The sequence below is a fragment of the Halomonas sp. MMSF_3323 genome (assembly GCF_030733595.1).
GTDB lineage: Bacteria > Pseudomonadota > Gammaproteobacteria > Pseudomonadales > Halomonadaceae > Halomonas > Halomonas litopenaei.
In genome coordinates this window covers 57,672-115,342 of sequence record NZ_JASHIT010000001.1, presented here as the reverse complement: position 1 = coordinate 115,342, position 57,671 = coordinate 57,672, and the positions used below count along the sequence as shown (strand labels likewise).

Below are 57,671 nucleotides of genomic sequence, written 5' to 3'. Positions count from 1 at the left end.
CTTGCACAAGCGCCCCCGGCCGCCATTGGCCCGGGAGCGGGTCAATATGAATTCAGCGGCGAATCAGTATCCACAGAAGCCAGGGGCCACCGACCACGGCGGTGACGATGCCCACCGGCAGCTCCAGCGGCGCCAGCATCAATCGTCCCGCCAGGTCGGCCAGTACCATCACCGCCGCCCCAGCCAGGGCCGCAGCGGTCAGCGGGACCTGACGGTTGCCGCACAGATGGCGCGCGATTTCCGGACCCAAAAGCCCCACCATGCCGACCGGCCCCGCCACCGATACCGCCAGCGCCGTCAACGCCACCGATACCACCAGCACCTGCAGCCTGCGACGCCTGAGCGGCGTTCCCAGGCCGAGTGCCACGGCGTCGCTGAAACGCATCAGGCTAAGCGAGCGCGACAGCCACAGCGCCACCGGGGTGAGCAGCGCAAGACCGATGGCGAGAACGACGACGGCTCCGGCCGGCCGTGAGTTCAGGGTGCCCACGGTCCAGGGGTAGGCGGCGTTGGCCGCATCGATGGCGGCACGCGACAGTATCAGCTGGGTCACCGCGGCGAAGATCGCCCCGACGCCGATGCCGGCGACGATAAAGCGATAGCCCTTGGCACCGCCTTTTGCACCGCCCCCGGCGGCCAGACCGAAAGTCAGGGCCGCTGCGGTGGCCGCCCCGGTCAACGCCATGGCAGAAGGCGCCAGGCTCAAGCCCATCCCCACCACCGAGGCCACCGCAAAGGCGGTGGCGCCGTTGTCGATGCCGATGATGCCGGGCGTGGCCAGACGGTTGCGCGCCAGCGTCTGCATCAGGCACCCCGACAGCCCAAAGGCGGCACCGCTGGCAAGCGCCGCCAACAGCCGTGGCAGGCGTAGCTGTTCCACCACGAAGGTATCGAGCATCGCGCCCTGTCCATTGATGACCGCCCAGATTTTACCCGGCGACAGCGGTTTCTCGCCGAGGCACAGATAGGCCAGGCTCGCCCCGACCAGCAAGACAGCGAGCAACAGGGCGCCAAAAAGCTGGCGTCGATCGACCAGCAGGCTGAACCGCCCACCACGCAGCAGCCACATGCCGTCGGGGGTGTCGCTGGCATCGCGGCGGTCGTGACAGTCGCGATATTCATCCGACGAGCGGGTGGCGGCGGCAGACAAGGAACGATCATCCAGCATGGTCACAGGCTCGGCAGACGGCGGGCGCGAACGACGCTGATCAGCACCGGCGCCCCGCATAGCGCGGTCAGCACCCCCAGCGGCATCTCCGAGGGCGCCACCAGGCGGCGCGAGATCACATCGGCGGTCAGCACCAGCAGAGGCCCCAGCGGCAGGCACAGCCACAGGGTGCGACGCAGCTCCGGGCCGGCGATGGCACGGGCGATAAAGGGCACCACCAGGCCGACGAAGGCGATCGGCCCGGCGATGGCGGTGGCCCCGCCCACCAGCAGGGCGACGATCATGATGGCCAATAGCCGCAGTCGCCCCGGATGGTGACCGAGACCGGCGCTGGCGCGCTCGCCCAGCGCCAGGCTGGCCAGCGGCCGCACCACCATCACCAGCACCAACGCCGCCAGCGCCATGCTGGGCAGTACCGCCAGCAAGTCGTCGAGCCGCCGTCCCGACAGGCTACCCACCACCCAGAAACGAATCTCGTCGGCGGCGCGCCGGTCGGTGATCAGGATCAACGAGGTCATCGCTCCAAGCAGCCCCGAAAAGGCCGCCCCTGCCAGCACCAGGCGCACCGGATCGGCGCCGAGCCCACGGATGCGGCTGACCCCAAGCACACACAGACAGCCGAGCAAGGCCCCCAACTGGGCCACGCCGATGCGCAGCTCCAGCAGGCTGCCACCCAGCAGCAACATCAGCGCGACGGCAAAGGCGGCGCCGGCGCTGACGCCGAGCAGGCCCGGCTCGGCCAGGGGATTGCGGGTGATCGACTGCAGCAGGGTACCGGAGACGCCCAGCGCCACCCCGACCACCAGGCCGACCAGGGTCCGCGGCAGCCTCAGGTCCCACACCACGAAGCGTGCCTCCTCGTTGCCCAGGCCCAGCAGCGCCTGAAACGACGGCACCGGACCGATCTCCCCGGCACCCACGACAAGGCTCGCCATGATGGCGAGCCCAAGCAGAACGACAAGGCCGAACAGGATTCCTGCGGGTACGCTGCGCTCTGCACTCACGGTGTCACGACGCCCTCCAGGGCCTGCTCGATGTCATCGAGCACCGCCTGGGCAGCGATGGGACCGCTGGCACTGGTCCACAACTGGCCGTCCACCGCCACCACACGGTCGTTGCCGACCACCGCCAGACGCTTGAAGGCGTCGCTCTGCATCGCCTGATCCAGCGCCTCGGCCCCGTTGGCGTCCAGGGTCGCGACGAACAGCCAGTCACCGTCGACCCGGGACAGCGCCTCCAGGCTCAGCGGGTCGCTGTGGGGCCGTCCCTGCGGCACCAGCTGATCGTCCTGGACGTCGAGGCCGGCGGCGGCGAGCAGGCCGGTGGTGAAAAGCTCGGTGGACATCACCAGCGGCCCCTGGGGCATCCAGCGAATCAGGAAGGCGTTGTCCTGGGACGTCTGTGCCTCGAAGGTAGCGGCGAGCTCGGCGGCGCGCGCTTCGACCGTCTCGATGGTGCGATCGATCTCGCTTTCGTGGCCCAGCGCCCTGCCGAACAGCCGCGCCTCGTCCTTCCAGGCCTCGGGGTCGAAGCCCTCAGTCGCCGGTACCACGGTGGGAGCAAGCTGCGACAGCAGCGCGTAGGTATCCTCGGACAGTCGCGAGGAAGCCAGGATCAGGTCCGGCTCGAGACCGACCACCGCTTCCACATTGACCTCGCCGGCGGTGCCCACGATCTGGATATCGGGCACCTCATCCTTCAGGTAGTCGGCCACGTCCTCGGCGGCGCGGGTCGCCACCGCGCCAAGCGGCGTCACCCCGGCGGCCAGGGAGGTGTCCAGTGCCCCTTCGTAGAGCGTGACAACCCGCTCGGGCTGGCCCTGGATCTCGACCTCACCGAAGGCGGTGTCGAGGACGCGAGGCTCCTCCTGGGCGCTGGCCGCCCCCAGGGTGGCCAGACAGAGTCCGAGTGCCAGGCCAATCCCCGGACCTACTTTCTGGCCCAGCGCGACGGCGCCTCGGGCCAGGGGTGACATTCCACGCATGCTCATCTTCCTTGTCGGTTCCCCCGCACCAGGGCGGGGCATCACTATTGACGCTTATAGTAATCAATCTCGTTTGAGAATACCTGCCCTTCTCGTCCAGGCTCGCGCAACGATGCGTTCGATCATGGCGGACAGGCATTCTCATTTCTTCCCTTGGTCCCTCAGAGGATCAGAAATCGACGTTCAGCCCCAGCCACAGCCGGCGGCCATCCTCGACGTAGCCATACTCGTCGTAGTCGATGTCTTCATCGAACAGGTTGTAGATGCCGACGTTGACGCGGGCGGCGTCGGTCAACTGATAGCCAAGGCCGGTGTCGACGAAGGTGTAGTCCGGCGCGACGATTTCACTCTGGGATGGGCCGGTGGTGGGCTGACTCTCGTCGCCACGGTAGGTGACCCGGGTCCACTGGGACAGGCGATCGTTGATCTCCCAGTCGAGACTGGCCGAGAACTCGTGCTCGGGCAGTTGGGTCAGGGGCTCGCCCTCGTACTCGCCACTCTTCTGCTCGGAGTCGGTGTAGGTGTAGCTCGCCGACAGCTCGAGCGAGTCGCCAAGCGGCGTCGACAGCGACAGCTCCACCCCCTGGGTGACCGCTTCGTCGACGTTGACCTGATAGGTGGGATTGCTGCCGTACTGGTTCGGGCCATCGGTACAGACGTCGGCCGGGCACTCGATCCGCGTGATCTTGTCGTCGAAGTCGTTGTGGAAAAGCGTGGCGCTGGCCGACAACCCGCCAGCCCCGTTATAGAGAAGGCCCAGCTCCTTGTTGAGCGAGGTCTCCGGCTCGAGATCCGGGTTGCCGTAAACGTTACCGCCGCGGCTGACCTGGCCCCAGTCCGGGGTGATTTCCCTGAGGTCCGGCGAGCGATAGCCGGTGGACACACCACCCTTGAGGGTCCAGTCCTGGGTCATGTGCCACACGCTGTAAAGCCGTGGGCTGATCTCGGAGCCGTAGTTCTCGTCATGATCCATGCGCACGCCACCGGTCAGCGACCAGTCGTCGAGCAGCATCCATTCGTCCTCGGCGAACAGCGCCCATTGGCTGTTGCGGACATTGGTGAGATCCGATATCTGATTCGAGGTACGATCGTCCAGCTCCTCTTCCTCGAAGCTTGCGCCGACGGTGACGATATGGGCACCGAGCGGCACCACCAGGCTCGACTTGGCGTTGGTGTTGGTGATCTCCATCTCGCGGGTCTCGTTCTCGGACACCTCGCGCTGGACATAGGTCTCGCTGGTGCCGAAGGAAAAACGCCCGGTATGGGTCAGAGCGACGTACTCCTGGGTATAGTCGTCGAAGCTGTCCTCACAGGCGCCAAGACAACCGTCCGGATCGACGCTGTTGCCCACCAGCGCCTCGCGCTGCTGCTCGGTGCGACTGGCCTCCAGCGCCAGGTCGTGGTTGACGCTGGGTGTCAGCGACAACCTCGCGGTCAGGCTCTGGACCTGCTTGTCCTCGTAGCCATAGAGAATATTGTCTTCATCGCGCTGGGTCGCACGGCCGTAGAGGGTCAGCCCGGCCAGCCCCTCGACCAGCGGACCAGAGGTATAGAAGTTGGCCTGGCGGCTGTCGCCGGACGCGCTGTCTTCCTGCAGCATGGTGTCGAGCTGCAGGTTGCCGTGCCACTCATCGGCCACCTTGCGGGTGATGACGTTGATCACCCCACCGATGGCATCGGAGCCGTACAGGGTGGCCATGGGACCACGCACCACCTCGATGCGCTCGATGGCCTGCAGCGGCGGCAGCCAGTCCTGCTCGAAGCCGGCGCTGCCGTTGGGGCGGGTCTCACGAGTACTGACGCGGCGCCCGTCGATCAGCAGCAGGGTGTACTCCGCGGGCATGCCGCGCATGCTGATGTCGTAACCGTTGTCGCCACCACCGCCGCCGGTGACGATCACCCCGGGCACGTCACGCAGGGCGTCGGTGACGTCCTGGTAGTAGCGCTTCTCCAGATCCTCCCGGGTCACCACGCTGATCGAGGCCGGCGCATCGGCCACGCTCTGATCGAAGCCTGAGGCGGTGACCACCACGTCATCAAGCGCCATGTCTTCGGCGCCGAGCGCCGGCACTGCGCCACACAGGGCGATCCCCGACAGCCCCGCCGCCAGGCGGCGAATGTGAAGCGATAGAGGGTGAAGCGACAGGGAACGAGGTGGCAGGCTGCGAGATGACAGAGGTTGAGCTGACAAGCGCTGAGGCAACATCTTCTTCATGACTCCGAAAAGGGGTGGCAAGCCACCCGGTGGCACGCGCAATGGCTGGCGTTTCAGGACCGCCGCCCTGGGTCGAGACGACCTGCGCACAACAATGAATGTGAATATTTATCATTTAGATTCTTCCATCAAAGTTGCACAATTGCCCGTGAACGTGACGTTGCAACTCTCGCAACCCCCTCCCGAAGCTGGCTTGCCTGTCTGGCCTGGCTGTCTTGCCTGCCTGTCTTGTCTGCCTGTCTTGCCTGCCTGATTCGCTCGCCCCCCGGCTTGCGTCGCTCCACGCGCAGGACGTGCACGGCTGGCATGCGGTAGAGGCCGCCAGCACAAGGGAGAATGATTTTCATCCGCACGATCCCGTGGCATACTGGCGGTTCGTGTTGCCCCTCTTCCCGCTTGCGTGATGCCATGCCAGATCTCGACGAACTGCTTGCCTTCAACCGCGTCATGGAGACCGGAAGCCTGACCCAGAGCGCCATCCAACTGGGTCTGGCGAAGTCGACCTTGAGCCGGCGAATCAGCCAGCTCGAGTCGCGGCTGGGCCAACCGCTGCTCAAGCGTCAGGCCAACCAGCTCCTGCCCACCGAGGCCGGACAGCGCTACTACGTGATCAGTCGGGAAATCCTGGAACTCGCCGAACAGGGTCAGCGCACCCTGGACAGCCTGCGCGAGGACGTCAGCGGCGAGCTTCATGTCGAAGCCCATCGCACCCTGACGCGAAGCTGGCTGGGCGGCGTGATGGAGACCTTTCTGGAACGTCATCCGGCGATACGCCTGACGCTGAGTACCGGCGAAACGGCGCCACGGGACCCCGACTTCCAGGGCATCTGCGTATGGCTTGGCGAAACCGACGAGGGCAACCTGCGCCAGGAGCGCCTCGGCGCGCTGGAGCGCGGCATCTACGCTCATCCGGACTATCTGGCGAAGCACGGTACCCCGGAGGCTCCCGACGCCCTTGGCCATCACGCCTGGATCGACCTGATGGGCGACAGTCAGGGCGGCATCACCCTGTCCCACCGTCACGGCGGCACGGTGCACTTCCAGCCACCGGCGTCACGCTTTCGCGTCGACCAGTCGATGCTGCATATCGACGCCATCGCCCGGGGTCGCGGGCTCGGCATCCTGCCGGTGTGGACCACCGAAGCCCGCGAATGCCATCACCCCGGCGAACTGGTGCGCTGCCTGGAAGACTGGTCGCTGGCACCGCTGCCGGTGACCCTGCTTTACGGTTTCGGCCATCAGCCGCGCAAGGTCAGCGCCCTGCTCGACCATCTGCGCGACGCCGTGCCGGACGCCTGGCGAGCCCTGGAGACCACCGCCCTGCCCCGCCGTCAGGCGGGGTGAGCCCCTCCCGCCTTGCTTGCATGTTTGCTACGCTTGGTCTCGGTTACACGATTCACAACCGCACGGTTGAATCCCGGGGAGGCCCAGCATGGCGCTCAAGGAAGTCGCGCTTGGCGGTATCTATTTCAGCCCACTGCTGGTCTACGCCCTGATCGGACTGCTGCTCGCCGCAGTACTGCGCTTCGCCCTGCACCGCCTATGCGGCACCTCTCGGCTGTGGTACGAGGCGTGGCTGGACACCTCTCTTTTCGTTCTGTGCACTGCCGGGGTCGCCTGGTGGGGTGCGCTTGCCAGCGGAGGCGCCTGAATGCGCAAGACCCTGCGCGTGCTGATCACCCTGGCGGTGGTCGCCGCCGCCGTGGCTGCCGGACTGTGGCTATGGCGCTACTATCTGTACAGCCCCTGGACCCGTGACGCCCGAGTCGGCGCCGACATCATCACCGTGGCACCCGACGTCTCGGGCCGGGTGATCGCCCTTGCGGTCGACGACAACGACCACGTGGAAAAAGGCCAGGTGCTGTTTCGTATCGACGATGCTCGCTACCAGGCCGCCCTGGCCAAGGCCTCAGCCATCGTCGCCCAGCGTGAGGCCGAGCTTGCACTGAAGGAACACGAGGCGTCGCGGCGAGAGCAGCTCAGCCGCCAGGCGATCAGCGCCGAGAATCGCGAAAGCGCCAATCGTGACCGCGATGTCGCCGCCGCCGCCCTCAATCAGGCCCGCAGTGACCTGACCAGCGCCCGCCTGGACCTGGAGCGCACCGAGGTCACCGCCCCGGCCTCGGGACACCTGATCAACCTCAAGCTCACTCAGGGCAACTACGTCAATCGGGGCACCTCGGTCATGGCGCTGGTGGTGGAAGATTCCTACTACGTCACCGCCTACTTCGAGGAGACCAAGCGCCCTGCCCTGGCCGTGGGCGATCCGGCCAAGGTCAGTCTGATGAGCGGCAACCTCGAGCTGGATGGCCACGTCGACAGCATTGGACGAGCCATCGCCAATGACAACGCCACCCCCAACGACCAGCTGCTGCCCCAGGTCGAGCCCACCTTCAGCTGGGTGCGCCTGGCCCAGCGCATTCCGGTACGCATCGCCCTCGACGAGGTGCCGACGAACCTCGACCTGAGCGCCGGCATGACCGCCACGGTGCGGGTCCGGCCCGAGCCTCGCTGATGCCTTTTTCGGTATGGTGGCAGGCCTACCTGACGCCGCCGGCCAGTGCGGTCAAGTTCGCCATCAAGGCCACCCTGGCCATGGCCCTGGCGCTGTACATTGCTCTCTGGTGCGACCTCGATCGTCCCTACTGGGCGCTGATTTCCGCCGCCTTTCTGCAGATTCGCCCGATGAGCGGCATGGTGCTGGAGAAAGGCATCAGCCAGATCACCGGCACCGTCGTCGGCTGCCTCGCCGGCATCGCCATCATGTCGTTGTTCGTGCAGTCGCCGACACCGGCACTGATCTGTCTGACCGCCTGGATCATCCTGTGCGCCTACGCCGCCTCGGTGACCCGCAACAACGCTTCCTTCGGCTGCATCATGGCGGCCGTCACCGCCATGCTGATCGTGGTCATCACCGCCAGCGCCCCCACGGGTCTGTTCGCGGTGGCCGTGGCGCGCCTGTCGGAGCTGGCGCTGGGGGCCATCTGCGCCACCCTGGTCAGCGCCTTGCTGTGGCCGATTCAGGTCCGTGATCATCTCGCCGGCCTGGCCGATCAGGTGGTCAATCAGGCCTTCTTGCACGGCGCCCTGCGCCTGGACAACAGCGCCGATATCGCTGCCCTGCAAGCCACCCTGACCGCCAGTCTGCAACCCCTGACCCAGCTGGAAACCGATAGCCAGGCGGCACGCTACGAAGGCCCGGAAGGCATCGGCCGGCTACGCGCCAGCCATGTGCTGACGGTGCGCACCGCCCGCCTGCTGGCGATCCTCCACGCGCTCCAGCAACTGCTGCGCTCCCACGGCGGCGAGCTGCCATCGTCCACCAAACGCCTGATCGAGGACATGGCCAGTGACCTGCGCCGCAGCGCCGAGGGCAGCGGCGTGGCCCAGGCCCGCCAGCGGCTGCAGGCGCTCAGGCATAGGGCCCTTCAGTGCATGGCCGCAGACTCGGACGAGGGCATAGCCCCTGCCCCAGACCAGGCCCTAGACCAGGCCTCGGACCAGACCCCAGGCCAAACCACAGCCCGGTGCGGGCGCAGCGCCAGTGGGCCCATCACCAGCGACCCCGCTCCGACACGCACTACCGAGTCACCAGAGGCGCTGCTGCAACGGCGCATCCATCTCGGCCTGCGCGAGGCCCTCGGCCACGCCCTGGTCATCCTCGATGCGCGGGAGGCGATCCACACCCCCGGCAAACGCCGCCTCAAGGCGCCGGCGCTGGCCTTTCACCGGGATCATCTGGAAGCCGCCCTCAACGGACTGCGAGCCGGACTGGTGTTCGCCCTGCTGGCTATCGTCTGGCGCTACACCGCCTGGGACAATGGTCAGATCGCGATGCTGGTCGGCACCCTGTTCTCGGCCTTCTTCGCGACCCGCGACAATCCGGCAGCGGTCGCCGCCACCTTCCTCAAGGGCATGCTGGCGGCGGTGCCCAGCGCCTTGCTGTTCGGCCATGTACTGCTGGCCCAGGCCAACGACTTCGTCACCCTCGCGCTGGTGTTCATGCCACCCTTGTTCCTGGGTCTGCTGGGCGCCGCCAACCCCCGCTTGATGGGCTATTGCCTGGCCTTCACCATCGGCAACATCCTGCTGACCATGCCCGGCAACGGCATGGACTTTTCCATCGATGGCTTTCTCGGCCGCGCTATCGCCCTGCTGCTCGGGCTCTCCACCGTGGTGATGGCCTTTCGCCTGGCGCCAGGACTCCCCACCACCATTCGCAAGCACCGGCTGGTCAGCGCCACGGTGAACGACCTCCACGGGCTTCACCGGCGTAGCTTCCATGAAGCCGAGTCACGCTTCGGTGGTACCATGGCGGACCGCCTACTCAGGCTCGCCCAGCACGACGACAGTCTCCCGGAAGAACGCCGCTATCTATTTTCGCTGGGCCTGGTGGGGCTGGACCTTGGCTACGCCAGCCTCAATCTGCGGCGGCGCCTGGGCGGGCGCAGTGACGCGCTCGACCTCGCCCTTGACGACCTCGCCGCCGCCCTCGCCGACGACTACGGCGCCAGCGCCAGAGGCCACGCGCCAGATAGAGCTCGTGAATACGGCAACCAGCTGCTGCAGACGCTTGAAAGACAGGCGGATGACGGCGCCGAGTACCGGCTGATGGCGGGCCTGATCGAGCGCTTGACGATGTCGCTGGAGCGCCAGGCCGATCGCTCTCGACAGGCCCGGCAAGCCGCGCCTGCCGTCGGCGTCGCTGGCCGGCAGCGTACTCCAGACCGACAGGGTGCCAAGGCCCCAGGTGTCGACCGATAAGGAGATAGCCCCTCGCATGTTTGCCCAACTCTTCGCCGTGATGGCGCCGGTGATCACCGGCGCCGGTCTCGGATTCTTCTGGATCCGCCGCGGCTTCGACTATCCGGTGGCCTTCGTCACCAAACTGGTGTTCAACATCGGTACGCCTGCGTTGGTGATCGCCTCGCTGGCGGGCGCCGAGATCGACGCCTCGAGCTTCGGTCGCACCATGCTGGCGGCCGCCCTGGTGCTGTGCGCCATGGCCGCGCTGGCCTTCGTGCTGGCGCTGGTGCTGCGCAAGGACTGGCGGGTACTGCTGGCTCCCACCATGTACCCCAACACCGGCAACATGGGGCTTCCGGTGATCCTCTACGCCTTCGGCGAGGCAGGTTTCGCCTTCGGCATCACGGTGATGGTGACGGTGTCGCTGTTCCAGTTCACCCTGGGCACCATGCTGGCCAGTCGTGGCAATCCGCTGAAGTCGCTGGTCAAGACGCCCACGGTCTACGCCATCCTGATCTCCATCGCGCTGTTGTTCACCGACACCGAACTGCCGCTGTGGCTGCAGAACAGCGTCGATCTGATTTCAGGCTTCACCGTGCCGCTGATGCTGATCACCCTGGGGGTGTCGCTGGCCAGCATCCAGGTCAGAAGCCTGCGCTCGGGTGTCTGGTTCAGCCTCTTGCGCATCCCGCTGGCGGCGGGCGTGGCCTGGGGCATAGGCATCTGGCTTGACCTGCCCCCCATGGCACTGGCGATCCTGGTGCTGCAGATGAGCATGCCGGTGGCGGTGTTCAACTATCTGTTTGCCCAGAAGTCCCAGCGCGAGCCCGCCTATGTGGCGAGCCTGGTGTTCTGTTCCACACTGCTATCCTTGATCTATCTACCGGTGCTGCTGGCGCTGCTGCTGTAACGCTTGTTGCCGTTGGCAGGAAAAGCGTCTCCGCCGACCTGGCACGCCATCGCCGCTCGGCGTGCCCGGGACTGGGAAGCGGTCCGCCACCGGAAACCCATACTTGCCGTGCGGAGTCTCCATGTTGCGAAGCCTTTCCCTCGCCCTGCTGACATTGTCATTGCCTGCAGGCGCCCAGGCGGCGTCGTTGCCCGAGCAGGTGCCGGGGCTTCATCACCCGGTCGCGCTCGAGCTGATCACCGATGAGCTGGACACCCCCTGGTCGCTGGCCTTTCTGCCCGATGGGCGCATGCTGGTCGCCGAGCAGCCCGGGACCCTGGCGCTGGTGGATGACGGTGATGTCCAGAGACTCGACGGCCTGCCCCAGGTCTCACATCGCGGCCAGGGTGGGCTTTTTGACCTGGCGCTGCATCCACAATTCGGTGATGGCACCCACGACTGGCTCTACTTCAGCTGGGCGCAGCCCGGCAAGGACGGCGACTCGGACGACGCCACGGCGGTATCACGGGTCAGGTTCGAGGACGACGCCCTGGGCGCGATAACGCCAATTTTTGTGCAGAATCGCTTTTCCACGCCAGGCCGCCATTATGGTGGCCGCCTGCTGTTCGACGACCAGGGCCTGCTATGGCTGACCATCGGCGATCGCGGCGTCAGCAAAGGCCGCGCCCAGGACCCGGCAGACCACGCCGGCAGCCTGCTCAGGCTGACCGCAGACGGCGATCCCGCGCCGGACAATCCGGGCTTCGACGATGACGCGGCCCCCGAGGTCTACTCGATCGGCCACCGCAACCCTCAGGGCCTTGCCCAGGCTGCCGACGGCACCCTGTGGTCGACCGAGCATGGCCCGCGCACCGGCGACGAACTCAATCGTATTCTGCCCGGCGAGAACTACGGCTGGCCCGAGGTGACCCGCGGACGCGACTACGCCACCAACCTGCCGCTGGGCGTCGACAGTGCCCCGGGCATGCGCGATCCGGTGCATGTATTCGAAGGACGCTTTGCGCCGTCCGGGCTCGCCGTGGTCAGCGGTGAAGAATTTCCCGCCTGGCAGGGCGATCTTCTGGCGGGCGGGCTTCGCGGCGAGCGACTGCTGCGCCTGCGCCTCGAGGGCGACAGCATCATCGAGCGCGAGGTGGTGCTGGATGGCGAGGTCGGCCGCATCCGCGACGTGCGGCTCGGCCCCGACGGCGCCATCTACCTGCTGACCGACAGCGATCCCGGTCGTCTGATCCGGCTGACGCGGGTACGCTGAGCGGCGCCGATACTGACCGCGACAGGGAGCGCGACAGGGAAATAGCTCCCCTTGCCCATGCCGTTCCGGCATGGGCTTCTCCCCCACTTCTACCCAATACCGCACCCACCGGGGCTTTCTCGATTCAGTGAACGTGCGCCCATGCTGAATTTGAATGATCTTTCAAAGACCTTTAGGGTATTGCACCTTTCTGCGCCTCAACGGTGAAAGCTGGCATGCTGTTCAGCCGTGGGGATGCGGCAAGGAGTGCCGCCCCTGACGCAGCCGCGCCAGCGCTGGACGATGAACGCCGACGCCAGGATGCACGTGACGTCGACCTTCATCGTTCGACCGGCTGGACGTGTTTACGCAACCCAACAAGGCACCCCTACCCATGAGCGAGAACCGATCCGTCAAGATCAAGGTTCGCGGGCTGAGCAAGGTCTTCGGCGACCAGCCGAAGAAGGCACTCAAGCTACGCGATGAAGGGCTCAAGCGTCCTGAAATCCTGGACAAGACCGGCCAGACCCTCGGCCTGTCGAACATCGACTTCGACGTCCATGAAGGCGAACTGCTGGTGATCATGGGCCTCTCAGGCTCGGGCAAGTCGACCCTGATCCGCTGCCTCAACCGGCTGATCGAGCCCACCGAAGGCGAGATCATCATCGACGGCGAGGACATTCCGCAGCTCTCCGACAAGGCACTGCTGGAGTGCCGCCGCCGTCACTTCTCGATGGTCTTCCAGAACTTTGCCCTGTTCCCCCACCGTACCGTGCAACAGAACGCGGAATTCGGGCTGGAGATTCGCGGCATCGACGCCGACACCCGCGCCAAGACCGCCCGTGACGCCTTGACCCAGGTCGGGCTGAATGGCTGGGAAGACGCCTACCCGAATCAGCTGTCCGGCGGCATGCAGCAGCGTGTTGGCCTGGCCCGGGCGCTGGCCAATGACTCCACCGTGCTGCTGATGGACGAGGCCTTCTCGGCGCTCGACCCGCTGATCCGCAAGGATATGCAGCAGGAGTTGCTGGAACTCCAGCACCGCATGAAGAAGACCACGGTGTTCATCACCCACGACCTGGACGAAGCGCTGAACATCGGTGACCGCATCGTCCTGCTCAAGGACGGTGAGGTGGTGCAGATCGGCACGCCGGAGGAGATCCTGACCAAGCCGGCCGACGACTACGTCGAGCGCTTCATCGAAGGCGTCGACATGTCCCGGGTGCTGACCGCCGAGAGCGCCATGCGCCCGGTGCGTGCCACCGCCCGCGAGGACGACGGCCCGCGTACCGCACTGCGCAAGATGAAAGAAAACGCCATGGACTCGATCTACGTCACCAGCCGCGATCGCAAGCTCAAGGGACTGGTCGAGGCCGACGCCGCCAACAGCGCCATCCAGAGCGGGCAGGATCGACTGGATAGCGTGATGACCCAGGACTTCCGCACCGTGGGACCCGACGAGCCGCTGCACAATCTGTTCGCGCTGTTCAACGAAAAGAGCTTCCCCATCGCCGTCATCGACGACGAGCGACGCCTGCTGGGCGTGGTGGTCAAGGGCGCGGTACTGGATGAACTGGCACAGGCAGGAGACCACTAATGGCGATCGAGATTCCTCGCATTCCCCTCGGTGACTGGATCGAGACCGGCCTGAGCTGGCTGACCACCGAATACTCTGCCGTCACCCGCGGCATCTCGCGGATTACCCAGACCGGTATCGACGGTCTCAATGACGCCCTGATGTGGCTGCCCGACTGGGCCCTGCTGCTGATCATCGCCGGCCTGTGCTGGAAGATGGCAAGCCCCAGGCTCGCCATCGGCGCGGTCTTGGGCCTTGGCCTGATCTGGAACCTCGATCTGTGGGACCCGATGATCGAGACCCTGACCCTGGTGGTCATCGCTACTCTGGTGGCGGTGGTCATCGCCTTGCCGGTGGGCATCGCCGCGGCGCTGTCAGATCGACTCTATCGCCTGATCATGCCGGTGCTGGACTTCATGCAGACCATGCCGGCCTTCGTCTACCTGATCCCGGCGATCCCGTTCTTCGGTATCGGCTCGGTGTCGGCGATCTTTGCCACCGTGATCTTCTCCATGCCGCCGGCCATCCGCTTCACCACCCTGGGCATCCGCCAGGTACCGGTGGAGCTGATCGAGGCCGCCGACGCCTACGGCGCCACCCGCGGCCAGAAGCTGGTCAAGGTGCAGCTGCCGCTGTCGCTGCCCACGGTAATGGCCGGCATCAACCAGACCATCATGCTGGCCCTGTCGATGGTGGTGATCGCCGCCATGATCGGCGCCGATGGCCTGGGCAGCGAGGTCTGGCGAGCCATCCAGCGCCTGCGTCCGGGCGATGGCTTCGAGGCCGGCATCGCGGTGGTCATCCTGGCGATGCTGCTGGATCGCCTGACCCAGTCCCTGCGCAAGGAGCGCAAGCAGTAAAGGCTCGACGCGGGCTCCCTCGGCCGGGGGAGCCTGCGGGGCGGCATTTGCAAGACACTGTCGCCTGCTTCACGCTAATACCTCTTATCGCAAGGAGAGTCGCACCATGTCACCCAAGGCAACTCGTTCTCTCGGTCTGGCCCTGGCCATCAGCGCCGCCGCCACCAGTGTTCACGCCCAGGACAAGGGTTCCGTGCACCTGGCCTACGTCGAGTGGTCGTCCACCGTGGCGTCGACCAACGTGGTTCGTGCTGTGCTCGAACAGGCCGGCTACGAGGTCGAGACCTCCGCACTGTCTGCCGCGGCCATGTGGCAGTCCGTCGCCAGCGGCGACGCCGACGCTCTGCTCGCGGGCTGGCTGCCGACCACTCACGAGGACTACTACGCGCGCCTCCAGGACCAGCTGGTCGATGCCGGCGTCAACCTCGACGGCACCAAGCTGGGCCTTGCGGTCCCGGCAGATTCCGAGGTCGACTCGATTGATGAGCTCAATGAACACGCCGACCAGTTCAACGGCGAGATCATCGGTATCGATCCCGGCGCCGGCCTGATGCGCCTGACCGAGGAAGTGGTCGACGCCTACGAGCTCGACCTGGACCTGCGCACCGGCAGCGGCGCCACCATGACCGCCGCACTGGGCAGCGCCATCGACCGTGGCGAGCCGATCGTGGTCACCACCTGGACCCCGCACTGGATGTTCGCCCGCTGGGACCTCAAGTACCTCGAGGACCCCCAGGGCGTCTACGGTGGTGCCGAACAGATCCACACCATCGTCCGTCAGGGCCTCGAAGAGGACATGCCGGAGGCCTACGCCATCCTCGAGAACTTCGAGTGGACCACGGAAATGATGGGTGAAGTCATGCTGATGAATCAGGAAGACGACACCGATCCCTACGAAAACGCCCAGAAGTGGGTCGAGGACAACCAGGACGTGGTCAAGGAGTGGCTCGGCGAAGCCTGAGTCCGATAGATGCCACGCCACCGTCATGATGCTGTGGCAATGGTCAGGGGTGCCCCGGGGCGCCCCTGCTGTCGTTGCGGCCAGCACCTGCGTCGCCCACGTCATGCCAGCGGTCGCCGGCAGAACGCTGGGTCCTGGACAAGCGTGACAAGCTGACCCAGGCGTGCCCGGGCGGCCTTCGAACAGATGCCGTTGACGGCACAACTGGCAAGCTGGCTCAGGCAGGCCACACTTCAGGCAGGCTGGACCGTACGGTGTCGATGACAGGCGAGCCAGCCGCGACCCCGCTCCGAGTCGATGGCGTGACGCCACAGTTACCATTTTTAAACGCAAGGGAGATCGCACGTGGAAAAAGACCCCAACCACAAGCCTTCATCTGCCGATACCGGCAGCGAGGGTATTCCGGCCCCGGATGGGCCAGCCAACCTGATCGATACCGATTACGTCATCGGTCAGGACAATATCGTCACCAAGTCCTTCGGCGTGGACGTGGACCTGCACGGCAAGGTGTTCACCGTCTCGTCGCTGCTGATCCTGGTCTTCGTGATCCTGACCCTGGCCTTTCAGAGCGGCGCCGAGCCGTTCTTCAACGGCGTCCGCGGCTGGCTGACCAGCAACCTGTCCTGGGTCTTTCTGCTCGGTGGCAACATTTTCGTACTGCTGTCGCTGGTACTGATCTTCACCCCGCTGGGCAAGGTCCGCATCGGTGGCGCCGAGGCCACGCCCGACTACAGCTACATGGGCTGGTTTGCCATGCTGTTCGCCGCCGGCATGGGCATCGGTCTGATGTTCTATGGCGTATCCGAGCCGATGACCCACTTCTCCACCGCGCTGGGTGGCACCTCGGTCGGCGAAAATGGCATACGTACCGACTGGGCACCACTGGGCGCTGCCGCCGGTGACGAGCAGGCGGCAGTCAACCTTGGCATGGCAGCGACCATCTTCCACTGGGGCCTGCACCCCTGGGCGGCCTACGCCATCGTCGGCCTGTCACTGGCCATTTTCGCCTTCAACAAGGGTCTGCCGCTGACCATGCGCTCGGTGTTCTACCCGATCCTGGGCGAGCGCGTGTGGGGCTGGCCGGGCCACCTGATCGACATCCTGGCAGTCTTTGCCACCCTGTTCGGTCTGGCCACCTCGCTGGGGCTCGGTGCTTCCCAGGCCGCCGCCGGCCTGAACGAGCTGTTCGGTACGCCGAATACCGACACCACCATGGTGCTGCTGATCGCCGGCATCACCGCCGTCGCCCTGTGTTCCATCTTGCTCGGCGTCGAGAAGGGTGTGCAGCGTCTGTCCCAGGTGAACATGGTGCTGGCCTTCCTGCTGCTGGCGTTCGTGATCCTGGTGGGCCCGACCCTGGCCATCGCCACCGGCTTCTTCACCAATCTGGGTCACTACCTGGCCGAGCTGCCGGCGCTGTCCAACCCCTTCGGTCGCGAGGACGCCAACTTCGTCCAGGGCTGGACCGCCTTCTACTGGGCCTGGTGGATCTCCTGGTCTCCGTTCGTCGGCATGTTCATCGCCCGGGTCAGCCGTGGCCGCACCGTGCGTGAGTTCCTCACCGCCGTGCTGCTGGTCCCGACCCTGGTATCGGTGCTGTGGATGACCTCCTTCGGCGGTACCGCCATCGAGCAGTACATCACCGACGGCTTCCAGGGCGTCCAGGACGCCGCACTCGAGCTCAAGCTGTTCGCCATGCTCGGCGAGCTGCCGCTGGCCTCGATCACTTCCTTCATCGGCATCGTGCTGGTCATCGTGTTCTTCGTGACCTCCTCGGACTCCGGTTCGCTGGTCATCGACTCGATCACCGCCGGCGGCAAGGTCGACGCACCCAAGCCGCAGCGCGTGTTCTGGGCCATCATCGAAGGCGCCATCGCCATCGCCCTGCTGCTGGGCGGCGGTCTTACCGCCCTGCAGGCGGCGGCGGTCTCGACCGGGCTGCCGTTCACCCTGGTGCTGCTGGTGGCCTGCTACGCCATCATCAAGGGCCTGATGAGCGAGCCCAAGGCGGTCTAGGCCAGCCTTACGCAGACAGCAAGTGCATGAAAAAAGCGGCAGCCCTCGGGCTGCCGCTTTTCTTGTGGAGAGATGGCTGACGCATCGACGGGCAGCTCAACTCCCTTATTCAACTCCACAGCATGCCGATGGGCGTCTCCGGCGCGTAGTTGCCGGCTACCTGCGCCTGCAGCAGCTCCGCCGTGGCGATGGCGTCGGTCAGGGCGTGGTGGCCATGATAATGCGGTAGCCCGTAGCGCAGCCGACTGTCGTGCAGGCGGATCGACCTGGGTGGTCGGCCCATCCAGCGACGAAAACGCGCCATGGTCGACTGACGGTGGATGCGCGCCTCCAGCGACATGGTGTCGATCACCGGGAAGCTCAACGACTCCTTCCAGGCCGCGCGTACTGCGGCGTCCAGAAAGGACCTCTCGATATGCCGATAGTGCACCACCAGCAGATGGCCGGCCATGGCGCGGAAGACATCGGCGAGCACCTCCTCGATCCGCGGTGCCCCCTGGATATCGGCGTGGGTGATGTGATGAAAGGTCACCGACTCGGCGTTCAGGGTGCGATGGGGACGCACCACCCAGTAGCGCCGCTCGGCGAGCCGAATACGCGACAGCGAAAAGGGCACAAGGCCAATCGATACGATCTCGTCACGCCTGGGATCGAGCCCGGTAGTCTCCAGGTCCAGTGCCATCAGCGGCGCCTCCTGAATCGGCAGGATCGGCGACAGGTCGGCCCCGGCGAAGAAGTCCACCAGCGCCTGCTGGCGGCTCTTCTGGCGTCGGGCGACCAGGTAGTCGTGCCAATCCGGCGCCGAGCGTGTCTTGGGGCGAAGCAACGGCATGGTGGCTACCTGCTGGTCATGGGATAACGGAACTTGAGGAACTTCTGGGCATTGCTGAGCGCCTGGAAGGCATCCTTGAGATTGTGTCGCTCCTCGCTGGAAACGTTTTCCGGCTCGATATTGTTGTCCGGCTCGTGCTCGTGCTCCAGATCGATGACCTGGTGACGAATCCGCGACATGGACAGAAACTCGAGCGCGTAGCGCAACTTGTCGCTGACCCCGGGCGCCAGCAACTGGGTGCGATCGATATCGTCCAGGCGGTCAAAGCTGTTCTGGGCGCGGGAACCACAGGCCAGGGCATGGATACGGATCAGGTCCACCATCGGCGCCGTGCCGCGACGCTTCAGATTGATTGAGTTGTTGTGCTTGCCGTCCTTCTCCATCACGAAGGTGCGGAAGATGCCCAGCGGCGGCGTCCGATTCAGTGCATTACGCGCCATGGCGGAAAGAAAGCGCTTGTGCTTCGAAGCCTTGGTGGCGACCAGGTCCTGCAACTCCTCCACCAGCGGATTGTCACCGTGGACCGTGTCCAGATCGAAGAAGATCGAGCTGTGCAGCAACCCTTCCGGTGATGGGCGCTCGATCCATTCGGTGAAGTAGCCCTTCCACACCGACAGCGGCTGGCGCCACTTCGGATTGGTGGCCATCACGTCCCCCTTGCAGTAGGTATAACCGCAGGCGGCCAGGCCATCGCTGACCCGCTTGGCCATGGTCGCGAAGTACTCGTCGTGCAACGCCGGATCGAAGTCATCGGACAGTACCAGGGCATTGTCCTGGTCGGTGACGATGCTCTGCTCGTTGCGCGCCATCGAGCCCAGCGCCATGAAGCAGTACGGCACCGGAGGCGGTCCTAGCTCCTCTTCCGCCATCTCCAGAAGCCGTCGGGTGAAGCTGCGCCCGATGGTCGACAGCGCCTTGCCCACCATCTGCGAGTCGGCACCGTCGTGTACCATGCGCACAAAGGCGGCCTGGACGTCCGGCGCCAGCTTGGCCAGACACTCCACCGACGGTTGATGGAAGATATTGCTGACCAGGTAAAGGCTGCTCTGGGTCTCGTAGCGAATGATGTCGGAGAGGTGCACGATGCCCACCGGCGAACGGCGGTGCATCACCGGCAGGTGGTGGATGTTGTTGCGCAGCATGCACAGCATCGCCTCCTGCACCGACTCATCGGACTGCACCGCGATCAGGCGGCGGCCGGCAACCTCGCCCACCGGAGTATCCGGCGACAGTCCCTCGGCCACGACCTTGGTGCGAAAGTCGCTGTCGGTCAGGATCCCGGTGACCTGCCAGTAGCCACCTTCACTATCCTTGAAGGTGTAGCGCGGGTTGTTCGCGGGCTTGTCCAGCACCAGCACCGCCGAGGCCTGGGACTCGCTGATCTGGCGCGCCGCCTCCTGCACCGTGGCCCGAGCCTCGACCATGACGGGATAGCGGGTCAGCAGCTTGCGGATCCGCGTCACCATCATGTCGTTGTTCTTGCGCTGACTTTCCACCGCCGTCTCGAGCCGGGGGCGATCCACCTCGACGAACTCGGCGAACTGCTCATCGGCTTCGCACAGCTGGTGAAACATCGCCTCGGGGATGAAGTAGATCAGGCTGTCTTCCAGCGCCTTGGCCGGGAAGCGCACGCGACTGTGGCGCAGCAGGCTGAAGTGGCCAAAGATGTCGCCCTCCCCCAGCAGGTTGTAGAGCTCTCCGTTGCGCCGGGTGACCTCCACCGCGCCGCTGCGGATGTAGCAGAACTCCTGATGCACAGCATCAAGCTCGAGAATGGACGAGCCGGCCTTGAAGTAGCTGACCTGCACCTGTCCGGCGACCTCGTCCAGCAACTCCTCCGACAGCCCGTCAAAGGGCGCAAAGCGCCCCATATGCTGGCTGATTTCCAACAGTTCCGCTTCCATGGTGTCCTCCGCGCGGTCGCCGTGGCTGGCAGCAGGACGCTCCCTGGTCCCCCACCCTCTGACTCTCGGAAGCATGGAGCCGAGGCCAGCGGCTGTAAAGCATTAGCAGTATCTTGATCGGCCTCTCGCCAAACGCCGCAGAAGCCATCGAGCGTGGCCCGGAGAGCCAGGCATTGCTGACACTGCGACCTGATGACCGATCCATCCTTCGTTGATCACGACTTCACACCCGACCGGCCGCTCGAATCCTCGCCCTGTGCAAACATCTTCAGCACTGCAAACAACAACGCCCGCCGACCTCGAGGGCAGCGGGCGTCGATCTAGGCGGCCAGTCTCTTTGACTGGCGAGTGTGGCGGTCAGCTCACGACTGCGCCATCTCCTGTACGCGCTTCATCATGTCCGGGTTCTGCTGGATAGCCTGACCGATAGCGTTGAAGGTCTCGACCTCGAGCCCGCTCTGCTGGACGGCTTCGACCATCTTCTGGTTGGCCTCGGTGCGCACATCCTGCTGGGCCTGCTGGCCTTCGGCTTCCTGCAACTGCTGGGTGTAGTCCTGGGAAATCGCGGCGATCTCCTTGGAAGCGTCGGCGAATTTCTCGAGCTGGGCATCAGAGAAATTCTGCGCCTGAGCTGCAGCCTCGACGTCAGCGTTGCCTGAAGCCTGCGCATTTGCGTCCTGGGCGTGGGCGGTGGCGCTCATCAGGCCAGCAGAAAGCAGGGCGGCGGTGATCAGGGCGGTGAATCGTTGCATGAAGTCCTCCAGGAGGTGGTTGAGAATTCGTCAATCGCTCGCCCATTGTGACGACGCAGTTGCATGAGGGTTCCCCACAATCGTGTTACGAAATGCAAGCCATTTTCGCCTTCGCGTCGCCTGTCGGCGACAGTCAAAAGAGGCCAGGTCGGGGCGCGGGGATAGGGGACCATGATACGCCATGCACTCCTCTGGCGAAGCGCAGAAAAGGCGTATTGCCTGACTCATCCCAAGATCTTGCAAAAACGCCTCCGGCCAGGACGGCCGGAGGCGTTGTCATGACACCGCCCGACTAGCCGTAGGCCAGGTTGGGCAGCCAGGTGACCAGCGCCGGGAACATGATCACCAGCAGCAGGCCCAGCGCTTGCAGCGCAAGGAAGGGAAAGGACGAGCGGAAGATCTGGCCCATGGTGATATGCGGCGGACACACCCCCTTGATGTAGAACAGCGCATAGCCGAACGGCGGGCTGAGGAAGGACATCTGCATATTGACCAGGTAGATCACCCCGAACCACAGCGAGACGTCGGCGGGGTCCACCCCGGGCAGGCCAAATACCCCGGTGAAGTCCAGCCCCTTGATCAGCGGTACGAAGATCGGCACCGCCAGCAGCAGGATACCGACCCAGTCCAGGAACATCCCCAGCGCCACCAGCAGCACCATCATCAGCGCCAGCACCGCGTAGGGGCCAAGCCCTGCCCCGGCGATCAGCTCCTGCACGAAGGTCTGGCCGCCCTGCAGGATGTAGAAGCCGACGAAGATGCTGGCACCGAAGATGATCCACATGACCATGGCGGTCGCCACCAGGGTGGTCATGCAGGCGGCGTGCAGGTTGGGCCAGGTCAGCCGCTTGTGCATCGCCGCCACCACCAGCGCACCGAAGGTGCCGATACCCGCCGCTTCCACCGGGGTCGCCACCCCGGTGAAGATGATGCCGAGCACCAGCAACACCAGGGCGATAGGCGCCAGCATATTGCGCAGCAGGCGCAGCTTCTCGGCGGTGGAGACCCGGTCTTCCTCCGGCATCGGCGGCGCCACCTTGACGTTCAGGGTGCCCCTTAGCCAGCAGTAGAAGGCGTACATGCCGGCCAGCAACAGGCCGGGAATCAGCGAGCCCAGGTAGAGCTCGCCCACCGACTGCTGGGCGATGACGCCGTAGATGATGGCCAGGATGGACGGCGGGATGAGGATACCCAGGGTACCCCCGGCCATGATCGACCCCAGCGCGATCTCAGGCTGGTAGTTGCGCTTGAGCATGGCCGGCAGCGCGATCAGGCCCATGGTCACCACCGCCGCGCCGATCACCCCGACCATGGCGGCCAGCAGCGTCGAGGCGATGATGGTGGCGATCGCCAGGCCCGCCTTGAGACCGCCCATCCACTTGTAGACCACATCGAACAGCTCTTCGATGATGCCGGCCTTCTCCAGTACCGAGGCCATGAAGATGAACAGCGGAATGGCCGATAGCTGGTAGTTGGTCATCATCGGGAAGATGCGCGAAGGCATCAGGTTCAGCATATGCTGATCGCCCACCAGGTAGAGGAACACCACCCCCAGACCGCCGGTAACGAAGGCCAGCGGTAGCCCCGCTACCAGCACCACCATCAGGGTGCCGAACATCAACAGGGTCAGCGCGCCGATACCCACCGTGGACAGCGAGTTCTCCAGGCTGAGCGCCAGGCTCTCGTAGTCGGTCAGGGCGATATTGACGATTTCGTGGATGGTGTAGGCGCCGAGGATCACCGCCAGCACCACCAGAATGCTGGCAAATACCGTCGATCCTTCGTGGTGCTCGCGGTGGTGACGATAGGCCTGGAGGTCCTTGATCAACTGCGCGATCCCCTGCAACAGCAGCAGCAAGGCACCGAAGAACAGCATGAACTTGACCGGGAAGTACTGCACCGCCCATTCGGTGAAGGACACCTCGTTGGCGTAGCTGTCACCGAACCACCAGACGTCGCTGACCGACTGCGAGAAGAAACGCCAGCCGGTGGTCAACAGCGCGAGGGTGAAGATGAAGAAGAAGATCGAGGTGACCAGGTCCAGCGCGGCCTTGTTGAGCGGTGCCGCCCGCTGGTAGAGGATATCGACGCGCACATGCCCGCCCTCGCGCAGCGCGAACGCACCCGCCAGCAGGTACTGCATGCCGAACATCAGGGTCATCGACTCGTGAGCCCAGTTAGTCGGCGAGTTGAAGGCGTAGCGCAGCACCACCTCGTAGGTGAACACGAAGGGCGCGATCAGCGACCAGTAGGCCACATAGCGCCCGGCAAAGCCGGAAATGCGGTCGATGCCGCGGGTCACCACATTGCCAGGCGCTGCGTAGGCCTGCTCGCTCGTCGCGACGGGGGTCTCGGCGGTATCGCCACCGCTCACCTCGCCACCCCGGCGGAAGCTTCGATCCACCAGCAGCATCACGATCAGCGGCAGTCCTGCCAGCACCGCCCAGTAGAGCCAGTGCGGCAGAACGAAATCAATCTGTAGATTCATTGACGCTCCTCCGCTGGTGGGCCACCACGGAATATTCATCGACGTCGACCGGGTCGCCCCGGTCGACACGTGCAGGCCTAGGCGTTGAGCTCGAAGTCCTTGATGTCCTCTTCGGTGATCAGTGCCACCGACGGATCGAGCATGGTGTTGAGGTGGGCACGGAACAGCTTGGCCGCGTCCGGATCCTTGTTGGCCCATTCGAACCACAGCGGAATCGCGGCGTCGCGGAAGCGGTCGGCGTCGTCCTCGGACAGGTGGATGATCTCGACGCCCTTCTCGCGGTACTTGGGCCAGGCCTCGGCGTTGGCCTTCTGGATGGCGGCGTAGTGCTCGCGGGAGTAGGCCGCGACCAGGTCATGCATCAGGTCCTTGGTCTGGTCGGACATGCGCTCGTAGACCCGGCGATTGACCGCGATATCCATCAGGTCGACCGCCTGGTGCAGACAGGGAGTCGAGGGCGGGCCCATGATGATGTAGTCGGTCACCTGCCAGAAGCCCAGCTCGAAGTTGACCGCCGCACCGGTGTAGTCGGCGGCGTCGATGGTGCCCTTCTCCAGCGCCGGATAGACCTCGGAGCCCGGCAGCAGCGTGGTACGTGCACCGATCTTGGCGAAGGTCTCGGCGACGATGCCGCCGGGCATGCGGATCTTCACCCCTTCGAAGTCATCGAAGCTTCTCAGCGGCACCTTGGAGTGGATCAGGTTGAGGTCGTGGTGGACGTAGCCCAGAAGCTCCTGACCCTGCTTGCGGTAGAGGTCCTTGGCGATGCCGAAACCGCCGTAGGCACCGAACATCATGTCCCACTGGTGGGGTACCGACAGGCCCATCGGATAGGCGGTGAGAAAGACCCCGGCGGGCATCTTGCCCGGCCAGTAGACGGTGAACCAGTTCTGGCCGTCGAGCACGCCGTTGCGCACCGCGTCGGCTACCTCGAAGGCACCGGCCACGGCTCCGGCCGGGAACGGCTCGATGGTGACCTCGCCGCTGGTGGCCTCGGCGACGCCGGCGGCCCACTCCTCGAAGATGCGGTAGCCGGTGGTGCCGGGCTGCCAGGATGACTGCATGCGGATGCGGATGCCCTGCTGAGCCTGGACGTTGCCGACCCAGGGTGCCGCCACCGCGGCGGCGGAACCAACCGCAGCAGCCTTCAGAAAGCGGCGGCGGTCCGGGGTTGCGATGCGTTCGGACAGGGAGGCCGTTGGCGAGGCCGTATCAAGGTCTTGCTGGGGCTTGTCTAGCCGGGACATGGCATAACTCCTGGTGGATCGGTGCGGTCTCGATCTGCCGCACCCGGTGTGTTGTTGTTGTCGATCCATGGCATCGTCATGAGCGCTCGAGGCACTTTCGCAGCAAGCGAGGCCCGCCTGTTGCAAGCGATTTGCGCCGCTGCGCTCTTGAGCCGGGCGTTGCCCGTGCGCGTCCTTGCGAGGACCTCCTCGGGGCATGAACGGGACATCGCTTCGATGCAAGCGAGGCGTCCCCCTCCCGGGGCGTCATCGAAAAGAAAGCTAGCGAAAAGGCCCCCGGCGGCCAACGGCCCCATTCAACGCAACCTGCCTGCATTATTGGTCTGACCAGCGGCCATTTCGCCGATAAACTGCGCAAAAACAAGCACCGGCGTGGTCAGACCAATCTCACTCTCCCTCCACGACCTACGACCAAAGCACGAGAGCAACGCTTGGCAATCCCCTCCTTGAGGGAGGCTGGATAGGGCATCATGATTGGGCGATCGCCCTGCCGATGACATGAACCACAAGGAAGTCCCCGCGATGCCACCCTTAGTGATCACCGCCCAGCCCCCGCTTGCCGCATCGTGTGTCGGGTGGCCGCTTACCGCAGCTTTTGTCGGGTGCCCGCTTACCGCACCTTGTGCGAGGTGCCCGTGAGTCGCCCCGCCCTGCCGTCCTGGCTGTTGCCGGCCATGCCGCTGGTGTTCGTGGTGCTGTGGAGCACCGGCTTCATCGGTGCCAAGTTCGGCCTGCCCTACGCCGAGCCCTTCACCTTCCTGAGCATTCGCTTCGCCGCCACCCTGGCGCTGCTGGTCCCCATCGTCTGGCTGACCCGCTCGGCCTGGCCGTCGAGTCCCCGTCTGTGGGGGCATGTGGCGGTGTCCGGCTGTCTGGTTCACGGCGGCTATCTGGGCGGCGTGTTCTACGCCATCAGCCTGGGCATGCCGGCGGGACTGGCGTCCCTGCTGGTGGGGTTGCAACCCTTGCTGACCGCTGCGCTGGCGGGCCCCCTGCTGGGCGAGCGGCTGTCTGCGCTGCAGTGGATGGGACTGGCCCTGGGGCTGGCCGGGGTCAGCCTGGTGCTGGGAGGCAAGATGGACCTGTCGGCGCTGTCCTTCGAAGGGTTTGGCTGGCCGGCGCTGGCCTGCACCCTGGTGGCGCTGGTGGGGATTTCGCTGGGGACGCTGTACCAGAAGCGCTATTGCAGCGGCATGCCGCTGCTCGGCGGCACCGTGGTGCAGTACCTCGGGGCGCTGGCCTTGCTTGGCGCCGGCAGCCTGCTGCTGGAAACCCGCGAGGTGGAGTGGTCGCTGACCTTTGTGCTGACGCTGGGCTGGCTGGTGCTGGTGCTGTCCATCGCCGCCATCATGCTGCTGATGATGCTGATCAAGCGTGGCGAGGCGTCCCGCGTCGCCAGCCTGTTCTACCTGGTGCCGCCGGTTACCGCGGTGGAGGCCTGGTGGCTGTTCGATGAAGGGCTGCCGCCGGTATCCCTGATCGGCATGGCGCTGGCCATTGCCGGCGTCGCCCTGACCGTGCGGGCCAAGAAGCCCCGGGCGTCCTGAACGGCCGCTGCAGGCGCTACACTTTCACCTTGCGAAAGCGGGCATTGATGACGCAGTAGGTACCGTAGTTCATCAGTCCACCGGCCACGGCGGCGAGCAGCCAGGGGCCGAAGGGCTGGGCGGCCAGGGTATCCAGGGTGCCGCCGAGCCCTTCCGCCTTGGCGGGATCGACCTGCCAGGCGGCCACCAGCAGGAAACTGCCGATCAGCGCGAACACCAGCCCCCTGGCGGCCAGTCCCCAGCGGCTGAGGCCCGAGGCCAGATCACGCTGGCGTTGGCTCATGTCCTGCTGACGCCAGCGATTGAGATAGCTGCGCGCCAGGGCGCGCCACGACTGGCGCAGCCCCACGCCGATAAAGATCGCCCCCAGGATCGCCACCAGCCAGACGCCGCCGGGGTGCGACATCAGCATTGCGGTGCGCTCCTCTGCGCCGCCGGTGGTCTCCTGGGGATCGTCCAGCAGCTCGACACCATACCAGCCGAGACTTGCGTAGATACCACCGCTGATGACCAGCGCCAGGCGGGTACCCAGGGCCTTCCAGCTACGCCCACGGTGCTCGACATCGAACAGCCCCTGCAAGCCCCGCCAGGCGGCGTAGGCGTAGAGCCCCAGCACCAGAGCCCCCAGCATCAGGGTGCCGAAGGGCTGGCGAGCCAGGTGTGCCAGCGCCTCCTTGGTGCCGACGTTGTCGCCGCCAAGGCCCACAGCGCCGAGAGCCGCCAGCACGCCGATCAGCAGGTACACCAGCCCCTTGGCGGTATAGCCCAGGCGGGCGATGATGACGATCAGTCGGCGCCGGTGGCGCAGCAGGCACTGCAACGAGGGCATGGGGGCTCCTGTCGGGATTAGGGTCCCCCATCCTCCCCAAAAATGCCCGATACGGCAAAGCCTATCGTGCCGAATCCTCAGCCGACAGACGCGTCAGGGCGAACCCGGCGATGGCCGTGTCCTGGACACCGGTACCGGTCAGGTCGCATACCGTGATGGTGGCGTCCGACAGCCGCAGACGCTCGCCGCGGGCAATGACCGCGCCCAGTTCGTGGACCTTGAAGGGTACCTCTCGACCGGCAAGGGCCTTGAGTTCGCCGTTGGACTCGCTCTGGGGCCGGGTATCGCAGACGAAGGCGTCCGCCCGGGTCAGCACGCTCTCGGCCAGTTCACGCTTGTCGGGACTGTCGGAGCCCATGGCGGTGACGTGGACGCCCTCCGGCAGGTCCGCCGCCTCGAGGATCGGCGTCTGCGACGGCGTCGTGGTGACGATGATGTCGGCCGCTCGGCAGGCCTCGCGCACGCTGTCGTGAACGGCGACCTCGAGACCCGCAGCGCGCATGCGGGTAGCGTATTCCTCGGCGGCCTGGGGCCTTCGCGCCCAGACGTCGATGGCGGTGATGTCGCGCACCAGCCGCAGCGCCTCGACCTGCTTGACCGCCTGCTCGCCGGCCCCCAGCACCGCGACCCGGCGGCTGTTCTCCCGCGACAGGTGCTTGGCGGCGATGGCGCCGGCCAGGGCGGTGCGCACCATGGTCAGGTAGCCCTCGTCGAACAGCACCGCATCGACCAGCCCGGTGCGCGCGGAGAACACCATCATCAGCCCGTTGAGGCTTGGCAGCCCCAGCTTGGGGTTGTCGAAGAAGCCGGGGCTGACCTTGATGGCGAAGCGCTCGTTGCCACGAATATGGGCGGTCTTGACGTCGACCTCGCCGTTGGCCTCCTCGATGGCCATGGACAGGATCGGCGGTTGCACCACCTCTCCACGCCCCAGGGCGGCGAAACCGGCTTCCACCGCCGCCAGCGCGTCCTGGTCGATGGCGACCGCCTGGCTGATCTGCTCACGCTTGTAGAGTTGCATCCTTGGCTCCTGATCGGGTTGTTACTGGGCTTGTCTGTCGGTTGGTGGCCTTGACGGTCTATCGCCGGCCTTGACTGGCGCAATCCGCCGCCAGGCGGCGCGCCTGATCGAGGGTATCCAGTGACACCCCGTTGCCGGAAAGCACCAGCACGACCCGCTCCCCCTTGACCTCGAGGTGGCCCTCGGCCAGTGCCGCCAGTCCCACGGCGGCGGCACCTTCGACCAGCAGTTTCTCGCTTTCGAGCATGTCCACCATGGCCTGGGCGATGGCGCCTTCCGACACCTGACAGTGGTCGTCCATCACCGCTTCGACCAGCGCCAGGGTGCAGCGGTTGTCGAGGCCGATGCCGCCGCCCAGCGAGTCGCCCAGGCTCTCGACCTCTTCCACCGCCACCGGCTTGCCGGCCTTGAGGCTCTCGCACATGGCCGCCCCCGCCGACAGACTGACCCCGCTGATCCTGGTCTGGGGTCGAACGCCCTTCAGCGCGGCGCCGATGCCGCCGAGCAGACCACCGCCGGACAGCCCGACGATGACCCGATCGACCCGCGGCAGGTCCTCGAGGATCTCGATGCCGATGGTGCCCTGCCCCGCCGCGATCAGCGGATCATCGAAGGGGGGAATCAGCGTCATGCCCTCTTCCTGCACCAGCCTCGCCACCTCTTCGAAGGCCTCGTCCTGGCTGGCGCCGACGCGACGCACCTCGGCACCGAGCGCCTCGATGGCAGCGACCTTGTTGGCCGGCACCAGCCGCGACAGGCAGATCACCGCCGGCACCCCGAGCCGGGAGGCGGCGTAGGCCACGGCACGGCCATGATTGCCGGTGGACGCGGTGGTGACGCCCTGGGCCAGGGCCTCGCGTCCATGGCGCTCGATCAGTGCGGCGATCATGTTGGTGGCACCGCGCAGCTTGAAGGCGCCGGTGGGCTGCAGCGTCTCGAGCTTGAGATAGACCTCGGCGTCGAAGCGTTCGGACAGGGCCCGCGACAGCACCAGTGGCGTGCGCGTTACCTGACCGGCGATGCGTCCCCGGGCCTTGAATATCTCGTCCAGGGTCACGCCGTGACTCGGGCAAGGGGGTGAATCCACCTTCATGACCTTCTCCTTGAACTCATATCGTGAAGACCGGTTGCCAATGCCGGGAGGGCAGGCGTTGTCGGCGCTTCGGCGCTCGCCTACCTGTTCCGCGCTCGCCTATCTGTTCCGCGCTCGCCTACCTGAATGAAAACCGACAGGGGCCGCCTCCTTCAAGGAAGCGGCCCCTTTTGCACCTGCCAAGGTGCGGGCGTCAGGCCAGACACCGGCCTGGGCTTGGACCAACCATCGGACCAGGCATCAGGCCAATCATCGGACCAGGCATCAGGCCGTCTGCAGTACGCCTTCCTTGACCAGCTCGTCGGTGACCTTGTTCACCGCACGCTCGGCGCGGGCAACGATCTCGTCGACCTCGTCACGGGTGGTGACCAGCGGCGGCGCGAAGCCGAGGATGTCCCCCTGGGGCATCGCCCGGGCGATCAGGTTCTGCTCCAGCGCAGCGGCGGCGATGCGTGCACCGACCTTGTGGCTGGGATCGAAGGGACGGCGAGTCTCCGGGTCCACGGCGAATTCCAGCGCCGCCAGCATGCCGACGCCGCGGGTCTCGCCGACGATCGGGTGATCGCCGAAGGCGGCCTGCATGCGGCTCTGCAGATAGGCGCCGGTATCACGGGCGTTGCCGGTCAGGTCCTCGCGCTCGATGATCGCCAGGTTGGCAAGGGCAGCGGCGCAGCCCAGGGCGTGACCGGAGTAGGTCCAGCCGTGGCCGATCGGGCCCAGCTCGCTGGTGCCCTGCTCCAGCACCTGCCACACGCGATCGCCGACGATCACCCCGGACAGCGGCTGGTAGGCGCTGGTCAGGCCCTTGGCGATGGTGATCAGGTCGGGCTTGATGCCGTAGGCATGGCTGCCGAAGTCGGCGCCGATACGGCCGAAACCACACACCACCTCGTCGGCGATCAGCAGGATGTCGTACTTGTTCAGTACCGCCTGGATCGCCTCCCAGTAGCCTTCCGGCGGCGGCACGATACCACCGGTGCCGAGCACCGGCTCACCGATGAAGGCCGCCACGGTGTCCGGGCCCTCGGCCAGGATCATCTCTTCGAGCTTGGCCGCACAGTGGGCGGAGAACTCGCGCTCGCTCATGTTTTCCTGCTCGGCACTGCGCTGGTAGTAGTGCGGCGCTTCGGTGTGCAGGATGCCGGCCATGGGCAGGTCGAACTGGTCGTGGAAGGCCTTGAGCCCGGTCAGCGAGCCGGTGGCGAGACCGGAACCGTGATAGCCGCGCTGACGCGAGATGACCTTCTTCTTCTGCGGACGGCCAAGCACGTTGTTGTAGTAGCGCACCAGCTTGAGCTGGGTCTCGTTGGCATCGCTGCCGCCGAGGCCATAGTAGACCTTGGACATGCCGGGGCCGGCGAGCTTGAGGATCTGCTCGGACAGGGCGATCTGCGGCTCGTTGGAGTGGCCCACGTAGGTGTGGTAGTAGGACATCTCCAGCGCCTGCTGGTAGATGGCCTCGGCCACCTCGGTACGGCCGTAGCCGATGTTGACGCAGTACAGCCCGGCAAAACCGTCGATGAACTCGCGACCGTCCTTGTCGACGATGTTGATGCCCTTGCCGCCGGTGATCACGCGGCCCGGTGCGTCGCCATGGGCGAAGTCACGCAGGTGGGTAGAGGCGTGGAAGGTTACCTTGCGGTCGCGGTCGATCAGGTCCTGATGGGTGCTCATCTCGTTTCCTTTTTTTCCTTGGACCGCCCTCGCCGGGAGGGCGGCGTCATCTGTTCATCGAAAGGTGGCCGGCCCGCTGTCGGGCCGGCGATCACTGCCGCTCAGGGCATCAGCTGCCGGAGACGGAGCCCAGGGCGCCGAGGCAGTAGTACTTGGTTTCCAGATACTCGTCGATGCCGGTCGCGCCGCCTTCGCGGCCAAGGCCGGACTGCTTGACGCCGCCGAAGGGCACCGGCGGGCCGGTCATCTTCACCGAGTTGACCGATACCATGCCGAACTCCAGCGCCCGCAACAGCTTCCAGATGCGGCGGATATCGTGGGTGTAGACGTAGGCGGCAAGACCATACTCGGTGTCGTTGGCCAGGGCGATCACCTCGTCGTCATCGCGATAGGCGGTGACACCGGCCACCGGCGCGAAGCACTCCTGACGCCACACCTGCATGTCCTGGGTCACCCCGGTCAGCAGCACCGGCATGAAGAAGTTCTCGCCCGGCGCCTGGGACTGGTCCCCGGCCACCAGGGTGGCACCCTTCGACAGGGCGTCATCCACCGTGGCGCGGGCATTTTCCACCGCCCGGCAGTGGATCAGCGGGCCGAGATCGACTTCACTTTCCATGCCGTTGCCCACGGTCAGCGCGGCCATGCGCTCGGTGAAATGCTCGATAAAGGCGTCGTGGATCGACTCGTGGACCAGGATGCGGTTGGCCGCCAGGCAGTCCTGACCGGCGGTCTGGAACTTGGCCGCCACCGCGGCCAGGGCCGCTTCCTTGGGGTCCATGTCGGGGCCGATGATAAAGGGCGCATTGCCGCCAAGCTCCATGGACACACGCTTGACCGTGGGCGCCGACTGTTCGAGCAGCAGGCGGCCGACCCGGGTCGAGCCGGTGAAGGATACCGCCTTGACGCGATCCTCGGCACACAAAAGCGAGGACACCTGGGCGGCGTCGCCCAGCACCACATTGAAGATGCCCGCCGGAATACCGGCACGCTCGGCCAGCTCCGCCAGCGCCAGCGCCGAGAACGGGGTCTCGTTGGCCGGCTTGACGATCACCGGACAGCCGGCGGCCATGGCGGCGGCAGCCTTGCGGGTGATCATCGCCAGCGGGAAGTTCCACGGCGTGATCAGAAGCGCAATACCCACCGGCTCCTTGATGGTGCCCAGCGCCGCATTGGGGATGTGGCTGGGGATGGTCTCGCCGTAGGTACGCTTGCCTTCCTCGGCGAACCAGCGCACGAAGCTGGCGCCGTACTCGACCTCGCCACGGGCGTCGGGCATCGGCTTGCCCTGCTCCAGCGTCATGATGGTGGCCAGATCCTCGCGATGAGCCTGCAGCAGGTCGTACCAGGCCAGCAGCCGCTCGCAACGCTCGTCGGCGCGCAGGGCCCGCCACTGGGCAAAGGCCTCGTCGGCGACGTCGACACTAGCGCGGATCTGCTCGGGCTCGAGCAGCGGGATATGGCCGATCACCTCGCCATTGGCGGGGTTGACCACCGCTTCCTCGCGGCCTTCGTCACCGTGGGTCCACTTGCCGCCGATGTAGGCGTACTGACGAAACAGGCGCGGATCGCTGAGTTTCATGACACTACCTCCCCATGTGTGTCCCGCCGCAAGGTCAGGGGTGCGGAACACGAAAACGACGTCATGGCCAGCGCCATGTACTGCCGTCATGGTAAGGGAGAAGCCAGGGTCGGACTTTTTGAAGCGCCCGTCTGTCGATGGCGTTTTTTTTGTCCAGGCCCGCGAAAACGCGGTTTTTTCTGCAACGCCTGTTTTAGCAAAAACCTGCAAGCCGACAGGAACTTCCGGGCCTGTGCCGGTGACACTCAGAGCGCCCCGTTGGCCAGCTCGTCGATATCGACTCCCTCGCGAGGAGCCTTGACCGTCTTGGTGACGATATAGGTGAAGTAACGCTCGATGCCGACATCCGAGGTCAGCCAGTCGTCGATCAAGCGCTGGTAGGCGTCGATGGTCTCGGACTCGACCTTGATCAGGTAGTCGACTCCCCCGCCGACCGCCACACACTCGGTGACCGCGTCGGTGGCATGCACCAGCGACTCGAAACGCTGGAAGCTCTCGGCATTGTGGGCCTTGAGTTCGATCTGAACCCACACCGGGGTACGCCGGACCAGGGCGCTTGCGTTGATCCGGGCGCAGTAGCCTTCGATGATGCCGGCCTTCTCGAGGCGGCGGACGCGCTCCCAGCAGGGGCTCACCGACAGGTTGATGGCCTCGGCCAGGCGGGACTTGGTGATGCGGCCGTCGCGGGACAGGATGGAGAGGATCTTGAGGTCGTAGCGGTCGAGTTTCATGGCCGGGCTTGTGTGGTTGAACGGGACCGCCCCGCGAGAGGCTCTCGGCGGGGCGCTGATGACGAGAAACGGCGGGCGGGCTCGGGCAAGACGGTATCCCGAGCCCTGGCCCGTTCAGTCGCCCAGGGTCTCGACCACCTCGGCGATGACGGCGATGGTGTCGCCCATGTTCACCTGGGCGGGGAAGCGTCGAGCCGCCAGGATACCATCACGCTCGGCACGGTACTCGATCGGCTCGGCGCCGCTGCGGGTCATGTCGTAGACCCGGGCGATCACGTCGCCCTTGGCAATACTGTCGCCGAGGGCGTGGGTCAACTCCAGCAGCCCGGTGTGCTCGCTTTGCACATAGCAGCTGGCATCCGGCATATCGAGATAGACCTGGGTCTCGGGCATGGCCACCTCGCCGTCCTTGAGCCCGAAATGGATCAGCACATTGTCGATGCCGCGCTCGGTGATGGCCAGGCTCTCCGGCGTGGAGGTGCCGCCGCCCCCGAGTTCGGTGGCGATGAAGATCTTGCCCTGGTTCTCCACCACGGTATCGAACAGCGCCGCGGCGTCCAGCTCGAACATCATCATCGCATAGGGCGCGCCGAAGGCCTTGGCCCCTTCCAGCGCCTGACGCTGCTGTTCGGGGTTGTCGAGCACGTGGGAGGCACCGAAGGGAATGATGTCCAGGGTGCGGCCGCCGGAGTGCAGGTCCAGCACCACGTCGGCCATGGGCACCATCTCCCGGGTGAAGTAGTCGGCGATCTTCTCGGTCACGCTGCCGTCCGGGTCACCGGGGAAGCTGCGGTTCAGGTTGCCACCGTCCATCGGCGAGGTGCGACGGCCGACCTGGGCCGCCGGGGTGTTCATCATCGGTACGATGATCACCCGTCCCTTGACGTCTTCGGCCTTGAGCGAGGTCGAGAGCTTTTGCAGCGCGGTGATGCCCTCGTACTCGTCGCCGTGATTGCCACCGGTCAGCAGGGCGGTGGGGCCTTCGCCGTTGGCGATCACGGTCACCGGGATCATCACCGCGCCCCAGGCGGACTCGTCGTTGGAAATGGGCAGTTTCAGAAAGCCGTGCTGCACACCCTGGGCGTCGAAGTCGACGGTGGCGGAGATGGGGCTCTTGCGCTTGCTCATGGTGACTCCAGAAACAGGGACAACGGTCAGGTTTGATTGTAGTGGTGATGGGCAACGTCGGTCACCGAGGACCGATCACACCGGGCCGATCACAGAAGGCTAATCAACAGGGCCGATCACATGGGGCTAATCAACAGGGCTAGTCAACAGGGCCTGATCGACAAGCCCTGCTCAGCTAACCCCGGCCTACTTGACGAACAGCTGTCGCGGAAACTCCGCCAGCGGCTCGGCGCCATTTTCGGTGATCAGGATGCTCTCGGTGATCTCGAGCCCCCAGTCGTCCATCCACATCCCGGGCATGAAGTGGAAGGTCATGCCCGGTTGCAGGATGGTCTCGTCAGACGGACGCAGACTCATGGTGCGCTCGCCCCAGTCCGGCGGGTAGCTGATGCCGATGGGATAACCACAGCGCGCACCGCCTCGGTCGAAGCCGTACTTGTCCATGGCCGCGCCGAGCGCCAGGGCGATGTCCGCGGTCCGGTTGCCCGGCTTGGCCACGGCCAGGCCTTTCTCGATGCCTTCGAGCAGTGCCGACTCGCCACGCACGAAATCCCGCGGCGGCTTGCCGAGAAACACCGTGCGCGACAACGGGCAGTGGTAGCGCTTGTAGCAGCCGGCGATCTCGAAGAAGGTGCCCTCGCCTTCGCGAAACGGCGTGTCGTCCCAGGTCAGGTGGGGGGCAGCTGCGTCGCTGCCGGTGGGCAGCAGCGGCACGATGGCGGGATAGTCGCCACCGTAGACGCGCCCTTCGCTGTCGGTCCAGCCCTCGATGCCGACCCGATAGATCTCGGAGACCAGCTTGGACTTGGCAAGGCCCGGCTCGATCATCTCGAGGATGCGCGAGTGCATGCCCTCGACGATACGCGCGGCGATGCGCATGTACTCGATTTCACGCGGTGACTTGATCGCCCGGCACCAGTTGACCAGCGCGTTGGCATCCTGGAAGCGCGCGTGGGGCATCTCCTTGATCAGGCTCTGGTAGGCCTTGGCGGAGAAGTAGTAGTTGTCCATCTCCATGCCCACGACCCCTTCGCACCAGCCGCGATCCGGCATGATCGACTGTGCCAGATACTCCATCGGATGCATCTCGGGATTCTGGACATAGTAGTCGGGGTAGTAGGTGATATTGTCAGGGTCCATCCAGCAGGTACGCAGGGCACCATTGCTGTCCTGACGTCGTCCGTACCACACGGGCTCGCCTTCGAGCCCCACCAGTACGCACTGATGGACATAGAACGACCAGCCGTCATAGCCGGTCAGCCAGGCCATATTGGAGGGATCGCTGACAATCAGCACATCGATGCCTCGCATGGCCATCTCGGCACGCACCTTTCGCAGGCGCTGAGCGTATTCCTCACGAGTGAACGGCAGGGATACCTGAATCATGAAACCACTCGCCACACAGTGTCATCACCGAAAAACCGGACTCATTGGAGTCCGGCGCGCCCTTGAAGCGACATTGCATCCCCTGTAGCGTGCTGACAGGTCACAATTGTCATGAGAAGCTCTTAACAACGTCATGACAATGACTGATCAATGCCGTCTTGCTGATACTAGCACTACGAATAAGCTACCGGTCAAAGGCTTTATTGGATCATGACAATTGACCTGCTGCCATATCTGGACGATAGCCAACCCAAGTATCTTGCGATTGCGCGGGCACTTTCTCGCGCGATCCGTTCCGGTGAGCTTACGCCAGGCACCCGGCTGCCGCCCCATCGACAGTTGGCGGAGCACATAGGCGTCAGCGTCCAGACGGTGTCACGGGCCTATTCACAGGCAGAAAAGATGGGCCTGGTGCAGGCCAGGGTCGGCAGCGGCACCTGGATCAACGCCCTCGATGACAACCGCGAATCCGCCTACCTGAGGGCCGGCGAGCCGCGAACCGAACAGGCGGTGATCGACCTGTCGATCGCCCATCCGGTCTGTCCCCCAAGCCATGACCAGCACTTTCGCGATGCCCTGAGAACGCTGGCCGACAGCGCACATCCCGACGTCTTCACCGCCTGCCGGCCGATCGCCGGCCTGCCCCATCAGCGCGAACGCGCCAGCTGGTGGCTGAACGAGCGCCTGGGCATGCCCGGTGAAGCGGACGACCGCATCCTGACCAACGGTGGCGCCCACGGCATCATGCTGGCGATTTCCAGCGTGGTACAGCACGGCGACCTGGTCCTGACCGAGGCACTGACCGACCATGGCCTGATCGCCCTGTCTCGCACCCTGGGCTTCCAGCTGCGTGGCGTCACCATCGATAGCCAGGGCATCGTACCCGACGCCCTCGACGCCGCCTGTCATCGCTTCAAACCGCGCGCCGTGTGCCTGACCTCGTGCCAGCTCAATCCCACCGGGGCCACCCTGGACGAGAGGCGCCGCGACGAGATCGCCGCCATTCTGGAGCGCCACGGGGTGTGGCTGATCGAGGATGACGTCCACACCCTGCTCGAGCCCGAGCCGCTGATGCCGATCAGCGCGCGCATCCCTTCCCATGCGTTCCACGTCACCAGTCTGACCAAGGCCACCCTGCCCGGGCTTCGCGCCGGCTATCTGACGGTGCCACGCAGTCAGCTGCACCACACCCTGCCCCGCCTGCGGGCGACCTCCTGGATGGCCACACCGCTATGCTTCGAGGTCGCCAATCTATGGCTGGAGGACGGCACCATCGAGCGCATGGCTCAGCAGCAACGCGAACTGCTGGCAGAGCGCCAGCAGCTCGCCGCACGCATCCTGCACAGCCATGGCAGGGCCTCCCGCCCCACCAGCCTGCACGTCTGGCTGTCGCTGCCGGGTAGCTGGCGGGCCGAGGAACTCCAGCAGCTGGCCGAACAGGAAGGGGTGGCCATCACCACAGCGACCCCCTTCATGGTCGAACAGAGTCCGGCGCCACGCCGAGTGCGCCTGAGCCTCGGCGCGGAGCCCGAGATCGAACGTCTCGAGGACGGCCTCAAGCGCCTTGCCAGCCTGCTGGATGACGCTCCGCCGCCCATGATGCAGATTGTCTACTGAACCCCATTCATTCGACCGGAGCGGAATTGTCATGAAGGTGATCGTACACACCGACCAGGCCGGCCAGTGGCAGCAGGCGCTAAGCGAGCGGCTGCCCCAGGCCACCATCTGGAAGAGTCAGGAGGCCGACCGCGAACAGCGCGCCCAGGCGGACTTTCTGGCGGCCTGGAAGCCAGACGAGACGCTGCTGCGGGAGTGCACCGGACTCAAGGGCATCGTCAACCTGGGGGCCGGCGTCGACGCCCTGCTCGGCAACCCGGCCCTGCCTCGCGACGTTCCCATCGTCAAGTTGCGTGACGCCGGCATGGCCGAGCTGATCGCCGATTACGTGCGTTACGGTCTTTTCCACTTCCAGCGCGACTTCGACCGCTACGCCCGCCAGCAGCAGCAGTGCGAGTGGCGTGAGCACGAGGTGATCGACAAGCCGGACTGGCCGGTGGGCGTGCTCGGCCTCGGCGCCATCGGCGCCAAGGTGGCCCGGGCCATCGCCGCCGATGGCTTCCCGGTGCTCGGCTGGAGTCGCTCGCACAAGGATATCGACGGCATCGAATGTCTGAGCGGTGACGAAGGGCTCGACCGGCTCCTGTCGCGGGTGAAGACCTTGGTGCTGCTGCTGCCCGATACCTCCTCGACCCGCCATATCATCAACGCCGAGACACTCGGCAAGATGCGCGAGGGGGCCAGCCTGATCAACCCCGGGCGCGGCACCCTGATCGACGAGGACGCCCTGCTCGCAGCGCTGGGCGACAAGAACCAGCGCCAGGAAGGTCGCCTCCGGGGCGCGCTGCTCGATGCCTTCCCGACAGAGCCGCTGCCGGAATCCAGCCCGCTGTGGCGCCACCCGCGGGTCATCGTCACCCCTCACATGGCAGGACCGACACCCTTGAGCGAAGCGCTCGATCAGGTCGCCGCAAGCCTCGACGCCCTGGACAAGGGCGAGGACATCGAGACCGTCGACCCCGACGCGGGCTACTGACCCAGGAGCCGGCAAGTGCCAGCGAGGGCCGGTAAGGAACGAGGCGGCAATCGTCTCGCGTTCCAGGCCCGACCCGGATCAAGCCCCAGATTGATTCACAAAAAAAGGGCGCCTCCTCGGAGGCGCCCTTGTCGGTGCTGAAACGACAGATTGTCGTTCAAAGGATCAAGCGTCGTCGCCGATCTTGTCCTGGGTACGCAGTTCGAAATCGCTGGCGTCGTGACGCTCGTGGAGCTGCTCTTCGGGCTCACCGAAGGTGCGGTTGACCATGCGTCCACGCTGTACCGCCGAGCGAGCATCGATGGCCTTGGCCCAGCGCTGGACGTGCTCGTACTCGTGCACGGACAGGAACTCCGCCGCGTCGTACAGACGCCCCAGGGCGAGCTGGCCGTACCAGGCGAAGGTCGCCATGTCGGCGATGCTGTACTCGTCACCGGCCAGGTACTCGTGCTCGGCCAGATGCCGGTCGAGCACGTCGAGCTGGCGCTTGGCCTCCATGGCGAAGCGGTTGATCGGGTACTCGTACTTTTCCGGCGCGTAGGCGTAGAAGTGGCCGAAACCACCGCCCAGGTAGGGGGCCGAGCCCATCTGCCAGAACAGCCAGCTCATCGCTTCGGTACGCGCCTTGTGCTCGGTCGGCAGGAAGGCGCCGAACTTCTCGGCCAGATAGAGCAGGATCGAACCCGACTCGAAGACCCGGGTCGGCGGCGTGGTGGTGTGGTCCACCAGGGCCGGAATCTTGGAGTTGGGGTTGATCTCGACGAAGCCGCTGGAGAACTGGTCGCCCTCGCCGATACGGATCAGCCAGGCGTCGTACTCGGCCTGATCGTGGCCCTGCGCCAGCAGTTCCTCGAGCAGGATATTGACCTTGACCCCGTTGGGCGTGGCCAGGGAGTAGAGCTGTAGCGGATGCTTGCCCACCGGCAGCGCCTTGTCGTGGGTCGCACCGGCGATGGGACGGTTGATGCTGGCGAAATGGCCGCCACTCTCACCTTCCCACTTCCACACCTTCGGCGGCTGATACTCGGCATCGTTGCTCATGATGTTCCTTCTCGTTGAGTGGGGCACCACCCGGCACCGCCGGGCTCATTGATGCAGTAAAGATACACAAGCCTAGCGAAAAATAGCGTCAGACGAAGCACCTTGGAGCGACCTGGCGTATTGCGCCGCGGCCGGACTGGCGTCTCCCGGGACGGCGACGCCAGTCGAACGCCAGTCCTTACAGCTCCTGACGAGTGGGCCGCAGGATCAGTTCGTTGACGTCGACGTCCCCCGGCTGCTCTACCGCAAAGGCGATCGCCCGCGCCACTGCATCGGCATCGATGGCCAGGGTGTAGAGCTCGTTGACCCCCTCGGCGGTCTCATCATCGCTGATCGTCCGGGTCAATTCGGTGTCGATCGCGCCAGGAGAGATATTGGTCGCGCGAATCTCGCCATTCGATTCCTGACGCAGGCCCTCCGTCAGCGCCTTGACCGCGAACTTGGTCGCGCAATAGACCGAGGCGGCGGGGAACACCACATGCCCGGCGACCGAAGACAGGTTGATCACGTGGCCTTCGTGCTGTTCGCGCATGGTCGGCAGCACCGCGGCGATACCGTAGAGCACGCCCTTGATGTTGACGTCGACCATCTGCTCCCACTCGTCGACCTTGAGCTTGTCCAACGGCGAAAGCGGCATCAGCCCGGCGTTGTTGACCAGCACGTCGATACGCCCGAATTCGTCGCGGGCGAGCTTGGCCAGGGCCTCGACCTGCTCACGGCTGGTCACGTCGGTGACACGGTAGACGGCCTGGCCACCGTCTGCCTTGATGTCGTCGCACAGTGCCTTGAGGCGGTCCTCGCGACGTGCGCCCAGCACCAGGCGGGCGCCACCCTTGGCCAGGCGCTTGGCGGTGGCCTCACCCAGCCCACTGCTGGCACCGGTGATGATCACGACCTTGTCCTTGATACCGTCGGTATTCAGGTTGTTCACGTCCATGCTGTCCTCCTGTCGGGCCTCCAAGGCCCCTTGAAATGTTCCAGATCGATGACGTTGGCAAGACGGCGAAACGCTTGGCGGTCATCGAGAAAAGATGTCATCGCGCCAGCGATCTTCACGCGCTAGCGATCTTCGAGAAACGGGTAGTCGGTATAGCCTTTTTCATCGCCGCCGTAGAAGGTGTCGTAGTCCGGCTCATTGAGCTCTGCTCCGCGACGGAAGCGCTCCGGCAGGTCCGGATTGGCGATGAAGGGGCGCCCGAAGGTCACCAGATCGGTCTTGCCGGCGGCGATGCGCTCGCGTGCTTCCTCCGCGGTGTAGGCGCCATTGGCGATATAGACACCGCTGAAGCGCTCACGGATGGCGCTGATGATCGATTCGGGGCGACCGTTCTCGTGGTTGCCCTGGAAGGAATCCTCCACGACCTCGAGGTAGGCGATGCCGATCTCGTCGAGCGCGGCGGCGAAGGCCGGGAAGGTCTCCTCGGGCTTCTGGTCGTGGACATCGTTGAAGCTGCCGGTCGGGCTGATGCGTACCCCGACACGGCCCTTGCCCCAGACGTCGACCACCGCACGCACCACTTCGAGAGGCAGTCGCAGGCGGTTTTCCAGGCTGCCACCGTAGGCATCGGTGCGCGCGTTGCTGTCGGACTTGATGAACTGATCGAGCAGGTAGCCGTTGGCGGCGTGCACCTCGACGCCATCGAAACCGGCTTCGCGGGCGTTGATCGCCGCCTGGCGGTACTGCTCGACGATGCCTGGAAGCTCGTCGGTGTCGAGCGCACGCGGGGTCGGCACTTCGACCATGCCGGACTCGGCGCTGATGAAGGTCTTGGCGCCTTCAGGCTTGATCGCCGAGGGCGCCACCGGGTCGGCTCCACCGGGCTGCAGCTCCGGATGCGAGATTCTTCCCACGTGCCATAGCTGGGCGTGCATACGACCGCCGGCGTCATGCACGGCGTCGGTGACACGGCGCCAGCCAGCGATCTGCTCCTGGCTATGGATGCCCGGGGTAAAGGCGTAACCCTTGCCCTGGGGCGAGATCTGGGTGGCCTCGCTCAGGATCAGGCCCGCGCCGGCCCGCTGACGGTAGTACTCGACATTCATCGCCTGGGGCACGTCCCCCGGTTGGGCCGCGCGAGAACGGGTCAGCGGCGACATCAGCACTCGATTAGGCAGGGTGATGTCACCGAGGACCTGCGGGGTAAAGAGGGGATCTTGCTCGCTCATGGAAATCTCCTGTCGTGAAGCTGATACCACGAGGCGCTGCGGCCTCAGCGAGGATGCACGGCTGAACGGTGGCTGGCGCTTCGTTGGCTCGTCGCCAACCGCTGCCCAAGGTGTTCGACTAACGTTTTAGCGAATGTTCAGCCCTTACCGTACAACCCATGCATCACATATCAAGCAGTTTTGTACAAAAACAGAGTGTTTTATAGACCAGTCTATTATTACTTAGGGCCAAGAAAACGGCAGGGGAATCGAGGACCCACCCTGCCACGCCTTCACCTCGACGCGTTAGCGTTTGATGCAGGCCAGTAACGTATTCTCGAATTCGGTCAGTGGCTCACAGGTTCTGGCCATCTTGGAGCGCAGCAGCGCCCCCTGCCAGCCCGCCAGAATAAAGGCCGCCATGGCCTGGGGAGTGATGTCGTCACGCACGCTGCCGTCGGCCTGGCCTTCCTTGAGGCAGCTGGTGAAGTAGCCTTCCCAGCGCTTGAAGATGGCGTCCAGGGCATCGCGCAGGCAATCGCTCTGGGAAGACATTTCCTGGCCCAGGGTACCGATCAGGCAACCCCGGGTGTGGCCGCACTCGGCCATCGCCTGGCGCACGTCTTCAAAATAGTGGCGCAGGCGCGCAACGGGGGCGTCGCGGGAATTCACCAGCAGCGCCTGGAAGCGCTCGTCGTAGTCTTCGGCGAACACCTCGACCACGGCAAGGCCGAAGGCCTCCTTGCTGGAGAAATAGTGGTAGAAGGAACCCTTGGGCACGCCAGCAGCCTTGAGCACCGTATTGATGCCCGTCGCCGTATAGCCGTGCTCGGCAAAGGTGTTCATGCCGACCTGTATCAACAGGTCACGTGTGGGAGCCTTGGTTGTCATGCCCAAGACACTAGACCAGTCGTCTAGTCGTCGTCAAGTGGCTTTCTACCAAGAGCCCAGCGGCCAGGTTTCCAGGGGGCTGGCCTCGCTCCTGGCCTGGGCCTGTACCCAGGCCAGAAGAGGCCGGACTGGCGGGCCTACAGCAATTCGTTGAGCTGGCGCAGCCACTCCGGGTGCGCGGGCCAGGCCGGCGCGGTCACGAACTTGCCGCAGGTGATGGCGTCGGTGACTTCGATGTCGACGAATTCGCCACCCGCCAGGCGTACCTCGGGGGCGCAGGCGGGATAGGCCGAGATACGATGTCCTGACAGTGACACCGCCGCCGCCAGAAGCTGGGCGCCGTGGCAGACAGCGGCCACCGGCTTCTCGCTGTCGACGAAGTGGCGCACCACTTCCAGCACGCGCTCGTCCAGGCGCAGGTACTCCGGCGCTCGCCCACCGGGGATGACCAGGGCGTCGTAGTCGGCCAGAGTGATGTCGGCGAAGGTCTCGTTGAGCGCGAACAGATGCCCGGCCTTTTCGGTGTAGGTCTGGTCGCCCTCGAAGTCATGGATGGCGGTCTTGACCTTGTCGCCTTCCTTCTTGTCGGGGCACACCGCATCGACACGATGCCCCATGGCCTGCAGCGCCTGGAAGGGCACCATGATTTCGTAGTCCTCGACAAAATCTCCCGCGAGCAGCAGCAAACGTGCCATGTGGCAAACTCCTTGGTCATTGAGGGGCGGCGCAGGGTCATGATGGCGACCATGCTGTAATGCAGCGTAACCACTGGACCGCGCTTCTGCCAGCCCGCCGGGGAACCTTCAGGCCGCACCGGCCTCCCAAGGTGACAGCTCGTTTCCATATGCCACTCAAGCAGCGGACGCTACTATGCCCAGCAACTCCATCGCCTACCGCTCGCCGTCTCTTCGCCCGCGCCTCGCGGCGGGGCTGCTATGGCTACTGTTCTTGCTGCCGTTTGCAGCACAAGCCGCATCGATGGCCAGCTTCGATGCCCGCTACCACCTGTCGGTGGACGGCTGGCCCGATGCCACCGTGCATCATCGGGTGTACCGCGAAGGCGATCACTGGCGCAGCGACATGCGCGCCCAGGTGGCCATCGCCGAAGGTCAGGAAACCGCGCGCTTCGCCGAGAACGGCGACGGCTTGCGTGCGCTGGGCTATTCCAGTGGCTATCGTCTGCTGGGCATCGGCAAGAGCTACCGACTGGACAACCGTCAGCTACTGCGTCACCCCGACCGTCAGACCGCACTGGTGGATCTGTCACGTAGCGTCCAGCGAGAGCGCTGCGCCAGCGGCTGCGAGATTCACTATCTCGATCACAAGGGCGACATCGAGACACTGGTCGCAAGCCCTCTGCCCACCGCCGCCATCGACGTGAACGGGCGCATGGTGGACGCCCTGCGGGTCCGCCTGGTCGAGCCCGGCAAGGACGACCGCCACATGGTCGTGGCCTTCCACCCGGACCTGCCCGGCCTGCTGCTGGGGGTGGACTACATCAAACGCGGCGAGCGGGTCAGTCGGCTGAGCCTGACCTCCTTGACCACTTCCAACAACTGAAGCTGCTCCGTCTCTCCCTTCCTCGGGCGCCTTTTTGCGCGCTTGGTCAGGGGCTTGTTCAGCCGCCCTGCCTCACCACCATCCGGCCTTCCGCCCCGCCGAGGCCGACGGCTCGTTGCCAGGATGCCTTGTCGACGTCCGGGGTATGGCGCCGATCTTGCCGACCACTGACGCTTTGGTCGTCTTTTCTCCCTTGTGAAACTTGCATAGAGTATTGCGCTTTTGGTCGCGCCGTTGACCACCGATTTGTCCTGCTCATCCTCGACGGACGGGCTCACGAGCGCAGCAACTCATCGATGCGGTGCCTGACCGACACGCACCGCCTCCATCGAGCAAGGAAGTTCGTTCATGTTCACCGGTCTGTTGATCGTGCTGCTGCCGCTGGTGCTGGGCTATCTGGTACCGGTACGCCGCGCAAGCGTCATGGCCTGGATCAATCGCGGCGTCAGCGCATCGATCTACCTGATCCTGCTGTTGATGGGGGTGAGCCTGGCGGGCCTGCCCGACCTGGGCACTCAGCTGTCGCGCATGGGCGGCCAGGCGCTGTTGCTGTTCGTGGTCATCTCGGCCTTCAACCTGGCCGCCCTGTGGTGGCTGTCGCGTCGACTGCGCCTGGACCTTGGCGAAAAACGCGTGATCGACGGCGCCCCGACCAGCAAGCTGGCGGCCATGGCGGGTTCGTTGTCACTGGTCGGGGTGGTGATCGCAGGGCTGGTCATCGGGCTGATGCTGGTGGGACGCTGGGGGACGACGCCCTTCGAGCTGGCGGAACACCTGGCAGAATGGGTGCTCTACGTACTGCTGACGCTGATCGGCTGCCAGCTGCGCAACTCCGGCATGCCGCTCAAACAGATCCTGCTCAATCGTCATGGCCTGTTCATCGCCATGACCCTGGCGGCAAGCTCGCTGGTCGGTGGACTCGCCGCAGCACCGATGCTCGGGCTCGCCTGGAACGAGGGCCTGGCCATGGCCTCGGGCTTCGGCTGGTACTCGCTGTCCGGCATTCTGATCGGCGAACATCTGGGGCCGGCGCTGGGCGGCGTCGCCTTCTTCAACGACCTGACCCGGGAACTGCTGGCCTTCGTGCTGATTCCGCTGGTCATGCGACGCTACGCACCCCTGGCGATCGGTTATGGCGGTGCCACCTCGATGGACTTCACCCTGCCGGTGATCCAGCAGCACGGTGGCGTGCGCTGCGTGCCCATAGCCGTGGTCAGCGGCTTTATCCTGTCGCTGCTGTCACCACCACTCATTTTGTTTCTGGTCGCCCTATGATGCCGGGTCGCAACAACCACTCATTCAGCGCTTTATGGTCGCCCTATGATGCCGGGTCACGACAACCACTCATTCAGCGCTTTATGGTCGCCCTATGATGCCGGATCACGACAACCACTCATTCAGCGCTTTTCGGTAGCGCTGTGATGCTGGAATAAGATGCCCGGTTGTGCTGCCAAGCCGTGACGCCTGGTGGCCCAGCGCTTTATGCTGTCGAGTGCACGCAGCAAGGAAGACAAGCCCGTGGTGAATCCTGAGGACCGCCCCATCACCCTGAAGAATCTGGCCCAGCGACTTGGGGTCTCTACGGCCACCGTCTCCAACGCCTTCAATCGCCCCGATCAGTTGTCTCGCGCCCTGCGCGAGCACATCCTCGAGGAGGCCCGACGCCTGGGCTACCGCGGCCCCGACGCCAGGGCCCGCAGCCTACGCACCGGGCAGTCCCGCATCGTCGCGGTAGTGCTGGCAGAGACCCTGACCTACAGCCTCAACGACGCGGTTTCAAGCGAGCTTCTGACCGGCATCACCGAGGTGCTCGACGCCCACGGGCACACCCTGCTGCTGCTGTCGGGACGTCAGCCCGAATCTCCCCGTCACGCCGACGCACTCTGTCACCCGGGCTCCGCCAGCATGGCCGACGGCTTTGTCGTCTATGGTCTGATGCCCGGGGATCGGCTGATCAACGAGCTGCCGGCCCAGCGTCCACTGGTCGGGGTGGATTTCCATATCGATGCCCGCCCCACCGTCCATATCGACAACGAACCGGCCTGCTACGCCATCGCCTGCCACGCACTGAAAAAACGTCCACGCCGGGTCGGCATCCTCAGCCTGCGCTTGATCGATGAATCCTATAATGGCCCGGTGAGTGCCGAGCATCGCTGCCTCGATGCCCATCGCACCATCACCCGCTCGCGCCTGGACGGTTTCCACCGCGCCCTGGACGAACACGACATCGACCCCACCGGCGTCCCGGTGTGGAACATCGACGAGAACACCCACGCGGTCTGCGCCCCGGTGATCGAGAAGATCCTCGACCTGCCGGCAGAACAGCGCCCGGATCTGCTTTTGTGCATGTCCGACCGCATCGCCCTGACCGTCCTGACCCTGGCCGAACAGCGTGGCATCCGCGTCCCCGAGGACCTGCGCCTGACCGGCTTCGACGGTATCGAAGAAGGCCAGTACCGAGCCCCACGACTGACCACCGTGCGCCAGGACAGCATCGAGAAGGGGCGCGTCGCCGCGCGCATGGTGCTGGGTCTGGAACCCGCCGAGAACCGCCTATTGGGAACGCGACTGCTGATCGGGGAAAGCTGTCCCTGACCCAGGCACAGCGGCCTTTGGCGCCACCGTCTGATCGCCATCGGGGAAGCTCTAGTCAACTGGCTCCCGCCGATCGCCACGGGTGACCGGTGTCAGGGTACCTCTGTCGCGATGCCAGCTAGGCCAACGCCCCCTGGCAACGCCTTCCATCTTCCGACCCTGCCGGCCATTCGCACTATGCCTAAACCGGCAAGCCCGGTCCTGCTCTCCCCATGACCGTGCCGCCAGATACCTTGGTTAGTGTCTGTTTTTTCTCGTCATCACCGTTCTTGTCCCGCCCTCCTCTGGGCGACGTGCCCTCCAATACTTTGGTCTAGCGCCCATTGCGGCCTTGTACAGCGTTGCCCACACTGCATTCCGAAACGTTTCGGATCTTCAATTTCTGACGGCCGAAACGTTTCGGAACATCAAATTCTTCGCTTTCCTGGTGAGACCAGCATGCCTGCACCGACTCTGAAGGACCTCGCCCGTGAACTCGGCCTGTCGGTCACCACCGTGTCCAGGGCATTAGGTGGCTTCGACGACGTCAGCGCGGCCACGCGACAGCGGGTCGAGGTCCATGCAAGAAACGTCGGCTATCGGCCTAATCACAGCGCCCGCCGGCTCAAGACCGGAACCGGCTCTACGGTCGGGTTCATCATGAACAGCGCCTACGGCGACTTTCGTGATCAGTTCAACACCCGCCTGCTGCTGGCTCTGGGCCAGGCGCTGCATGACCGGGCACCGCAGCATGACCTGGTGGTGACGCCGGTCCCTGCAGGTCACGACGAACTTGCCACCTACCGACGCTTTATCGAAGGGGGCCGAGTGGATGCCTTCGTGCTCGCCCGCACCCTTCACCAGGATCCCCGGGTGGACTATCTGCTCGACACCGGCGTGCCCTTCATCACCCATGGCCGCACCACCAGATCGGATGAGCATGCCTGGGTCGATGTCGACGCCGAGGCAGGCTTCGATGAGGCCTGCCGCTACCTGATCGAACTCGGCCACCGGCGCATCGAACTGTTGAACTTCGAAAGTCGGTTGACCACTGCGGTACAACGCGAACGAGGCTACCTGAGCGCCATGGCCGATCACGGACTGTCACCCCAGGTGACCCATTGCCCCCACGGCCCCCAGTCAGCCTATCGTCACGCCCATGAGGTGCTTGCCACCACACACCGCCCCAGCGCCCTCCTCTGCGCCAGTGACACCTTTGCCTACGCCGTGTTGCAGGCCGCCACGGAACTGGGGCTTCGCCCGGGCAAGGATCTCGACGTCATCGGGGCTGACGCCCTGCCGCCGCCCACCGGCAACTTTCCTCGACTGACCACCCTGGACGTCGACTTCGAGGCTATCAGTCACGCCCTGATCGACGGCCTGCTCGCCGACCCGACCGAGCCCCCCTTCCAGCGCCATTTTCGCTATCACCTGCGCCAAGGGGACACCACCGGCGTGGCCTGAAAAGGCCCCCAACCGCTCTGCCAAGGAGCCCTGGATGAACATAACAACAGCGACATCCCCAGCGTCGCGGCGCCTGCTCGCCGCACTACTGGTAACCCTTTGCGCCTCCTCTGGTGGTGCGTCCGCCGCCGATCTGACCTTCTTCAGTACCCAGGCACGACCGCTGGAAGAGGCCCAGAAGATGCGCGACGACGTGCTCGCCGACTATCGCCTCGAGGTGAACTACCTGCCTCAGGAGACCGGCACCTTCATTTCCCGGCTCGAGGCCGAAGGTGGCAGCGTCGAGGGCTCACTGGACGTGCTGGGCGCCCTGCACGGTGAACTGAGCTCTCTACCGCAAGGCCTCCTGGCGCCAATGGGTGACTTCGAAGACGAGCTGGCAAGGGCCGGCGTCAGCCAGCGCTACCGTGAGCTCGCGCGGTTGGGCGGCGATACCACCCGCTATGTTCCCTGGATGCAGGCCACCTATCTGATGGCCGCCAATCGCAAGGCGCTCGAATACCTGCCGGAAGGTGCCGATCTCAATGCGCTGACCTACGCCGAACTGCTGGCCTGGGGAGAAGCCCTCGAAGACGCCACCGGCAGCCCCAAGCTCGGCTTCCCGGCGGGTAGAAAAGGACTGATCCATCGCTTCCTCCAGGGCTACCTGTATCCGTCCTTCACCGCGTCAGTGGTCACCGAGTTTCGCAGCGACGAGGCCGCCGAGATGTGGCGCACCTTCGCCGACATCTGGGCGGTGACCAATCCGCGCTCAACGGCTTACGGTTTTATGCAGGAACCACTACTCAACGAGGAGGTCTGGGTCGCCTTCGATCACCAAGCCCGTCTTCAGGATGCCTTCAACAAACGTCCCGATGACTTCGTCGCCTTCCCGGCGCCGGCTGGGCCCATGGGCCGGGGCTACATGCCGGTCATCGCTGGGCTCGCCATTCCCGACAACGCCGGCGACGCCGAGGCCTCACGACAGCTGATCCGCTACCTGCTGGATCCAGACACCCAGGTCCGCACCCTGCGCGCCACCAACTTCTTCCCGGTGGTCGAGGCGTCGTTGCCCGATGACCTGGCACCGAGCATTCGCATCGCCGGTGCCGCCGTTGCCCGCCAATCCAGCGCCGACGACGCAGTGCTGTCGCTGCTGCCCACCGGACTTGGCGGCAATGCGGGTCTGTTCAACAAGGTCTACCGCGACGCCTTTCGCCAGATCATCCTGCGCGAGGATGACATCGAGACCACCCTGGATATCCTCGCTTCACGCCTGGAGACACTGATCAACGAATCCCGCACTCCCTGCTGGCCGCCGGATGCTCCGAGCCAGGGCCCCTGCCCGGTGAGCTGAACGCTCTCTATCACTGCGACAGACCACAACGACAGACGACAACGACAAACATCCCCCAAGGAGGCAGAAAATGCGCCGAGGCCGACTGCTACCCTACTACCTGATTGCGCCGAGCATGCTGTTCATGGCGGCACTGTTTCTCTATCCCTTCGTTCAGATATTTGCCGAAGCCTTCACCGAAAAGGACGGCGCGATCGGGCTTGGCAATTTCAGCGTGATCTTTCACGACTTCAACTTTCTTCCGTCTCTCAATAACACCCTGCTGCTGGGCGCCATCGTCATTCCGGTCCAGCTGGTCATGGCCATCGCCATGGCGCTGATGGTCACACGCATGAATCGTGGCCGCAGCGGCGCGCTGTACATCTGGACCATTCCTCTGGGCATTTCGGACCTGGCCGCCGGCATCATCTGGCTGGCCATCCTGGAACAGTTCGGCTTCTTCAATTCCCTGCTCCAGGCCATCGGCCTGATCGACGCCCCCATCGCCTGGCTGACCTACCAGAATCCGTTCGCCCTGTTTATCGCCGTGGTGATCGCCGAGATCTGGCGTGGCACCGCCATCATGCTGATCATCCTGGTCTCCGGCATCGGCCTTATTCCCAAGGAATACGACGAGGCCGGCCAGATCTTCGGCGCCTCCTACTGGCAGCGGCTGTGGAAGATCACCCTGCCGATGCTGCGTCCCAGCCTGCAATCGGCGCTGATCCTGCGGACCCTGCTGGCGGTCGAGGTGTTCGCCGTGGTGATGATGCTCGGCGGATCGGATCTGCCGGTGTTGATGAGCGAAACCTTCGACTGGCAGTTCCTCTACCAGCAGACCGGCGCGGCCTCCGCCTACGCCGTCATCATCATGCTGATCTCGGTGGCCGCCACCCTGGTCTACCTCAAGCTACTCAGCGTTCCCAAGGAGGCCCGCGGATGAGCACCTCTCCCTCTCAAGCCGGCGCCCTCGAGGCCCCGGAGCAACCCCAGCGTCTGCTCAATCGGGACCAACGCCGCAAGGCACGGCAATGGATGTTCTGGACCGTGGCCGCCGTGCTGATGCTGTGGGTGCTGGTGCCCATCGCCCTACTGGTGATCAACAGCGTCAGCAGCGCCGAGCAGATCAACGGCTGGCCCAAGTCCCTGACACCGGAGGTAAGCCTCGAGACCTTGAGCTTCTTCTGGCACTACCAGGGGGTCGCCAGCGCGCTGCTCAATTCGCTGCTGGCAGCGGCCTTCACCATGGTCATCGCCATCTGTCTGGGCACGCCGGCGGGCTACGCCCTGGCCCGCTTCGTGTTTCCCGGGATGAACGCCTATCGCCTGATCATCGTGATGTCACGCGCCTTCCCGATGCCGCTGCTCGCCCTGCCGCTGGCAGTGGTGTTCATCCGTGTCGGCATCGACGACTCGCTGCTCGGACTGTCACTGGTGCACGCCACCCTGGCGCTGCCCTTTGCCGTGTTGATCACCTCGAGCCTGTTCATGGGGATTCCCGAAGAACTCGAGGAGGCCGCCTGGCTGATGGGCTGTACCCGCTGGCAGGCGTTTCGCAAGGTGGTGCTGCCGCTGGCAACGCCGGGCATCGCGGCGTCCGCCGTGTTCGCCTTCGTCATTTCCTGGAACGAGGTATTCGCCGCCGCCATCCTGACGGTCGAGAACCGCACCCTGACCGCCTTCCTGGTGCAGAGCCTTTCGGAGTCTCCCACCGAGATCAAGTACGCCGGTGGCCTCATTCTGGTGGTTCCCGCCCTGCTGTTTCTGTTCGCGATTCGCAAATATCTGTTCAGCATGTGGGGCATCTCGCACCGCTGATCCGTTGGCATCCACCAGCGCAAACGACATCGCATTCGTCCTTCTTTCAAGCGAGGAACCGACACATGGCTTCCATCTCCATTTCCAATATCAAGAAGCGCTTCGGCAAACAGGACATTCTCAAATCCATCGACCTGGAGGTCGAGGATCAGGAATTTGTGGTTCTGCTCGGCCCGTCCGGCTGCGGCAAGTCGACCCTGCTGCGCATCATCGCCGGCCTCGAGCATGAGACCAGCGGCTCGGTAAAGATCAACGGTCGCGAGATCACCGGGCTCTCCCCCAAGGATCGGCGACTGTCGATGGTGTTCCAGAACTACGCTGTCTTCCCCCACCTGACGGTGTCCGAGAACATCGCCTTCGGCCTGCGGGTGCGCAAGGACGACGAGTCCCATATCAAGCGCAAGGTCCGCGAAGCCGCAGAGTTGATGCATATCGAAAACAGGCTCGAGCACTACTCCGGCCAGCTCTCCGGTGGGCAGCGCCAGCGTGTGGCGGTAGCCAGGGCGCTGGCGATGGAACCCGAAGTACTGTTGATGGATGAACCCCTGTCCAACCTGGACGCCCTTCTACGTCTGGAGATGCGCGCCGAACTCAAGACCATTCTGGCCGCCTCGAAGACCACCACCCTCTACGTGACCCACGATCAGATGGAGGCCATGAGCCTGGCCGACCGCATCGCCGTGATGTTCGGCGGCAACATCGAACAGTACGCGCCGGCCTCCGACATCTATCACTATCCCGCCACCGAGTTTGTCGGCAGCTTCATCGGCAACCCGCCGATGAACTTCCTGACACCGGACAAGCGTTGGGGAGCGACGGCTACCCAGGCGCACAAGTGCGGCGTGCGCCCGGAGGACTTCGACGTCAGCTACGACGACTCTCCGGACCACCTGGCGGCCAAGGTGCTGGTCACCGAACTGCTCGGGTCCCACCAGCAGTGGACCACTCGGGCAGGAGACCAGACCATCCGCGTCAACGTCTCCAGCGACGCGGTCGTGCCCGAGGACGGGCAGATCTACCTGCGCCCGGCCGAAGGCAAGGTGCGCTACTACAACGACGATGGCCGGCTGCTGTCACGCTGACCGGTCGCCTTTACCTCGGCCCGTTGCCGGGGATTTTCCACCTGACAAGGACATGACGCCGACGTGACCATCACCACGACCCGCAGAAAAGCCCGCGACGTCCTCGAACGCAATGACCGTGGCGGCTATACCATCCCCACCGCCGCCCTGTACCCGTTCCAGTGGAACTGGGATTCGGCGATCACCGCTCTCGGTTGGCTGGCCGTCAGCGAGGAAGCCCGCGCCTGGCAAGAGTTCGAGCGCCTCTTCGAAGGCCAGTGGCACAACGGCATGGTGCCGCATATCGTGTTCCACGAGCCCGCCGACAGCTACTTCCCCGGCCCCGAGGTCTGGGGCTGCCCCCATCGTCCTCACACCAGCGCCATCTCCCAGCCACCGCTGATCGCCAGCATCCTGCTCAGGCTGGTCGACGAAGGAAAGGACAAGGCGCTGGCCGAGGCGCGCCTGGCAGCGCTGCTGCCCCGCGTCATCGCCCATCACCGCTGGTGGTATCGGGATCGCGACCCTGAGGGCAGCGGCCTGGTCTGCAGCTACCACCCCTGGGAGTCCGGCATGGATAACAGTCCCCAGTGGGATCGCCCGCTGGCCCAGGTGAGCCCGGTGGATCGTCCGATGGTACGGCGTGACACCGGCCTGGTGGCTGCCGACCAGCGTCCCCACCAGTACCAGTACGACCGCTACCTCGCGTTGGTCGAAAAGTACCGGGAGAGCAACTTCGACGCCGAACGCCTGTACCGAGAATGCCCCTACCGCGTCCTCGACGTGGGCATCATCGCCATTCTTCATCGGGCCACCGAAGACCTCGTCACCCTGTGTCGCGACCGCCTTCCCCACGCCGAGTACGCAGACCTGGAAGAGGCACTGGAACGTACCCGCAGCGCCATGCAAAGCCTCTGGCATGAAGAGCTAGGTGCCTTCGTCAGCCGCGATTCTCGCCACCAGGAAATCCTGCCGGTGGCTTCTTCGGCCAGCCTGCTGCCCCTTTACGCCGGCCTCGCCTCACCGCAACAGGCCGAGCGCCTGGCCGCGCTCAGCCAGCGCTGGCTTGCCCAAGCCCCCTTCGGCCTGGCCTCTGCCGATCCCGCGAGCGAGCAATTCGAACCTCAGCGCTACTGGCGCGGCCCCTCCTGGCTGCATATCAACTGGCTGATCGCGCTGGGGTTCGAGCGCTACGGCATGCACCGGGATGCCGAGTCCATGCGCCTTGCCAGCCAGCGCTGCGTGGATAGCGCCGGCTACTACGAGTACTTCCACTCGGTGACGGGACAGGGCTGTGGCGGCGCGGACTTCTCCTGGACCGCCGCCATGGATGTCTACTGGGTCTCGCGGGATTCGCAATGAAACTGACCCTCACGCGGCGGACGTCCGCCGCGTGATGACGCCATGCCTTGCCGGGACCGTGGCGGAATAGCCAAACACTGCACAAAGGTTTCACCGTTATTGGCGCCTTTTTGGCGCCGACGATGGCATGCTGTGTTCATCTCTTTCGCCATTTCGGTCAAGGAATCGTCGCATGTCCGCGAAACGCCTGTTTCGCCCGGCCTTCTCACGCCTGGGTCTGAAGCTCTTCGTCATCATCCTGGTGGTCAATGTGGCCATCGCCGGGCTGGTGTTCGTGGCGATTTCGCGCAGCCTCGACCAGGGCTTCATCGAGTACCTCGACCGCTCCCAGACCCAGCGCGCCGAGACCCTGGCGGAAGGCCTCGGCGAGGCCTGGGCGCGACGCCAGAACTGGCAGTGGCTGCGCCAGTCGCCGCGCGCCTGGCACCACCTGGTACGCCGCCAGCTTTGGCCCGGCGACAACCTGCCGCCGATGAGCATCGAAGGCGACCTGGGCGATCCCAGGGACTTCGTGCTCCATGACGAAAGCGGCCTGCCGGTGATCGGCCTGCCCCCGGACAAGGACGACATGGCCGCCGAGCTGCGCTGGCTGCCGGTGATGAGCGCGGGCCGCCAGGTCGGCACCCTGGGCTATCGCCCGCCGGAGCAGTTGATGGCGCGCATGGACCGACTGTTTCTGGCCCAGCAGCAACGCAACCTGACCATCATCGTCATCGCCCTGGCGCTGACCTCGCTGCTGCTGGCCGCCGCCCTGTCCTGGTGGATGGGCCGACGCGCCCGCGGCATGGCGCTGGCCACCCGCCGGCTGACCGAAGGCGACTACAGCATCCGCCTGCCGGAGCGCGGTCGCGACGAGCTGTCCAGCCTGTCCCACGACTTCAATGTGCTGGCGGAAACCCTGGAAGCCAGCCGCGAGGCACGTACCCGCTGGGTTTCCGACATCGCCCATGAGCTGCGTACCCCACTGGCGGTGCTGCGCGGCGAGATAGAAGCGATGCAGGACGGCATTCGCGCCCTCGACCAGGACAACCTGCGCTCGCTGTCCCAGGAAGTCGGCCAGCTAGAGCGCCTGGTCGCCGACCTGCGCCTGCTGTCCCAGAGCGACGCCGGCGCGCTGGAAGTCCAGCTCGCACCGCTGGACCTGGGCGAGCAACTGGCCACCCGGCTGGACGAAGCCGAGGGCTGGCTTGCCGATCATGGCCTGACCCTCGAGCACGATATTCAGGGCCCGGCGTGGATTCGCGGCGACCTGCAGCGCCTGCGCCAGCTATGGAACAACCTGATTGACAATACCTGCGCCTACACCCAGGCGCCGGGGCGCCTGAAGGTATCGCTGCGGCGTGAGGCCGACGACTGGGTGCTGCGCTGGGAAGACAGCGCCCCAGGAGTACCGGTCAACGAACTGCCGCGGCTGACCGAACGCCTCTACCGGGTGGAAGGCTCGCGCAACCGCTCAAGCGGCGGCAGTGGCCTGGGGCTGTCCATCGCCACCGCCCTGGCCCGCGCCCACGACACCGACATGCGCCCCTCCCCTTCCGAGCTTGGCGGGTTATGCTGGACCCTGCGTTTTCCGGCCCTGCCGGACCATCAGCAGCACGAGGACGATGAATGAACGACACCGACGCCAGTCTCGACGACATCCTGATCGTCGAAGACGAACCCAAGATCGCCCGTCTGGTGGCGGACTACCTGGAGGGTAGCGGCTACGCCACCCACCATATCGACCACGGCGACCAGGTGGTCGGCTACCTCAGCGAGGCCGAGTCGCGCCCCAGCCTGGTGCTGCTGGACCTGATGCTGCCTGGCACCGACGGCCTGACCCTGTGCCGCGAGATCCGTCAGCGCTGGCCCGATATCGCGGTGGTGATGCTGACCGCCCGAGTCGAGGAGGTCGACCGCCTGCTGGGCCTTGAACTGGGTGCCGACGACTACATCTGCAAGCCGTTCAGCCCGCGCGAGGTGGTCGCCCGGGTCAAGGCCGTGCTGCGCCGCAGCCAGGCACACCAGCAGGACAGCGAAGCCAACCACGATCTGGTGCTGGACGAAAGCGGCTGGCGCGCCCTGGCCGACGGTCAGGACCTTGGCCTCACCGCGGTGGAGTTCCAGCTGCTCAAGGTGATGATGCACTCGCCGGGGCGAATCTTCGCCCGCGAGCAGTTGATGGACCACATGTACCGAGACCACCGCATCGTCTCCGAGCGCACCGTGGACAGCCACATCAAGAAGCTGCGCAAGAAGATCGCCGATATCTGGCCCGAGCGGGAAATCATCCGCTCCGTCTACGGCGTCGGTTACAAGTACCAGCCGGAAGAGTGACACCGATCACTCACCGATAACGCAAGAGGCCGCCCTTGGGCGGCCTCTTGCGTATTGCGCTTTCTGTCTATCTAGAACAGCGCGGGAATCCCGTACTGTCCCTCGAACATGCCCACCGCCAGCATGGCGAACAGACACACCCCCAGCACCGATGCGGGGATGATCAGGCGGTCGGCCAGCGACAGCCGAGTGGCGCGTTCGCGATCACCGATCCAGCCGTTGTTGTCGAGCAGCATGGTCACCGCCCAGGCCAGCACCGGGTTGGTGACCGCCGCGGCGAACAGGCAAACGCCGGCGGCCTGGGCGTCGCGGCTTTCCTTGATCATCTGCACGCCGGCCTCGAGCATCGGCAGGAAGACTCCGACCAAAAGCGCCACGCACATCACCGGCGGCCACACCGCCACGTCCATGGGGAAGCCGAGGATGGCGATGGCGATGGTCAACAGCCCCAGCAAAATGGCGCCGGCGGGAATCGGCCGCTTGGCGATGGCCGCCGGGATCATATAGGTGCCCCAGGACGAGGTGATATTGCCACCGCCGAGGGCGGTACCGATCACCTGACGCAGCGAGCACATCGTCATGGTGTCGTCGACGTCCATCAGTACCCGATCGGTACCCTTGGGATAGTTCATCTCCTGGAAGATGCGATGACCGAGAAAGTCCGGTGACCACATGGCAACCGCCAGGATCGCGAACGGCAGCGAGGCGATGAAGTGCTGCATGTTCGGCAGCCCCAGCATCCAGCCGTGGTCGGTGCTGCCCCACCAGTAGCTGGGGCTGAGCGGCGGCAGGCCGGTCTCGGTGGTGAACTCGAGATCGAAGCCCGCACCCAGCGCCAGCGCCACCACCAGGCCGGTGACCGCGCAGGCGGGAATCGCCAGCCAGCGCTTGCCCAGCCGCGCCAGCACGGCGTACAGCAGGATATTGACCGCCAACACCACCAGGGCGACGTAACCCATCTCGCCCTCGAGCCCCATGCCCCACGCCTTGAGGCTACCGATCTGGCTCATGGCGCCGGAAATGCCGAGAAAGATCAGCAGACCACCGGCGGTGCCCTGGGAGGTCAGGTTGACCAGGCGCGAGCCGCCCTTGACCCAGGAAAGGCCGAGGCCGAAGGCGCCGATCCACAGCGCCAGGGCCAGCGGGTGGGCACCGGCAAGGGCCATGCTGGCGATCAGCGGAATCATCGGGCCGTGATTGCCGGCCAGGTTGGCACGCGGATTGAAGATACCCGAGCCCAGCACGCAGAACAGCAGGACCGGCAACAGCATCTCCAGACGCGAGACGGCGATGGCGAACTCGCGCCCCAGGGTGACATCGGGCCAGGCGGCGGACAGGCCATTGGCCCAGGACATCATCACCGCCGAGTACATGGCGATGATGCCGATGGTGCCGGCAATCGCCGGTACCAGGTCTTCGAGTTCGAAGTGGAAGTCCCGGCCGATCAGATTAAGACCATAGCGCCGGGGACGCATGCTCTTGAGTTCATGCTCGAGGTAGTCGGAACGGCTGGCAAATTCGCTGGCATCGCGGTGCATCTCGCGATAGCTGGGGGCCTCGCCGGCCTCCCGGGTGGACGTCACGGTGTCTGTCATGAGGATCTCGATGTCTGAGGTGACGCTGCTGTCCGACGCCGAGCCAAGTCCCCTTGAC

At 65.1% G+C, this 57,671-nt stretch carries 47 protein-coding genes; 24 read left to right on the top strand and 23 right to left on the bottom strand.

All coding sequences use genetic code 11. The features are described from left to right. Nucleotides 1–52: 52 nt before the first annotated feature. From RBB39_RS00465 to RBB39_RS00450, 4 genes are all read right to left on the bottom strand, one after another. A complete protein-coding gene (locus RBB39_RS00465; RefSeq protein WP_249742903.1) occupies nucleotides 53–1,069 on the bottom strand; it encodes an iron ABC transporter permease in 1,017 nt (338 codons plus the stop codon). Between the two features lie 101 nt (nucleotides 1,070–1,170). Continuing rightward, nucleotides 1,171–2,172, bottom strand: a complete 1,002-nt coding sequence (locus tag RBB39_RS00460; RefSeq protein WP_371931845.1) for a FecCD family ABC transporter permease — start codon at nucleotides 2,170–2,172, stop codon at nucleotides 1,171–1,173. After that, nucleotides 2,169–3,152 carry an iron-siderophore ABC transporter substrate-binding protein gene (locus tag RBB39_RS00455; protein WP_306168566.1) on the bottom strand — a complete coding sequence of 328 codons (984 nt, stop codon included), beginning with the start codon at nucleotides 3,150–3,152 and terminating at the stop codon, nucleotides 2,169–2,171. Before RBB39_RS00455 ends, RBB39_RS00460 begins: the two co-directional genes overlap by 4 nt. 169 nt (nucleotides 3,153–3,321) lie before the next feature. Then, complete coding sequence (locus RBB39_RS00450; protein WP_371931849.1) at nucleotides 3,322–5,199, bottom strand: ligand-gated channel protein; 1,878 nt, start codon at nucleotides 5,197–5,199, stop codon at nucleotides 3,322–3,324. 576 nt (nucleotides 5,200–5,775) lie between these two features. Between RBB39_RS00450 and RBB39_RS00445 the strand changes: the two genes are divergently transcribed. From RBB39_RS00445 to RBB39_RS00400, 10 genes are all read left to right on the top strand, one after another. Beyond that, nucleotides 5,776–6,711, top strand: a complete 936-nt coding sequence (locus RBB39_RS00445; protein ID WP_306168565.1) for a LysR family transcriptional regulator — start codon at nucleotides 5,776–5,778, stop codon at nucleotides 6,709–6,711. Between the two features lie 88 nt (nucleotides 6,712–6,799). Further along, entirely contained in the window at nucleotides 6,800–7,018 is a 219-nt protein-coding gene (locus RBB39_RS00440) for a DUF1656 domain-containing protein (protein ID WP_108132484.1), read from the top strand. Next, nucleotides 7,019–7,882, top strand: a complete 864-nt coding sequence (locus tag RBB39_RS00435; RefSeq protein WP_306168564.1) for an efflux RND transporter periplasmic adaptor subunit — start codon at nucleotides 7,019–7,021, stop codon at nucleotides 7,880–7,882. It begins immediately after the preceding gene. Then, the gene (locus tag RBB39_RS00430) at nucleotides 7,882–10,131 is read left to right on the top strand and encodes an FUSC family protein (protein WP_306168563.1); all 2,250 of its coding nucleotides are present in this window, start codon (nucleotides 7,882–7,884) and stop codon (nucleotides 10,129–10,131) included. The genes RBB39_RS00435 and RBB39_RS00430 overlap by 1 nt, the downstream gene beginning before the upstream one ends. Before the next feature lie 16 nt (nucleotides 10,132–10,147). Further along, on the top strand, nucleotides 10,148–11,023 hold the full coding sequence (locus RBB39_RS00425; protein WP_045992015.1) for an AEC family transporter: 876 nt from the start codon (nucleotides 10,148–10,150) through the stop codon (nucleotides 11,021–11,023). A gap of 121 nt (nucleotides 11,024–11,144) precedes the next feature. Further along, nucleotides 11,145–12,275 carry a PQQ-dependent sugar dehydrogenase gene (locus RBB39_RS00420; RefSeq protein WP_108448284.1) on the top strand — a complete coding sequence of 377 codons (1,131 nt, stop codon included), beginning with the start codon at nucleotides 11,145–11,147 and terminating at the stop codon, nucleotides 12,273–12,275. Between the two features lie 373 nt (nucleotides 12,276–12,648). Then, nucleotides 12,649–13,851, top strand: coding sequence for a glycine betaine/L-proline ABC transporter ATP-binding protein (locus tag RBB39_RS00415; RefSeq protein ID WP_045992017.1), 1,203 nt, complete (start codon nucleotides 12,649–12,651; stop codon nucleotides 13,849–13,851). 5 nt (nucleotides 13,852–13,856) lie between these two features. Further along, the gene (locus RBB39_RS00410) at nucleotides 13,857–14,690 is read left to right on the top strand and encodes a proline/glycine betaine ABC transporter permease (protein WP_045992040.1); all 834 of its coding nucleotides are present in this window, start codon (nucleotides 13,857–13,859) and stop codon (nucleotides 14,688–14,690) included. A gap of 106 nt (nucleotides 14,691–14,796) precedes the next feature. Beyond that, nucleotides 14,797–15,651 (top strand): glycine betaine ABC transporter substrate-binding protein, encoded by an 855-nt coding sequence (locus RBB39_RS00405; protein WP_108448283.1) that lies wholly within the window; start codon nucleotides 14,797–14,799, stop codon nucleotides 15,649–15,651. Between the two features lie 345 nt (nucleotides 15,652–15,996). Then, nucleotides 15,997–17,667, top strand: coding sequence for a BCCT family transporter (locus RBB39_RS00400; protein WP_306168562.1), 1,671 nt, complete (start codon nucleotides 15,997–15,999; stop codon nucleotides 17,665–17,667). Nucleotides 17,668–17,776: 109 nt separating this feature from the next. On the opposite strand, the gene RBB39_RS00395 is transcribed toward RBB39_RS00400, so the two are convergent. The 5 genes from RBB39_RS00395 to dctP all read right to left on the bottom strand — a co-directional run bounded on the left by RBB39_RS00395 (nucleotide 17,777) and on the right by dctP (nucleotide 24,890). Further along, nucleotides 17,777–18,499 carry a 3'-5' exonuclease gene (locus tag RBB39_RS00395; protein ID WP_306168561.1) on the bottom strand — a complete coding sequence of 241 codons (723 nt, stop codon included), beginning with the start codon at nucleotides 18,497–18,499 and terminating at the stop codon, nucleotides 17,777–17,779. Nucleotides 18,500–18,504: 5 nt separating this feature from the next. Beyond that, the gene (locus tag RBB39_RS00390) at nucleotides 18,505–20,403 is read right to left on the bottom strand and encodes a DUF294 nucleotidyltransferase-like domain-containing protein (RefSeq protein WP_306168560.1); all 1,899 of its coding nucleotides are present in this window, start codon (nucleotides 20,401–20,403) and stop codon (nucleotides 18,505–18,507) included. A 362-nt stretch (nucleotides 20,404–20,765) separates the two neighbouring features. Next, nucleotides 20,766–21,155, bottom strand: coding sequence for a DUF4168 domain-containing protein (locus RBB39_RS00385; RefSeq protein WP_045992022.1), 390 nt, complete (start codon nucleotides 21,153–21,155; stop codon nucleotides 20,766–20,768). A gap of 292 nt (nucleotides 21,156–21,447) precedes the next feature. Then, on the bottom strand, nucleotides 21,448–23,643 hold the full coding sequence (locus tag RBB39_RS00380; RefSeq protein WP_108132477.1) for a TRAP transporter large permease subunit: 2,196 nt from the start codon (nucleotides 23,641–23,643) through the stop codon (nucleotides 21,448–21,450). 77 nt (nucleotides 23,644–23,720) lie between these two features. Beyond that, complete coding sequence (gene dctP / locus RBB39_RS00375) at nucleotides 23,721–24,890, bottom strand: TRAP transporter substrate-binding protein DctP (RefSeq protein WP_083970293.1); 1,170 nt, start codon at nucleotides 24,888–24,890, stop codon at nucleotides 23,721–23,723. Between the two features lie 674 nt (nucleotides 24,891–25,564). Between dctP and RBB39_RS00370 the strand changes: the two genes are divergently transcribed. Next, on the top strand, nucleotides 25,565–26,437 hold the full coding sequence (locus tag RBB39_RS00370; protein WP_108448279.1) for a DMT family transporter: 873 nt from the start codon (nucleotides 25,565–25,567) through the stop codon (nucleotides 26,435–26,437). Nucleotides 26,438–26,453: 16 nt separating this feature from the next. Here the strand turns inward: RBB39_RS00370 and RBB39_RS00365 are convergent, their stop codons facing one another. From RBB39_RS00365 to doeA, 8 genes are all read right to left on the bottom strand, one after another. Beyond that, nucleotides 26,454–27,266: a DUF1206 domain-containing protein gene (locus RBB39_RS00365; protein ID WP_045992023.1), complete on the bottom strand. Its 813-nt coding sequence runs from the start codon at nucleotides 27,264–27,266 to the stop codon at nucleotides 26,454–26,456. Between the two features lie 61 nt (nucleotides 27,267–27,327). Beyond that, on the bottom strand, nucleotides 27,328–28,287 hold the full coding sequence (locus tag RBB39_RS00360) for a cyclodeaminase (protein ID WP_124803222.1): 960 nt from the start codon (nucleotides 28,285–28,287) through the stop codon (nucleotides 27,328–27,330). Between the two features lie 58 nt (nucleotides 28,288–28,345). Next, entirely contained in the window at nucleotides 28,346–29,380 is a 1,035-nt protein-coding gene (gene eutB, locus RBB39_RS00355; protein ID WP_306168559.1) for a hydroxyectoine utilization dehydratase EutB, read from the bottom strand. Nucleotides 29,381–29,644: 264 nt separating this feature from the next. Beyond that, entirely contained in the window at nucleotides 29,645–31,054 is a 1,410-nt protein-coding gene (locus RBB39_RS00350; protein ID WP_045992026.1) for an aminotransferase, read from the bottom strand. A gap of 109 nt (nucleotides 31,055–31,163) precedes the next feature. After that, nucleotides 31,164–32,633, bottom strand: coding sequence for an NAD-dependent succinate-semialdehyde dehydrogenase (locus tag RBB39_RS00345; RefSeq protein WP_306168558.1), 1,470 nt, complete (start codon nucleotides 32,631–32,633; stop codon nucleotides 31,164–31,166). Between the two features lie 245 nt (nucleotides 32,634–32,878). Beyond that, entirely contained in the window at nucleotides 32,879–33,364 is a 486-nt protein-coding gene (locus RBB39_RS00340) for an Lrp/AsnC family transcriptional regulator (protein ID WP_045992028.1), read from the bottom strand. A gap of 114 nt (nucleotides 33,365–33,478) precedes the next feature. Continuing rightward, a complete protein-coding gene (doeB, locus tag RBB39_RS00335) occupies nucleotides 33,479–34,492 on the bottom strand; it encodes a N(2)-acetyl-L-2,4-diaminobutanoate deacetylase DoeB (RefSeq protein ID WP_108132473.1) in 1,014 nt (337 codons plus the stop codon). A gap of 186 nt (nucleotides 34,493–34,678) precedes the next feature. Further along, a complete protein-coding gene (doeA, locus tag RBB39_RS00330; RefSeq protein ID WP_045992030.1) occupies nucleotides 34,679–35,878 on the bottom strand; it encodes an ectoine hydrolase DoeA in 1,200 nt (399 codons plus the stop codon). A 210-nt stretch (nucleotides 35,879–36,088) separates the two neighbouring features. Here doeA and RBB39_RS00325 point away from each other — a divergent pair, with 210 nt between their 5' ends. Both RBB39_RS00325 and RBB39_RS00320 read left to right on the top strand, forming a co-directional pair. After that, entirely contained in the window at nucleotides 36,089–37,495 is a 1,407-nt protein-coding gene (locus RBB39_RS00325) for a PLP-dependent aminotransferase family protein (RefSeq protein WP_045992031.1), read from the top strand. A gap of 31 nt (nucleotides 37,496–37,526) precedes the next feature. Then, nucleotides 37,527–38,471, top strand: a complete 945-nt coding sequence (locus RBB39_RS00320; RefSeq protein ID WP_045992032.1) for a glyoxylate/hydroxypyruvate reductase A — start codon at nucleotides 37,527–37,529, stop codon at nucleotides 38,469–38,471. Nucleotides 38,472–38,636: 165 nt separating this feature from the next. Here the strand turns inward: RBB39_RS00320 and yghU are convergent, their stop codons facing one another. The 5 genes from yghU to RBB39_RS00295 form a co-directional block, all read right to left on the bottom strand. Next, a complete protein-coding gene (gene yghU / locus RBB39_RS00315) occupies nucleotides 38,637–39,512 on the bottom strand; it encodes a glutathione-dependent disulfide-bond oxidoreductase (protein WP_045992033.1) in 876 nt (291 codons plus the stop codon). Nucleotides 39,513–39,690: 178 nt separating this feature from the next. Continuing rightward, complete coding sequence (locus RBB39_RS00310) at nucleotides 39,691–40,449, bottom strand: SDR family oxidoreductase (protein WP_045992034.1); 759 nt, start codon at nucleotides 40,447–40,449, stop codon at nucleotides 39,691–39,693. Between the two features lie 122 nt (nucleotides 40,450–40,571). Then, nucleotides 40,572–41,678 (bottom strand): alkene reductase, encoded by a 1,107-nt coding sequence (locus tag RBB39_RS00305; protein ID WP_045992035.1) that lies wholly within the window; start codon nucleotides 41,676–41,678, stop codon nucleotides 40,572–40,574. Nucleotides 41,679–41,963: 285 nt separating this feature from the next. Continuing rightward, nucleotides 41,964–42,548: a TetR/AcrR family transcriptional regulator gene (locus tag RBB39_RS00300; protein WP_045992036.1), complete on the bottom strand. Its 585-nt coding sequence runs from the start codon at nucleotides 42,546–42,548 to the stop codon at nucleotides 41,964–41,966. Between the two features lie 137 nt (nucleotides 42,549–42,685). Further along, a complete protein-coding gene (locus RBB39_RS00295) occupies nucleotides 42,686–43,243 on the bottom strand; it encodes a DJ-1/PfpI family protein (protein WP_045992037.1) in 558 nt (185 codons plus the stop codon). A gap of 175 nt (nucleotides 43,244–43,418) precedes the next feature. Between RBB39_RS00295 and RBB39_RS00290 the strand changes: the two genes are divergently transcribed. The 11 genes from RBB39_RS00290 to RBB39_RS00240 all read left to right on the top strand — a co-directional run bounded on the left by RBB39_RS00290 (nucleotide 43,419) and on the right by RBB39_RS00240 (nucleotide 56,018). Then, nucleotides 43,419–44,108, top strand: coding sequence for a hypothetical protein (locus RBB39_RS00290; protein ID WP_045992038.1), 690 nt, complete (start codon nucleotides 43,419–43,421; stop codon nucleotides 44,106–44,108). Nucleotides 44,109–44,456: 348 nt separating this feature from the next. Beyond that, entirely contained in the window at nucleotides 44,457–45,383 is a 927-nt protein-coding gene (locus RBB39_RS00285; protein ID WP_045992039.1) for a lysine exporter LysO family protein, read from the top strand. Nucleotides 45,384–45,575: 192 nt separating this feature from the next. Continuing rightward, nucleotides 45,576–46,703 (top strand): LacI family DNA-binding transcriptional regulator, encoded by a 1,128-nt coding sequence (locus RBB39_RS00280; protein WP_239452587.1) that lies wholly within the window; start codon nucleotides 45,576–45,578, stop codon nucleotides 46,701–46,703. A 438-nt stretch (nucleotides 46,704–47,141) separates the two neighbouring features. After that, entirely contained in the window at nucleotides 47,142–48,146 is a 1,005-nt protein-coding gene (locus RBB39_RS00275) for a LacI family DNA-binding transcriptional regulator (RefSeq protein WP_052704463.1), read from the top strand. 34 nt (nucleotides 48,147–48,180) lie between these two features. Next, nucleotides 48,181–49,482: an ABC transporter substrate-binding protein gene (locus tag RBB39_RS00270; protein ID WP_045994061.1), complete on the top strand. Its 1,302-nt coding sequence runs from the start codon at nucleotides 48,181–48,183 to the stop codon at nucleotides 49,480–49,482. Between the two features lie 70 nt (nucleotides 49,483–49,552). Continuing rightward, complete coding sequence (locus tag RBB39_RS00265; protein ID WP_045994062.1) at nucleotides 49,553–50,404, top strand: carbohydrate ABC transporter permease; 852 nt, start codon at nucleotides 49,553–49,555, stop codon at nucleotides 50,402–50,404. After that, nucleotides 50,401–51,279 (top strand): carbohydrate ABC transporter permease, encoded by an 879-nt coding sequence (locus tag RBB39_RS00260; protein WP_083970546.1) that lies wholly within the window; start codon nucleotides 50,401–50,403, stop codon nucleotides 51,277–51,279. The genes RBB39_RS00265 and RBB39_RS00260 overlap by 4 nt, the downstream gene beginning before the upstream one ends. A gap of 65 nt (nucleotides 51,280–51,344) precedes the next feature. Further along, nucleotides 51,345–52,361: an ABC transporter ATP-binding protein gene (locus RBB39_RS00255; RefSeq protein WP_045994063.1), complete on the top strand. Its 1,017-nt coding sequence runs from the start codon at nucleotides 51,345–51,347 to the stop codon at nucleotides 52,359–52,361. A gap of 63 nt (nucleotides 52,362–52,424) precedes the next feature. After that, on the top strand, nucleotides 52,425–53,702 hold the full coding sequence (locus tag RBB39_RS00250) for a trehalase family glycosidase (RefSeq protein ID WP_045994064.1): 1,278 nt from the start codon (nucleotides 52,425–52,427) through the stop codon (nucleotides 53,700–53,702). A 172-nt stretch (nucleotides 53,703–53,874) separates the two neighbouring features. Then, complete coding sequence (locus RBB39_RS00245; RefSeq protein WP_045994065.1) at nucleotides 53,875–55,314, top strand: ATP-binding protein; 1,440 nt, start codon at nucleotides 53,875–53,877, stop codon at nucleotides 55,312–55,314. Beyond that, a complete protein-coding gene (locus tag RBB39_RS00240; protein WP_045994066.1) occupies nucleotides 55,311–56,018 on the top strand; it encodes a response regulator in 708 nt (235 codons plus the stop codon). The genes RBB39_RS00245 and RBB39_RS00240 overlap by 4 nt, the downstream gene beginning before the upstream one ends. Before the next feature lie 71 nt (nucleotides 56,019–56,089). Here RBB39_RS00240 and RBB39_RS00235 read toward each other — a convergent pair whose 3' ends face one another. Further along, the gene (locus tag RBB39_RS00235; RefSeq protein WP_306168557.1) at nucleotides 56,090–57,613 is read right to left on the bottom strand and encodes a DUF3360 family protein; all 1,524 of its coding nucleotides are present in this window, start codon (nucleotides 57,611–57,613) and stop codon (nucleotides 56,090–56,092) included. Between the last annotated feature and the right edge of the window lie 58 nt (nucleotides 57,614–57,671).

Bases quoted from the DNA above. Each gene is read 5' to 3' on its own strand.
- RBB39_RS00465 (WP_249742903.1), bottom strand. From the start codon at position 1,069: ATGTGGCTGCTGCGTGGTGGGCGGTTCAGCCTGCTGGTCGATCGACGC.
- RBB39_RS00455 (WP_306168566.1), bottom strand. From the start codon at position 3,152: ATGCGTGGAATGTCACCCCTGGCCCGAGGCGCCGTCGCGCTGGGCCAG.
- RBB39_RS00450 (WP_371931849.1), bottom strand. From the start codon at position 5,199: ATGGCGCTTGATGACGTGGTGGTCACCGCCTCAGGCTTCGATCAGAGC.
- RBB39_RS00445 (WP_306168565.1), top strand. From the start codon at position 5,776: ATGCCAGATCTCGACGAACTGCTTGCCTTCAACCGCGTCATGGAGACC.
- RBB39_RS00440 (WP_108132484.1), top strand. From the start codon at position 6,800: ATGGCGCTCAAGGAAGTCGCGCTTGGCGGTATCTATTTCAGCCCACTG.
- RBB39_RS00435 (WP_306168564.1), top strand. From the start codon at position 7,019: ATGCGCAAGACCCTGCGCGTGCTGATCACCCTGGCGGTGGTCGCCGCC.
- RBB39_RS00430 (WP_306168563.1), top strand. From the start codon at position 7,882: ATGCCTTTTTCGGTATGGTGGCAGGCCTACCTGACGCCGCCGGCCAGT.
- RBB39_RS00425 (WP_045992015.1), top strand. From the start codon at position 10,148: ATGTTTGCCCAACTCTTCGCCGTGATGGCGCCGGTGATCACCGGCGCC.
- RBB39_RS00420 (WP_108448284.1), top strand. From the start codon at position 11,145: ATGTTGCGAAGCCTTTCCCTCGCCCTGCTGACATTGTCATTGCCTGCA.
- RBB39_RS00415 (WP_045992017.1), top strand. From the start codon at position 12,649: ATGAGCGAGAACCGATCCGTCAAGATCAAGGTTCGCGGGCTGAGCAAG.
- RBB39_RS00405 (WP_108448283.1), top strand. From the start codon at position 14,797: ATGTCACCCAAGGCAACTCGTTCTCTCGGTCTGGCCCTGGCCATCAGC.
- RBB39_RS00395 (WP_306168561.1), bottom strand. From the start codon at position 18,499: ATGCCGTTGCTTCGCCCCAAGACACGCTCGGCGCCGGATTGGCACGAC.
- RBB39_RS00390 (WP_306168560.1), bottom strand. From the start codon at position 20,403: ATGGAAGCGGAACTGTTGGAAATCAGCCAGCATATGGGGCGCTTTGCG.
- RBB39_RS00385 (WP_045992022.1), bottom strand. From the start codon at position 21,155: ATGCAACGATTCACCGCCCTGATCACCGCCGCCCTGCTTTCTGCTGGC.
- RBB39_RS00380 (WP_108132477.1), bottom strand. From the start codon at position 23,643: ATGAATCTACAGATTGATTTCGTTCTGCCGCACTGGCTCTACTGGGCG.
- dctP (WP_083970293.1), bottom strand. From the start codon at position 24,890: ATGTCCCGGCTAGACAAGCCCCAGCAAGACCTTGATACGGCCTCGCCA.
- RBB39_RS00370 (WP_108448279.1), top strand. From the start codon at position 25,565: ATGCCGCTGGTGTTCGTGGTGCTGTGGAGCACCGGCTTCATCGGTGCC.
- RBB39_RS00365 (WP_045992023.1), bottom strand. From the start codon at position 27,266: ATGCCCTCGTTGCAGTGCCTGCTGCGCCACCGGCGCCGACTGATCGTC.
- RBB39_RS00360 (WP_124803222.1), bottom strand. From the start codon at position 28,287: ATGCAACTCTACAAGCGTGAGCAGATCAGCCAGGCGGTCGCCATCGAC.
- eutB (WP_306168559.1), bottom strand. From the start codon at position 29,380: ATGAAGGTGGATTCACCCCCTTGCCCGAGTCACGGCGTGACCCTGGAC.
- RBB39_RS00350 (WP_045992026.1), bottom strand. From the start codon at position 31,054: ATGAGCACCCATCAGGACCTGATCGACCGCGACCGCAAGGTAACCTTC.
- RBB39_RS00345 (WP_306168558.1), bottom strand. From the start codon at position 32,633: ATGAAACTCAGCGATCCGCGCCTGTTTCGTCAGTACGCCTACATCGGC.
- RBB39_RS00340 (WP_045992028.1), bottom strand. From the start codon at position 33,364: ATGAAACTCGACCGCTACGACCTCAAGATCCTCTCCATCCTGTCCCGC.
- doeB (WP_108132473.1), bottom strand. From the start codon at position 34,492: ATGAGCAAGCGCAAGAGCCCCATCTCCGCCACCGTCGACTTCGACGCC.
- doeA (WP_045992030.1), bottom strand. From the start codon at position 35,878: ATGATTCAGGTATCCCTGCCGTTCACTCGTGAGGAATACGCTCAGCGC.
- RBB39_RS00325 (WP_045992031.1), top strand. From the start codon at position 36,089: ATGACAATTGACCTGCTGCCATATCTGGACGATAGCCAACCCAAGTAT.
- RBB39_RS00320 (WP_045992032.1), top strand. From the start codon at position 37,527: ATGAAGGTGATCGTACACACCGACCAGGCCGGCCAGTGGCAGCAGGCG.
- yghU (WP_045992033.1), bottom strand. From the start codon at position 39,512: ATGAGCAACGATGCCGAGTATCAGCCGCCGAAGGTGTGGAAGTGGGAA.
- RBB39_RS00310 (WP_045992034.1), bottom strand. From the start codon at position 40,449: ATGGACGTGAACAACCTGAATACCGACGGTATCAAGGACAAGGTCGTG.
- RBB39_RS00305 (WP_045992035.1), bottom strand. From the start codon at position 41,678: ATGAGCGAGCAAGATCCCCTCTTTACCCCGCAGGTCCTCGGTGACATC.
- RBB39_RS00300 (WP_045992036.1), bottom strand. From the start codon at position 42,548: ATGACAACCAAGGCTCCCACACGTGACCTGTTGATACAGGTCGGCATG.
- RBB39_RS00295 (WP_045992037.1), bottom strand. From the start codon at position 43,243: ATGGCACGTTTGCTGCTGCTCGCGGGAGATTTTGTCGAGGACTACGAA.
- RBB39_RS00290 (WP_045992038.1), top strand. From the start codon at position 43,419: ATGCCCAGCAACTCCATCGCCTACCGCTCGCCGTCTCTTCGCCCGCGC.
- RBB39_RS00285 (WP_045992039.1), top strand. From the start codon at position 44,457: ATGTTCACCGGTCTGTTGATCGTGCTGCTGCCGCTGGTGCTGGGCTAT.
- RBB39_RS00275 (WP_052704463.1), top strand. From the start codon at position 47,142: ATGCCTGCACCGACTCTGAAGGACCTCGCCCGTGAACTCGGCCTGTCG.
- RBB39_RS00270 (WP_045994061.1), top strand. From the start codon at position 48,181: ATGAACATAACAACAGCGACATCCCCAGCGTCGCGGCGCCTGCTCGCC.
- RBB39_RS00265 (WP_045994062.1), top strand. From the start codon at position 49,553: ATGCGCCGAGGCCGACTGCTACCCTACTACCTGATTGCGCCGAGCATG.
- RBB39_RS00260 (WP_083970546.1), top strand. From the start codon at position 50,401: ATGAGCACCTCTCCCTCTCAAGCCGGCGCCCTCGAGGCCCCGGAGCAA.
- RBB39_RS00255 (WP_045994063.1), top strand. From the start codon at position 51,345: ATGGCTTCCATCTCCATTTCCAATATCAAGAAGCGCTTCGGCAAACAG.
- RBB39_RS00245 (WP_045994065.1), top strand. From the start codon at position 53,875: ATGTCCGCGAAACGCCTGTTTCGCCCGGCCTTCTCACGCCTGGGTCTG.
- RBB39_RS00240 (WP_045994066.1), top strand. From the start codon at position 55,311: ATGAACGACACCGACGCCAGTCTCGACGACATCCTGATCGTCGAAGAC.
- RBB39_RS00235 (WP_306168557.1), bottom strand. From the start codon at position 57,613: ATGACAGACACCGTGACGTCCACCCGGGAGGCCGGCGAGGCCCCCAGC.